The organism is Pseudomonas migulae, assembly GCF_043225285.1.
In the GTDB taxonomy this organism is placed as follows: domain Bacteria; phylum Pseudomonadota; class Gammaproteobacteria; order Pseudomonadales; family Pseudomonadaceae; genus Aquipseudomonas; species Aquipseudomonas migulae_C.
The window spans coordinates 3,303,828-3,361,498 of the sequence record NZ_CP171224.1; the positions used below are offsets into that span (position 1 = coordinate 3,303,828).

A 57,671-nucleotide genomic window follows, 5' to 3' on the forward strand; every position below is an offset into this window, starting at 1 on the left:
AGAACGGTGGTGAGTCTGGCAGTGGGTAATCACTTCTTTGTCTTTGCTGATCCCGAGTTGTTCGAGGATCTGTGGCATGTCCGTGCGGATGCGCAGGTTGCGCGCCCGGTCCATGCCTGCGGTCCACTCGAAGTTGACCGCACCGGGAATGTGTCCGGCCTTGGCCGCCAGGACTTTCTCGCCGGAGTATTCCAGCGGCCCGCGTGCATCCCAGATCGCCAGGTCGGCGGCGCCGAGACGGCTTTGCAGGTACTCGCGCGTCGCAGTGGGTTCGTCGTGCAGGGTCAGCGCAACCGGGCCGCCGACGGCGGGCGGGATCTGGATCGACATCGGCGAGCCTTCCGCCAGCCAGGCTGTCAGGCCGCCATCGACATAGTGGTACTTACTGTGGCCGATGACGTCCAGCAGCCAGATGAAACGCCCGGCCCAACCGCCGCCTTCGTCGTCATACACGACGTAGACCGCATCGGGGTTATGGCCCAGTTCACCGAACAACGCTTCGAGTGCCGCTTGCGGCGGCATCAGGCCCGGTGCCGGTGGCTGGCCGAGTTGCGTGCGTTTCGGATCGACGAAGCGCGCACCGGGAATATGCCCTTCGGCATAGCGGGCGCTGCTGGTCAGGTCCACCAGAATCAGATCGCGGGCGTCGAGGCGAGAGAGCAAGTCGCCCGGTTCGATCACCAGCGGCAAGCCAGAGAAGTCAGACATGTGAGGTCTCCAGAGCACAAAGGGGGGGATTGTAGCGGTTCATTGGCCGCGATGGCTAAAGCTGTGCAGGGCTTTCTCGATGCACTGCGCAGTTTTGCCGAAGGCCTGCACGGTGATTTCGGAGAACGGCCCGCCACCCTGGTCTGCCACGACGATCATGATCACCCGGCCATTGTTGACCAGTGAGCGCAGCAACAGGTGTTCGCCGCTGAATTGTGAGCGCAGGCTGTTGGGCAGCAGGGCGGAAAACTGTGCGTTATTGGCCGGGGTCAGGCGCACCTGGGCCTGTTGCGCCAGCAGGCGTTGCAGCACCGTGCTCTGGCTCACCACGAAATTCAGGCCGGCCGATTCCTTGGGCAGGCCGGCAATCTGGTGCACTCGCAGATTGGCGTGCGTGCGGTCGGCCATCAGGATCATCACCCGGCGCATGCCGCAGGCGACCAGCGCGTCACGGGCGGCGTTAGTCAAGTGCATGGCGTTGGTGAAACGGCTGGGTTCCACCAGCAGCTCGGTACATTGCACGCGCCATTTCGCCAGGTCTTCGGCGGTCGGTGCCGGGGCTGGCAGCAACCCGGCGTGAATGCGGTTCATGCCCCACGGCCAGAGCAACGCAACGGCGGGGTGCCAGAGGTCCGGCATGGCGTGTCGGTGCGCACTGTTGACGGCTTGCTGGTGCAATTGCTGCTGCACCTCGGCCATCGGTATTTGCAGGTAAAGGCTGGTGAGGTATTGCCAGCGCTCGCTGTGCGGGCTGTCCCAGGCCTGTTGCGCCGAGAGCGCCAGGCCGTTGGCCAGCAACACGGTATTGGCCGGCTGATTGAGCCAGCGGCGCAGCGTCGGATCGTCGTCGAGGCGATTCTGCTGGCGCAACGGATGCTCGGAGTCACGCGCGATGCGCAGGACTTTCACCAGTTCCCGTTGCTCGGTGAGCAACAGCTTGTAACCCTGCTGCACCCAGATGGGCAGGCGCCAGATCTCCACCAGCGCCTGCGCGATATCCAGCAGGCGAACACCAAACAACTGTTTCTCGACCTTGCGTGCCGACTCGCCTTTATGGATGACCCGCAGCTCCCAGTCTTCGAGCAATTGCGGATGAGTCAGCGCCATCGGCCACAGCGGCGACAGAAACAGCAGGCTGCCCCAATGAATGTCTTGCCACAGGCGCGCCAGTCGGGCGGCGAAAAAACCGTTGGCCTGCTGGGTCGCATGCTGGCTGATCAGCTGCAGTTGGCGCAGGGCTACCGGGATCTGCTCTTCAGGCTCGGCGGGCAATCGGTCGAGCAACTCTTCGGTGCGCTTCAGACCGAGGCGATTGATCGCCACCTCAAGGTTTTCCGCCGGCGCCGTCATGCTGCCGTGGGTGTGCCGGTTGGCTTCACGAATCACGCTCAAGGCCAGCGCGGGGCTGTCTTGCATCAGGTCGGCGATGTCGCGCAGCGAACTGCGGTTATCGCGGATCGCCTTGCAAACCCGGTCATGGCTGGCTTGCGGAACCGGCAGGCGCACGCCATCGAGAAGCTTGACCCAGCCTTCGAGCGTGGTTGGTTTTGGGGCTGGAATGTTCGTTTCGTTAGCCATGGTTGGACGCGATCATCGTCTGCATTACCTGTGCCGGAGCGGGCCAAATTGGCTTTTCGCCTGAACTGGCTATAGTCTGGCGCAGTTTTGCCGATAAGTAGAAGAAGAGATTTTTTAACTTCCGAATATGACCTTGAACCCGACTCAGTAAGTGCTCCCCTACCTATGGCTAAAATTATCGGCATCATCGTCGTATTCGCGAGCGTGCTTGGCGGATACGTGCTTTCCCACGGCAAAATTGCCGCCCTGATTCAACCCTTCGAGGTGATGATCATCGGGGGTGCGGCCCTCGGTGCATTCCTGCAGGCCAACCCTGGTTACATGACCCTGCACGTGCTCAAGAAATCGTTGGGCATGTTCAGCTCGCGTTTCAACCACACGTTCTACCTTGAAGTGCTGGGCCTGATTTACGAGATCCTCAACAAGAGCCGCCGCGAAGGCATGATGGCCATCGAAGGTGACATCGAAGACGCCGCGGCGAGCCCGATTTTCGCCAAGTACCCGGCGGTCTTGAAAGATGAACGCATGACCGCGTACATCTGCGATTACCTGCGCATCATGTCCTCCGGCAACATGGCTCCCCATGAGCTTGAAGGCCTGTTCGACATGGAACTGACCAGCCTCAAGGAAGACCTGGACCACCCGTCCCACGCCGTGAACGGCATCGCCGACGCCATGCCCGGCTTCGGTATTGTCGCTGCGGTACTGGGTATCGTGGTGACCATGGCGTCCCTGGGTGAAAGCGACCAGAAAATGATCGGTCTGCACGTAGGTGCGGCACTGGTCGGTACCTTCTTCGGTATTCTGGCTGCCTACGGCTTCTTCGGCCCGCTGGCGCACGCGCTGGGGCACGATGCCAAGGAAGAACTGAACGTCTACGAAGCCATCAAGGCGTCGCTGGTCGCGTCGGCTTCCGGCATGCCGCCATCGCTGGCGGTGGAGTTCGGCCGCAAGGTTCTGTACCCGGCGCACCGTCCTAGCTTCGCTGAGCTGGAACAAGCGGTTCGCGGTCGCTAAGTCATGGAAAATAACCAGCCGATAATCATCAAGCGCGTCAAGAAATACGCGGGCGGGCATCACGGTGGTTCCTGGAAAATCGCCTTTGCGGACTTCGCGACGGCGATGATGGCGTTCTTCCTGGTGTTGTGGCTGCTGTCCACCGCAACGCCGGAACAGAAGATCGCCATCGCCGGTTACTTCAAGGACCCGGTCGGTTTTTCCGAAAGCGGCACGCCGTACATCATCGACCTGGGCGGCACGCCGACCCTGGCGCCGGAGAACACACTCAATCCTGAAGTGAAATCCCAGCCGCAGCCGGACAAGGTGACTGTCGACACCGATCAGGTCGAAGGCATGGCCGAGATGGTCGAGAAGGAACGCCTCGAACTGTTGCTGCAGGAATTGCAGAACAAGGTCGAAGAGAACCCGCAGCTGCAGAAATTCAAGGACCAGATCCTGTTCGAGATCACCACGGACGGTTTGCGCATCCAGATCGTGGACGCCGAAAACCGCCCGATGTTCGACTCCGGCAGTGCGCGTCTGAAGCCGTATTTCGAAGACATCCTGCTGGCTATGGCCGACACCATCAAAGCGGTGCCGAACAAGATCAGCATCAGTGGTCACACCGACGCCAAGCCGTACTCCGGCACCGGTGATTTCGGCAACTGGGAACTCTCGGCCAACCGCGCCAACGCGGCACGTCGTGCGCTGGTGGCGGGCAGTTACCCGGACCAGCAAGTGGCGCGCGTCGTCGGTTATGCCTCGTCCGCGTTGTTCGATCGCGAGAACCCGCTCAACCCGGTCAACCGTCGTATCGACATCATCGTGCTGACGAAGAAAGCCCAGCGCGCCATCGAAGGTTCGCAAGGTGCGGAGCCCGCTCCGGAACCGGCGCAAGGGCAGGGTGCAGCACCGGCCACGCCAGTCGATCCGAACGCCTTGCCGGCGGATAAAGAACCGCTGCCGTCCCATGAGCTGCGCGAACGCCTGAACCTGTTCGATGCCCCGGCACCGAAGCCAGGTGATCCGCCGAAGCAGTGACCCACAAAAAAGCCGACAGTGATGTCGGCTTTTTTATTTCACGGGTTTGAAGGGCGGCGTAATCCCTTGTAGGAGCCAGCTTGCTGGCGATGGACGCAAGCGCACCGCGTTGATTCAGGCAGCACGCGTTATCGTTAACCATCATCGCCAGCAAGCTGGCTCCTACAGGTTATTGCGTTTATCTCGAAACGGCTTAGTAGCTGCTTTCCGGCAAACTGGCGATGATCGAGCGATAGCTGTTCATCCGTTGCTGCTGCACGCGGCCTTCTTCCAGCGCCTTGAGCAGGGCGCAACCGGGTTCGCGGTCGTGTTTGCAGTCGCGGAAGCGGCAGGTGCCGATCAGGTCGTTGAACTCGATGAAACCCGCTTCGACGTCGGAGCGGCTGACGTGGCCCAGGCCGAATTCGCGGATGCCCGGGGAGTCGATCAGTTCACCGCCGCCGGGGAAGTGGAACAGCCGCGCGGTGGTGGTGGTGTGGGTGCCCTGGCCGGACAGCTCGGACAACGGGCCGACGCGGGTTTCGACTTCCGGCAGCAGACTGTTGACCAGCGACGACTTGCCGACACCGGACTGGCCGACGAATACGCTGATGCGCCCGTCCAGCTGTTCCTGCAACTGCTCCATGCCGTTGCCGTGGTGCGCCGACACTTCCAGCACCGGATAGCCGAGCGTGCGATACACCGCGAGCAGGGCATTCAGCGCCGGGGCGTTCTGTTCGTCGATCAGGTCGAATTTGTTCAGCAGCAGCAACGGCCGGATACCGGCGTGCTCCGCCGCGACCAGGTAACGGTCGATCAGGTTGGCGTGCGGCTCGGGCAACGGCGCGAAGACAATCACGATCATGTCGACGTTGGCCGCCACCGGCTTGAGCTGGCCACGGCTGTCCGGACGGCAGAGTTCGGTTTTGCGTGGCAGTTGCGCCACGATCACCCCGATGCCCTGGTTGCCGGCACGCCAGACCACCTGGTCACCGGTCACCAGCGCCGGCAGGTTGGCGCGCAAGTGGCAGCGGAACACCTGGCCGGCCAGATCGCCATCGAGGGCTTCGACTTCGACCTGCACACCGAAGTGCGCGATCACCAGGCCGGTCTGTTCCGGGCCCAGGTCGCCGCCCTCAAGTGCCTCGACAGCCGAGGACTCGCGTTTGGCGGCGCGGGCAGCGCGTTCGCCCTGAATCTTTTCGATGCGCCAGTTTTGACGACGATTGAGTTGGCGTTTGGCCATGGGTGTTCCGTATGAAGAATGCAGCGATTAGGTAAAACGGCCGCGAGTTTAGCACGCCCCGGCACCGCCCTAGGCTAAACTGCGCAGCATTGCCTAGGAGCCGACACATGCAAAACCCGCAGAATCTGATCTGGATCGACCTGGAAATGACCGGTCTGAACCCTGACACCGACGTCATCATCGAGATGGCCACCATCGTCACCGACAGCGATCTGAACACCCTGGCCGAAGGCCCGGTGATCGCCATCCATCACAGCGACGAAATCCTCGCCGGGATGGACGAGTGGAATACCCGTCAACACGGCGGCTCGGGCCTGACCCAGCGCGTGCGTGACAGCCGCATCAGCATGGCCGAAGCGGAAGCCGAGACCATTGCCTTCCTGGAGCAGTGGGTGCCGCGCGGCAAGTCGCCGATCTGTGGCAACAGCATCTGCCAGGACCGTCGCTTCCTTTATACGCACATGAAATCCCTGGAAAGCTTCTTCCACTACCGCAATCTCGACGTTTCGACCCTGAAGGAGCTGGCCGCGCGCTGGGCGCCGGACGTGCGTGACAGCTTCAAAAAGGGCAGCACGCACCTGGCGCTGGACGATATCCGCGAATCGATCGCCGAGCTGCAGCACTACCGCAAGCATTTCATCAAATTCTGATTGGCAATACGGTCTCTGTAGGAGCCGGCTTGCCGGCGATGGGGGCCTTGAGGACGCCATCGTCGGAACGCCGCCCGCAGCAAGCTGGCTCCTACAGGATCTGCGTTTCATCTATAGAGAGAGGCGGCGCGGTTTATCCGTGAGCGCCCTCTTTTGGTGCCACGCCGAAATGACTAGACTGCGCGCCTTCCTGCAAGGACCGCCACCATGTTGCTGATGCTTTACCTGATCGCCATTACCGCCGAAGCCATGACCGGTGCCCTGTCCGCCGGTCGTCGTGGCATGGATTGGTTTGGCGTGGTGTTGATTGCCTGCATCACGGCATTGGGCGGCGGTTCGGTGCGCGACGTGCTGCTAGGGCATTACCCGCTGACGTGGGTGAAGCATCCGGAATACCTGGTGTTGACCTCGATTGCGGCGATGTTCACCGTCTTCGCGGCACGCTGGATGCGTCACCTGCGCTCACTGTTTCTGGTGCTCGATGCCGTGGGGCTGGTGGCGTTTACCCTGATCGGTTGCATGACCGCGCTGGAAATGGGCCACGGCATGCTGGTGGCCTCGGTGAGCGGCGTGATCACCGGGGTGTTCGGCGGCATCCTGCGCGACATCTTCTGCAACGACATTCCGCTGATTTTCCGTCGTGAGCTCTACGCCAGCGTTTCATTCGCGGCGGCGTGGTGCTACATGCTCTGCCTTTATCTGAACATGCCGGGGGAACAGGCGATTCTGATCACGCTGTTCGGCGGCTTTTTGCTGCGGTTGCTGGCGATTCGTTTCCACTGGGAAATGCCCAAGTTCGTCTACAACGACGAGGCGTAACGCGTCCCCCTGTTGGAGCGAGCCTGCTCGCGAAAAACCTGAGAACGCCGCGGGCTGTCAGACTTAACGCGTAATTGTTGACGACCATCGCGAGCAGGCTCGCTCCTACAGTATCCCGTGTTGTTTCAGGGCCCACTCAACGTGTTCGCGCACCAGCTCCGACGGATAATCCCGCCGCGCCTTCAACGCTTCCAGCACCGGAATGCTCGACGGCGCATTGCCCAGGCCCACCGCCAGATTGCGCAGCCAGCGCTCATAGCCGGCCCTGCGTAACGGCGAACCCTCGGTGCTGCTGAGGAACCTGTCCTCGTCCCACATGAACAGTTCGGCGAGTTCGGCATTATCCAGGTTGTGTCGCGGCTTGAAGTCGCTTTCGCCGGATGGCCGGGCGAAACGGTTCCACGGGCAGACGATCTGGCAGTCATCGCAGCCGAAAACCCGGTTGCCGATCAGCGGCCGCAAGTCTTCGGGGATCGCGTTTTTCAGCTCGATGGTCAGGTAGGAAATGCAGCGACGTGCGTCCAGAACATAAGGCCCGACAAAGGCATTGGTCGGGCAGATGTCGAGGCAGGCGGTGCAGCGACCGCAATGTTCGGTGCTGTGCGGAGGGTCAACCGGCAACGGCAGGTCGACGAACAGTTCGCTGAGAAAGAAATAACTGCCGGCCTTGCGATTCAAGACCAGCGTATTTTTGCCGATCCATCCAAGGCCGGCCTGCTCTGCAATGGCCTTTTCCAGCACCGGCGCACTGTCGACGAAGGCGCGAAAACCAAACGGGCCGATCTCGGCCTGAATTTTATCGGCCAGTTGTTGCACGCGTTTACGGATCAATTTGTGGTAATCGCGGCCCAAGGCATAACGGGAGACGTAGGCTTTTTCCGGTTGGGCCAGGCGTTTGGCCATTTCGGTGTCGCCCGGCAGGTAATCCATGCGCAGGGAGACGACCCGAAGCGTGCCCGGCACCAGCTCTTCCGGATGCGAGCGCTTAGTGCCGTGGGCGCCCATGTAGTCCATTTCGCCGTGGTAGCCGGCTGCAAGCCAGCGCTCCAGGTGCTGCTCATGCTCGGCCAGGTCCAGGCCGCTGATGCCGACTTGCTGAAAGCCCAGCTCGCGGCCCCAGTCCTTGATGGATTGGGCGAGGGCGGGCAGGTCTGTGGTAATAGCGGGCATGAGGCGAGAGAAACCGGAGCTGAGGTGCGTATAATTCTGCCAGACATCGGAGCCCGAAGACGCATGCCGCACACTAAAGATGATTTACCCGACGCGCTGTACAGCGCCGCGCAGGTGCGAGCATTCGATGCGAGCCTGATTGCGGCCGGCACGCCGGGCTTCGAATTGATGCAGCGGGCGGCGCGGGCGACCTGGCGTGCGCTGGTCCGGCAATGGCCGACGGCGAACGAACTGACTGTGGTTGCCGGTCATGGCAACAACGCCGGTGATGGCTATCTCGTTGCGGTGTTGGCCAGGCGTGCCGGCTGGCATGTGCGCGTGTTGGCGGCGGGCGATCCTCAACAATTGCAGGGCGATGCCCGTTCGGCCCACGCCGAGGCGTTGTCCGAGGGAGTTGCCATTCAAGCCTGGAGCGCGCAATCCGAATTGCGCGGCGTGGTGCTGGACGCCTTGCTGGGCACCGGTCTGACGGGCGAAGTACGAGAGCCCTATGCCAGCGTCATTTCCGCGATCAATGCCACCGGACTTCCAGTGGCTGCGGTGGATATTCCTTCGGGGCTGTGTGCCGACACCGGGCGTGTGCTTGGCGTGGCCGTTCGGGCGGATCTGACCGTGACCTTCATTGGCTTGAAGCTCGGCCTGTTCACCGGCGAGGCGGCGGATTTTGTCGGCGAGCTGGTCTTCAATGATCTGCAAGCCTCCCCTGAGGCCTTGAGCGAGGTCGCCATCAGTGCGCGTCGCCTGTCGGCCGGCAATTTGCCGCGTCCGGCGAGTCGCGCCCCCACGGCTCATAAAGGCCGGTTCGGCCACGTCTTGCTGATCGGTGGTGATCACGGTTTTGGCGGTGCCATCCTGCTAAGCGCGCAAAGTGCCCTGCGCAGCGGCGCGGGCATGGTGTCGGTGGCCACTCGCTGCGAACACGTGCCGGCGGCGCTGGCCCGAATCCCCGAAGCGATGGTGCTGGGCACTTCGTCGGCCAATCAATTAATGGGATTGCTGCAAAAAGTTTCCGTACTGGTGGTCGGCCCCGGCTTGGGGCAGGCTGCCTGGGGGCGCAGCCTGTTGTCGGCGGCGGCCAATGCGCCGTTGCCGCAGGTCTGGGACGCCGATGCCTTGAATCTGCTGGCCTCGCAGCACGTGAAATTGCCCGACGGCTGCGTGATCACACCGCATCCGGGGGAGGCCGCGCGGTTGCTGGGGCTGTCGACGGCCGACGTTCAGGCTGATCGCCCGGCGGCGGCCCACGCATTGAGCAAAAAATATAGAGCGGTAGTGATCCTCAAAGGTGCCGGCAGTCTGGTCGCCAGCCCTGACGGGCGTCTGGCGGTGTGTCATCAAGGCCATCCGGCCATGGCCGCTGCCGGTTTGGGCGATGTGCTGGCCGGTCTGGTCGGCGCATTGCTGGCCCAGGGCATGGAGGCGTTCGACGCTGCCTGCCTGGCCGTGTGGCTGCACGCCAATGCGGGCGCGCAGCAAGGTAAATCGGGCCGTGGGCTGGCGGCCAGTGATCTGATCCCAGCCATTCGTCAGTTGTTGGAGGAGCAAGCACCGTGTCTGAAGTAACCCTGTACCTGGCTGATGAAGAAGCGATGAGCGCGTTCGGCGCCCGCATCGCAAAAACCACCGAAGGGCACGGTCTGATTTTTCTGGAGGGGGATCTCGGCGCCGGGAAAACCACCTTGTCCCGAGGCATCATCCGGGGCCTGGGGCATGTCGGCGCGGTAAAAAGTCCGACGTTCACCCTGGTCGAACCCTACGAGATCGGTGACATTCGCGCCTTCCATTTTGACCTGTATCGCCTGGTCGACCCTGAAGAACTGGAGTACCTCGGCATCCGCGACTACTTCGAGGATGACGCGTTGTGCCTGATCGAATGGCCCCAGAAGGGTGCAGGCTTTTTGCCAAAGCCCGACCTGACCATTACCATTAGCCCGCAAGACAGCGGGCGTTCGCTGAAAATTTTGTCCCAGGGCTCGCGTGGCGAGTCGTGGTGTGCCGCTTTGGCATTGGAAATCAATTAAATGATGGGGTCAGGTATGCGCTTTCGCGCGATGGTAGCTGCCGTAGGGATGTTGTTTTTGGCGGTGACCGTCGACGCTGTGGCCGACACGAAGGTCAACAGCGTTCGTCTGTGGCGGGCGCCGGACAACACACGGTTGGTGTTCGACCTGACCGGGCCGGTGCAGCACAGCGTTTTCACCCTGACAGCCCCGGACCGACTGGTGATCGACATCAACGGCGCCACTCTCGGCGCGCCGCTGAACGTCTCCACCGCCAACACCCCGATCACCGCCATGCGCTCGGCCCAACGCACGCCGACCGACCTGCGGGTGGTCATCGACCTGAAAAAAGCCGTCACGCCGAAAAGCTTTACCCTGGCGCCGAACGCCCAGTACGGCAACCGCCTGGTGGTCGATCTGTTCGATAACGCCGCCGACGCCGCGCCGATTCCGCCGCCGACCAACGTTGCCACCGTAGCGCCGGTGCCGGTCACGCCGGTCGATCCACCGGTCAAGCTGCCGCCCGCTCCGGCCGGCAAGCGCGACATCATCGTGGTCATCGATGCCGGTCACGGCGGCGAAGACCCGGGCGCCTCGGGCTCGCGCGGCCAGCGTGAGAAAGACGTGGTCCTGGCCATCGCCCGCGAATTGCAGCGCCAGGTCAACGGCATGAAAGGCTTCCGCGCCGAGCTGACCCGTACCGGCGACTACTTCATCCCGTTGCGCGGCCGTACCGAAATTGCCCGCAAGAAAGGCGCTGACCTGTTCGTTTCGATCCACGCCGACGCCGCGCCGTCTGCCGCTGCGTTCGGTGCCTCGGTGTTTGCCCTGTCTGATCGCGGCGCCACGTCTGAAACCGCCCGTTGGCTGGCCGACAGTGAAAACCGTTCCGACTTGATCGGCGGCGCCGGCAACGTCAGCCTCGACGACAAGGACCGCATGCTCGCAGGCGTGCTGCTCGACCTGTCGATGACCGCCTCGCTGACCTCCAGCCTGAACGTCGGCCAGAAGGTGTTGAGCAACATCGGCCGCGTCACGCCGCTGCACAAACAGCGTGTTGAGCAAGCCGGGTTCATGGTGTTGAAGTCGCCGGACATCCCGTCGATCCTGGTGGAAACCGGGTTCATCTCCAACGCCAACGAAGCCTCGAAGCTCGCGGCGTCCAGCCACCAGCAAGCGCTGGCCCGTTCGATCAGCAGCGGCGTGCGCCAGTTCTTCCAGCAGAACCCGCCGCCGGGTACGTACATCGCCTGGCTGCGTGATTCCGGCAAGATCGCCCAAGGCCCGCGGGATCACCGGGTCAACCCGGGCGAGACGCTGGCAATGATTGCCGTGCGTTACCAGGTGTCCCCGGCCACCTTGCGCAGTGCCAACAATCTGAAGAGTGACGAGCTGAAGATTGGTCAGACCCTGACCATTCCCGGTACTGAACTGGCGTCCAAAGAATGAATCAGGCCGTGATCAATAGCGCTCGCATCGAGCTGCTCAGCCCGCGACTGGCGAACCAGATTGCCGCCGGTGAAGTAGTCGAGCGCCCGGCTTCGGTGATCAAGGAGTTGCTGGAAAACAGCCTCGACTCCGGCGCCAAACGCATCGATGTCGATGTCGAGCAGGGCGGCGTCAAGCTGCTGCGGGTGCGTGACGACGGCAGCGGCATCTCCGCCGATGACCTGCCGCTGGCCCTGGCCCGTCACGCCACCAGCAAGATCCGCAACCTGGAAGACCTTGAGCAGGTGATGAGCCTCGGGTTTCGCGGTGAAGCACTCGCCTCGATCAGCTCCGTGGCGCGCCTGACCCTGACGTCGCGCACCCGCGATGCCGACCAGGCCTGGCAGGTCGAAACCGAAGGCCGGGACATGGCGCCGCGCGTCCAGCCCGCCGCTCACCCGGTAGGCACCTCGGTGGAAGTGCGTGACTTGTTCTTCAACACCCCGGCGCGCCGCAAGTTTCTCAAGACTGAAAAAACCGAATTCGATCACTTGCAAGAAGTGATCAAGCGCCTGGCGCTTGCGCGCTTCGACGTGGCGTTCCATTTGCGCCACAACGGCAAAACCATCCTCAGCCTGCATGAAGCCCATGACGACGCGGCCCGCGCCCGGCGAGTGGCGGCGATCTGTGGTTCGGGGTTCCTGGAGCAGGCGCTGCCGATCGAAATCGAGCGCAACGGCCTGCATTTGTGGGGTTGGGTCGGTTTGCCGACGTTCAACCGCAGCCAGGCGGACTTGCAGTATTTCTTCGTCAATGGCCGTGCCGTGCGCGACAAGCTGGTCGCCCACGCGGTGCGTCAGGCCTATCGCGACGTGCTGTTCAACGGCCGGCACCCGACCTTCGTGCTGTTCTTCGAAGTCGATCCGGCCGGTGTCGACGTCAACGTGCACCCGACCAAGCACGAAGTGCGTTTCCGTGATGGGCGCATGGTCCACGATTTCCTCTACGGCACCCTGCACCGCGCCTTGGGTGATGTGCGCCCGGATGATCATCTGGCGGCACCGGTGGCGACTGCCATCGTTCGTCCGAGTGGCATCGAGGCGGGTGAATTCGGTCCGCAGGGCGAAATGCGCCTGGCGGCCAATGCGCTGCTGGAGCAGCCCCAGGCACAGCCGTCGTTCAATACGGCAGGCTCGGGCGCGGGCGCCGGTTATCAGTATCAATACACGCCGCGTCCACAGTCCGGCGTACCGGCGGCTGAAGCCCAGGCGGCTTACCGTGAGTTTTTTGCACCGTTGCCAGAAGCCAATGCCGTCGCGCTTCCGGCCGGTCAGGACGATATTCCACCGCTGGGTTACGCATTGGCGCAGCTCAAAGGCATCTACATCCTTTCGGAAAACGCCCAAGGGCTGGTGCTGGTGGACATGCACGCCGCCCATGAACGGATCATGTACGAGCGCCTGAAAGTCGCGATGGCCAGCGAAGGCTTGAGTGGCCAGCCGCTGTTGGTCCCGGAATCCCTGGCGGTGAGCGAGCGTGAAGGTGATTGCGCCGAAGAAAACGTCGCGTGGTTCCAGCGCCTGGGCTTTGAGCTGCAGCGTCTCGGCCCGGAAACACTGGCTATTCGGCAGATTCCGGCCCTGCTCAAGCAAGCGGAAGCCAACCGGCTGGTCAGCGATGTGCTGGCCGATCTGATGGAGTACGGCACCAGCGACCGGATTCAGGCGCATTTGAACGAATTGCTCGGCACCATGGCCTGCCACGGCGCGATCCGGGCGAACCGGCGCCTGGCCCTGGCGGAAATGAACGGTCTGCTGCGCGACATGGAAAACACCGAGCGCAGCGGTCAATGCAACCATGGCCGACCGACCTGGACCCAATTGGGCCTGGACGATCTGGACAAACTGTTCTTGCGCGGTCGTTGATGAGCCAGCTCCCACCTGCGATTTTCCTGATGGGCCCGACCGCAGCGGGCAAGACCGACCTGGCCATCGAACTGACCAAGGTCCTGCCGTGCGAGCTGATCAGCGTTGATTCGGCGCTGGTCTATCGCGGCATGGACATCGGCACCGCCAAGCCTTCGAAAGAGATACTGGCCGAGTTTCCGCACCGCCTGATCGATATTCTCGACCCGGCAGAGAGCTATTCGGCTGCGGATTTCCGCCGTGATGCCCTGGAAGCCATGGCCGACATCACCGCGCGCGGAAAAATTCCGCTGCTGGTGGGCGGCACAATGCTCTATTACAAGGCTTTGCTCGAAGGTCTGGCGGACATGCCTGCTGCTGATCCCGAGGTCCGTGCGCAGATCGAAGAAGAAGCTGCACGCCTTGGCTGGCAAGCCCTGCACGACCAGTTGGCGATCATCGACCCGGAATCGGCGGCGCGTATTCATCCGAACGATCCCCAGCGACTCAGTCGAGCACTGGAAGTTTATCGTGTCAGTGGTCAGAGCATGACCGAGCTTAGACTGAGACAATCTGCGCAAAGTACTGAAGCAGCCGCTTCGGGACTGCAACAATTGCCCTATACTGTCGCGAACTTGGCCATTGCTCCGGCAAATCGTCAGGTACTGCACGAGCGAATTAAACAAAGATTCACTTTAATGTTGGAACAGGGATTCATTGACGAGGTCGTAGCCCTGCGTGAGCGAAGTGACCTGCATTCCGGGTTGCCGTCTATACGTGCAGTAGGCTACCGACAAGTCTGGGACTACCTGGATGGCAAGCTGACGAAAGCCGAGATGCAGGAGCGTGGAATCATTGCCACGCGCCAGTTGGCCAAGCGTCAGTTCACCTGGCTGCGCAGTTGGGCTGATTTACACTGGTTGGACAGCCTGGATTGCGACAATCTGCCGCGCGCCTTGAAATACCTTGGGACCATCTCCATATTGAGCTGAGTCCTTGCAATTGCCGTCTATCCTTGGGGGTGTGACGGCACAAGCCATCTGATTACCTATTTTTTATATTGAATCCTTAAAGGAGTGCGGCACATGTCAAAAGGGCATTCGCTACAAGACCCTTACTTGAATACTTTACGTAAAGAGAAAGTTGGGGTGTCCATCTACCTGGTCAACGGGATCAAACTGCAAGGTACGATCGAGTCTTTCGACCAGTTCGTCATCCTGCTGAAAAACACCGTCAGCCAGATGGTTTACAAGCACGCTATCTCTACAGTGGTACCGGTTCGCCCGATTCGTCTGCCTAGCGCAACCGAATCCGAAGCAGGTGACGCTGAGCCAGGTAACGCCTGATAGGAGTCTCCTTTGTTCTTTGAGCGCCACGGTGGTGGTGAGCGGGTGATCCTCGTTCACTTGGATGGACAGGACCCTGAGGCGCGCGAAGATCCGCAGGAGTTTCAGGAATTGGCTAATTCGGCCGGCGCCGAGACCGTTGCGTTTTTTAACGTGCCGCGTCATCGGCCAACCGCCAAATACCTGATTGGCAGCGGCAAGGTCGAGGAGCTGCGCGACCTGGTCCATGCCGAAGAAGCCGATCTGGTGATCTTCAATCACACGCTTACGCCCAGTCAGGAACGTAACCTCGAACGTGTTTTCGAGTGTCGCGTGATCGACCGCACCGGTCTGATTCTCGATATTTTCGCCCAACGCGCTCGTACCCATGAAGGCAAGCTCCAGGTCGAACTGGCCCAGCTTGACCACATGAGCACCCGACTGGTTCGCGGCTGGACCCACCTTGAGCGTCAAGGCGGCGGTATCGGCATGCGTGGTCCGGGTGAAACCCAGCTGGAAACCGACCGCCGTCTGCTGCGGGTTCGCTTGCGCCAGATCAAGGGCCGGCTGGAAAAAGTGCGCAGCCAGCGCGAACAGTCGCGCCGCGGCCGTATGCGTGCGGATATTCCTACCGTGTCTCTGGTGGGGTATACCAACGCCGGCAAATCCACGCTCTTCAATAACGTGACGAAATCCGACGTTTACGCGGCCGACCAGTTGTTCGCCACGCTGGACCCGACCTTGCGCCGTCTGGAACTGGACGACATGGGGCCGATTGTCCTGGCCGACACCGTGGGCTTCATTCGCCACTTGCCTCACAAGCTGGTCGAGGCATTTCGGTCTACGCTCGAAGAGTCGAGCAACTCTGACCTGCTGTTGCACGTGATCGATGCGGCCGAACCGGATCGCATGTTGCAGATCGAGCAGGTGATGGTGGTGCTGGGCGAGATTGGTGCCCAGGACTTGCCGATCCTCGAGGTCTATAACAAACTCGATTTGCTTGAAGGCGTTGAGCCACAAATCCAGCGCGATGCCGACGGCAAGCCGCAACGGGTCTGGCTCTCGGCGCGTGATGGCAGCGGTCTGGAGTTGCTTGAACAAGCCATTGCCGAGTTGCTGGGCAGTGAGTTGTTTGTGGGGACCTTGCGCTTGCCGCAACGATTCGCTCGACTGCGTGCGCAGTTCTTCGAACTCGGGGCGGTGCAGAAAGAAGAATACGACGAAGAAGGTGTCAGCTTGCTGGCCGTTCGATTGCCGCGCTCGGAGCTCAATCGGCTGGTCAGCCGTGAAGGCGTTGTGCCGGCGGAGTTCATCGAACAACACACTTTGCAATAAAAGCCTGAGAAAGCGGTTGTGCCGCAGAGACAGGCATTCTGTAGCATTGGTCGGCGCGCCGTGGGTGCGTCTTTGCTTTATCAGATGGAGAGCGCTATGGCTTGGAATGAGCCGGGTGGCAACTCGAATAATCAGGATCCTTGGGGTGGCAAGCGCCGCAATAACGGCGACCGCAAGGGACCACCGGATCTCGACGAGGCCTTCCGAAAGCTGCAGGAAAGCCTGAACGGGTTGTTCGGTGGTGGTAAGAAACGTGGGGATGACGGCGGTGGTCCGGGCAAGAGTGGTGGCTTCGGCGGCCTGCTCGGCATCGGCCTGGTCGTACTGGCAGCCGTGTGGCTGTACAGCGCGGTGTACGTAGTGGACGAGCAGGAGCAAGCCGTGGTGCTGCGCTTCGGCAAGTACTACGAAACCGTCGGCCCGGGTCTGAACATCTATTTCCCGCCGATCGATCGCAAGTACCTGGAAAACGTCACGCGTGAGCGTGCCTACACCAAGCAGGGTCAAATGCTGACTGAAGACGAGAACATCGTCGAAGTCCCGCTGACCGTGCAGTACAAGATCAGCAACCTGCAGGACTTCGTGCTGAGCGTCGATCAGCCGGAAATCAGCCTGCAGCACGCGACCGAAAGTGCCTTGCGCCACGTGGTGGGCTCCACCGCGATGGACCAGGTGCTGACCGAAGGTCGCGAATTGATGGCCAGCGAAATCAAGGAGCGTCTGCAACGCTTCATGGATACCTATCGCACCGGTATCACCGTGACTCAGGTCAACGTACAAAGCGCAGCGGCACCGCGTGAAGTGCAGGAAGCCTTCGATGACGTGATCCGTGCCCGTGAAGACGAGCAGCGTTCGCGCAACCAGGCTGAAACCTACGCCAACGGCGTCGTGCCGGAAGCCCGTGGTCAAGCACAGCGCATCATCGAAGACGCCAACGGCTACCGTGATGAAACCGTCTCGCGCGCCAAGGGTGAGGCCGATCGCTTCACCAAGCTGGTCAGCGAGTACCGCAAGGCACCTGAAGTCACCCGTGAGCGTCTGTACCTGGACACCATGCAGGAAGTCTTCAGCAATACCAGCAAGGTTCTCGTGACCGGCAACAAGAATGGCCAGAGCAATCTGCTCTACCTACCGCTGGACAAGATGGTCGAAAGTGGTCGCAACACCAGCACTCCGGTGACCGGTGCGGCAGCCACCAGCAATGAAGCGAATGCGCGTGCGGCAGCTGATCTGCAGCAACAGCAAGCACGTACCAGGGAGAGTCGCTGATGAGCAATAAATCGCTGATCGCCCTTATTGTCGGCGTCGTCGTGGCGATCGCAGCCTGGAACTGCTTCTACATCGTGGCTCAGACCGAGCGTGCGGTGCTGCTGCAGTTCGGTCGCGTGGTTCAGACCGATGTTCAGCCAGGCCTGCATGTGAAAGTGCCTTACGTTAACCAGGTGCGTAAATTCGACGCACGCCTGATGACGCTGGATGCACCGACACAACGCTTCCTGACGCTGGAAAAGAAAGCCGTCATGGTTGATGCCTACGCCAAGTGGCGTGTGAAGGACGCCGAGCGTTACTACACCGCGACGTCCGGCCTCAAGCAGATTGCTGACGAGCGTCTTTCCCGTCGTCTGGAATCGGGCCTGCGTGACCAGTTTGGTAAGCGCACCCTGCACGAAGTGGTGTCCGGTGAGCGCGATGCGCTGATGACCGATATCACTGGGTCGCTGAACAAGATGGCGGAAAAAGAGCTGGGCATCGAAGTCGTCGATGTTCGGGTCAAGGCCATCGACCTGCCGAAAGAAGTGAACCGCAGTGTGTTCGAGCGTATGAGCTCCGAGCGTGAGCGTGAAGCTCGCGAGCACCGCGCCAAGGGAAACGAGCTGGCAGAAGGCATCCGTGCCGACGCCGATCGTCAACGCCGCGTGCTGCTGGCGGAAGCCTATCGTGAATCCGAAGAGGTTCGCGGTGACGGTGATGCCCAGGCTGCTGCGATCTACTCCAAGGCCTACGGTCAGGATCAGGAGTTCTACGGTTTCTACCGTAGCCTGCGAGCCTACCGTGAAAGCTTCGCGAACAAATCCGACGTCATGGTCCTGGACCCAAGCAGCGACTTCTTCCGTTACCTGGAAAAAGCCAAGCCTTGATACGACGTTGACCTGAATCATCCCCGCCTGGCGGCTAAAGCCTCGGGCGGGGTGATCCTTTGGGAAAACGTGTGTATGATGCGGCAGCCGGGAAATTCCCGGCTTTTTTGCGTCTGCACGTTTGATTGCTGTTGGCAGGCAGGCGCTCGAGTTGAATGGCTCGACAGGTTTTTCGAGGAAATTGGTTGGCGAGGCTTATTTTCAGGCTTCTCGCCGCGTTGTTTATGCGCGGAGTAATCATTTTCTGCTTCACTCAAGGCTCGCCCATAGGCTGGCCGCCCGGACCATAGGGGAATGGCGTAATGGCAACGGTAGACCGCTGGCTGCTGCCAGATGGCATCGAAGAAGTACTGCCACCGGAGGCGGCGCGCATTGAAGTTGCGCGTCGTCAGGTGTTGGATCTGTTCCAGAGCTGGGGTTACGAGTTTGTCGTGACTCCCCATATCGAGTACCTGGAATCCTTGCTGACCGGCGCGGGCCAGGACCTCGATCTGCGTACCTTCAAGGTCATCGACCCGCAATCGGGCCGGCAAATGGGTTTCCGTGCCGACATCACGCCGCAAGTGGCGCGCATCGATGCGCACACCCTGCGTCGCGAAGGCCCGAGCCGTCTGTGCTACGCCGGCAGCGTGCTGCATGCTCAGCCGCGTGCCTTGTCGTCCTCGCGCAGCCCGATTCAGCTGGGCGCCGAGTTGTACGGCGATGGCAGCCCGAGCAGCGACGTGGAAGTGATCAGCCTGATGCTGTCCATGCTGCAACTGGCCGATGTGCCGGATGTGCACATGGACCTCGGTCATGTCGGCATCTACCGTGGCCTGGCCCGTGCGGCCGGTTTGTCCGGTGAAGTCGAGCAGCAGTTGTTCGATGCATTGCAACGCAAGGCCATCGACGAGGTCATTACCTTGACCGAAGGCTTGCCTGCCGATCTGTCGGGCATGCTGCGGGCGTTGGTTGATCTGTGCGGTGGGCGTGAAGTGCTGCAAGCGGCGCGCGGTCGTCTGGCGAATGCGCCGGCACCGGTGTTGGCGGCGCTGGACGATCTGGTGGCGATTGCCGAGCGTCTGTCCACGCGTTTCCCTGAGTTGCCGCTGTACTTCGATCTGGGCGAGTTGCGCGGCTACCACTACCACACCGGTGTGGTGTTCGCGGTGTTCGTACCGGGTGTTGGCCAATCCATTGCCCAGGGCGGTCGTTACGACGACATCGGTGCCGACTTCGGTCGCGCCCGTCCGGCAACCGGCTTCTCTACCGATTTGAAAACCCTGGTGACCCGGGGGCGTGCTGAGATCGAGCTACCGTCTGGCGGTATCTGGATGCCTGACAGTACGGATGCGGCACTCTGGCAGCAGGTTTGCCAGTTGCGCAGTGAGGGTCAGCGTGTCGTTCAGGCATTGCCTGGGCAACCTTTGGCCGCCGCCCGTGAAGCGGACTGCGACCGGCAATTGATTCAGCAGAACGGGCTTTGGCAAGTATCGCCACTGGCTTCTTGAGTTTTCCTGTCGGCCCGTGGCCGGCACCAAGTTTGCGCGAATGAGGACAAGTGTTATGGGTAAGAATGTCGTAGTCCTGGGCACCCAATGGGGTGATGAGGGCAAAGGCAAGATCGTTGATCTGCTGACCGAACATGCTGCCGCCGTAGTGCGCTACCAGGGTGGCCACAACGCGGGTCACACTCTGGTGATCGATGGCGAAAAAACCGTCTTGCACCTGATCCCGTCGGGCGTGCTGCGCGAAGGCGTGCAGTGCCTGATCGGCAACGGCGTGGTGGTTGCACCTGACGCCCTGCTGCGGGAAATCGTCAAGCTGGAAGAGAAAGGCGTACCGGTGCGTGAGCGCCTGCGTATCAGCCCGTCCTGCCCGCTGATCCTGTCCTTCCACGTTGCGCTGGATCAGGCCCGTGAAAAGGCCCGTGGCGAGCTGAAGATCGGTACGACCGGTCGCGGCATCGGCCCGGCTTACGAAGACAAGGTTGCGCGTCGCGGCCTGCGTGTTGGCGACTTGCTCAACATGCCGCGCTTCGAAGACAAGCTGCGTGAACTGGTGGATTACCACAACTTCATGCTGGTGGGTTACTACAAAGAGCCGGCCATCGAGTTCGAAAAGACCCTGGCTGAGTGCAAGGAATACGCTGAGCTGCTCAAGCCGCTGATGCTGGACGTGACGGCCGAGCTGCACGACCTGCGTCGCGCTGGCAAAGACATCATGTTTGAAGGCGCTCAAGGTTCGTTGCTGGACATCGACCACGGTACCTACCCGTACGTCACCAGCTCCAACACCACCGCTGGCGGCGTTGCGACCGGTTCGGGTGTTGGCCCGATGTTCCTGGACTACATCCTGGGCATCACCAAGGCTTACACCACTCGTGTGGGTTCGGGTCCGTTCCCGACTGAGCTGTTCGACGAAGTCGGTGCGCACCTGGCCAAACAAGGTCACGAGTTCGGCGCAACGACCGGCCGTGCCCGTCGTTGTGGCTGGTTTGACGCCGTTATCCTGCGTCGCGCTATCGATGTGAACAGCATCTCGGGCATCTGCCTGACCAAGCTGGACGTACTCGACGGTCTGGAAACCATCAACATCTGCGTCGGCTACAAAGATGCCGCAGGTAACGATGTTGCCCCGACTGACGCTGACAGCTACGTCGGCCTGCAGCCGGTGTACGAAGAAGTGCCGGGCTGGACCGAATCGACCGTGGGCGCCAAGACCCTGGAAGAGCTGCCAGCTAACGCACGTGCCTACATCAAACGCGTCGAAGCGCTGATCGGTGCGCCGATCGACATTATTTCGACGGGCCCTGATCGCAACGAAACCATCGTTCTGCGTCACCCGTTCGCTTAATAAGTCGTTGATGTAAAAAACAAAGGGCCCTTATTTGGGCCCTTTGTCGTATCTGTCTGTAGGACGGCATGACCTTTGCTGTGATGTTGATTAAAAGCATGTCTTCTGGCGTGCCATCAATTTAATGGCGTCAAAGTAGAGGGATATCAAGTGTCGGCGGTTCTCTCATTGTTACAAAGCCGTCTACTACGGCCGGTGTTCGTTACCCTTGGTATCGCCCTTTTGGTGCAGGTGCTGGTGGCTGTCGCCCTCACGCGGAGCACAGTGACTGCACTGGAAGCCGATCTGGGTGTGCGCCTGGGCGCGGACAGTCAAAAACTTTCCGGCGAGCTTGAGCAGGCGGGACGTGAAGTCACGTCGAGCCTCGACAGCCTCTCCGCCAGTACGCGGCAGCGCCTCACGGCCGGTTTGTCCTCGCGACTGGAGGAAGAACAGGCGCAGTTGCGTAAGACATTGGAAAACGCCCTGAAGGACTCCGCCAATGATATGGCGCAGCTTCTGGCCTCGGTCGCCCCCCGCGCCATGTGGGACAGCGACGTTCCAACCCTCTCCGAATTCGCCCGCCGTGCCCAGCGCAATCCCAACGTGCTGTTCGTGGTTTATGACGACGCGACCGGGCAGCACCTGACGCGCTACCTCAACCGCGAAAACCCGATCAACAAGGCCCTTCTGGAGAAAGGCCAGGGCGAGCGCGCATTGGACAAAGTGCTGGATGCGGCGAAGAACGATCCGTCGGTCTACTACCTCGAGGCTTCGATCAATCCGAATGGCGTGGAAATAGGCAAGGTCTTGATGGGCGTCTCCACCGCCTCGGTGGAGGCCGATCTGGCGGCGCTGGACAAGCGCTTCTCCGCGCTGATCGCCAGCAGTGATCAGCTGGTCGGCGACAGCCTCAAAGGCGCGGCCGCTGACAGTGCCACGGCGATGCGTGCGCGCCTGACCTCTGCTCAATCCACCGCTTCAGAAATGAAAGCCAACACCACTGGCACCGTGCAGGAAGCGGCGACGACCTTGCGCTGGCGCATTGGCGTGGGCCTGGCGCTGGTCGGTTGCGGCGTGTTGCTGTTGCTGGCCGTGGTGCTTGGGCGTCGTGTGGTCAATCGCTTGAAGATGCTGATTACCGCGATGGACGATCTGGCGGCGGGCGAGGGCGACCTGACCAAGCGTGTGCAGATCAACAGCAAGGATGAAATCGGCGACATGGCCTCGGCGGTCAATCGCTTTGTGGACAAGTTGCAGCCGATCGTGCGTGAAGCGGGCGATGTCGCCCAGCGCACGGGCGTTGAGATCGGTGCCATGACCCTGCGCAACGCCGGCGCCGATGCGGCGGCGGGTATGCAGCGCGACGAAGTGGCCGAGAGTCTGCGCGCGTTGTCGCAAATGGCTGACGAAGCCCAGTCTGAAAGCCACGCCATGCAGGCGGCCTTGCAGCAAGTGGTGGACATCCGTTCGGCCACCGATGAAAACACCCGGACCTCGGCGAAAGTCGGCAGCCTGATCGAGGCCTTGGCCGGGCAAGTCGATACCGGTTCGAAAGTCATCGAGCGACTGGCGCAGCAAAGTGAACAGATTGAAGTGGTCTTGACCGTGATTCACGGGATTGCCGAGCAAACCAACCTGCTGGCCTTGAACGCGGCCATCGAGGCGGCGCGTGCCGGTGAGACCGGTCGTGGCTTCGCGGTGGTGGCGGATGAAGTGCGGGCGCTGGCGAGCAAGACCCAGAGTTCGACAGGTGACATTCAGGCGCACATCGTCGCTTTGCAGCAAGGCGCACGTGAGGCCGTAGCGGCGATCGGTCAGGCCGGGCGTCAAGCCAACGAAGGCTTGCTGGTATTGCGTGACAGTGCGCGGTTGCAGCAGTCGGTGCAGGCTTCGGTCGAGCAGGTGCACGCGGCGATTGGTCTGGCGACGCAGGCGGCGGCGCATCAGGCGCAAGGCGCGCAGGCGGTGCGGGGTCGGGTCGAGACCATTCATGCGCAGGCTGAGAAGGCTGCCCAGGCGGTGGTGGAAACCACGGCCAGCGGCAAGGTGCTGGATGGCCTGGCGGCGCAGCTCAAGGCGAGCCTGGGGCAGTTCAGGGCTTAGGATTTGTGTTGCTGCGTCTGACATCATCGCCGGCAAGCCGGTCTCGCTCCCACATTGGAATGCATTCCCCTGTAGGAGCGAGACCGGCTTGCCGGCGATGGCAATCTCAGCGGCTCAAATACATCCGGGTGGTCAGCAGGTAAACCGGCAACCCCGACACCAGAATCAACAGCGCCGCATAAGGCGCCGCCGCCGCAAACTCCACATTCGCGGTATGCGCCCAGACTTCCGTCGCCAGCGTATTCAGTCCGGTCGGGCTCAGCAGCAGCGTGGCCGTCAGTTCCTTCATCGCATCCAGAAACACCAGCGCAAACGCGGCACCCAGCGCCGGGAAAATGATCGGCAGGGTCACCCGGCAAAACGCACTGAGCGACGATGCCCCAAGCGTGCGCGCCGCCTCTTCCAGCTGTGGCGCAGCCTTGTTCAGTGCCGTACGAATCGGCGCCTGCGCCAGCGGCAGAAACAGCAGCGCGTAAGCGATCAACAGTAACGCCGATGTCTGGTACAGCGCCGGCACGTAGTGCAGGGCGAAATACACCAGCGTCAGTGCGATCACCAGCCCAGGCAGCGCATGCAGCAGGTACGGCAGGCGCTCTGCCCAGATGGCCAGCTGACCTTTGTAGCGCACCACCAGCAAGCCCACCGGCACCGCCAGCACCAGACACAACGCCGCGCCGCCCAGGGACAGCGCAAGGGATGACAGCAGCGCCTCGCCGATCGCCGCCACCGGAAACGCCGCCGACGAACCCACCGCCAGCCAGTACGCCAGCATGCCGAGGGGAATTCCACTGCCGATGATCGCCAGCGCCAGGCAATACACTTGCCCCGCAGCGGCCCAGGGTCCAAGGCGAACCTGTTCCGCGCGCCGTGCCGCGCCCTGACCGGTGCGCACATGCCGACCTTTGCCGCGCACGCGCAACTCCAGCCACAGCAGCATCAGGCACATGGCCAGAAGCACAGCGGAAAGCATCGCCGCATTGGCGTTGCTGAACTCCAGTTCGAACTGTTGGTAGATCGCCGTGGTGAAGGTCTGCAGGCCGATGATCGACAGCGCGCCGAATTCCACCAGCATGTGCAGCGCGATCAGCAGCGAGCCGGCAAGCAATGACGGCCAGAGCAGTGGCAGGGTAATTTTGAAAAACACACCCCAGCGATTCTGCCCCAGCGTCCGTGCCGACTCTTCGAGAGAGGGATCCAGATTGCGCAGCGTTGCTGCGACCGGCAGAAAGATCAGCGGGTATTTGGACAGGGTCATCACCAGGATTGCCCCGCCCAAACCTTCGAAATGAGCGCTCAGCGAGACCCAGGTGAAGCTGCTGACAAACGCTGGCACCGCGAACGGCAGACACAGGATCACACCCCACAAGCGCCGTCCCGGCAGGTTGCTTCGCTCCAGCAGCCACGCCAGCGACAGGCCGATCACGCCGCAGGCGACCGTCACGCCCACCATCAACGCCAGCGTATTGCGCAACAAGCCGAACACGTAGGGGCGCCACAGTAAATGCAGCGCTTCGGCCCAGCCCGCCTGCCAGGTCTTGAGCCCGACATAGGCCAACGGCAAAAGACTGAGCACCACCAAGAGCAACACCGGCAGCAGCAACCAGATCGATGGCCGCTTGCGCCGTGGCACGTAACCCCCGCGCGCAGCGGGGGCGGATAACGATGCGCTCATCAGTTCAAGCCAACGTCACGTTCCAGATCCAGGGCTTCTTCGGCGTTACCGAGGTCGGCTGGCGTGACGTTCGGTGCTTGCAGTTCGCTGAACGGCTTGAGGCCGCGATCCGACTCCATACCTTTGTGCAGCGGGTATTCGGCGGTGGTCTGAGTGATCACGCGCTGGCCTTCTTCGCTGGCCATGTAGGCGAGGAATTGCTGGGCTTCTTTCGGGTGTTTGCTGGATTTCAGCACGGCAGCGCTGGATACGGTGATCAGCCCGCCAACGTCGCCGCCGGTGAAATAATGCAGTTTCGAATCGAGCTGGCCTTTTTCACGCTGCAAGGCGAACCAGTAGTAGTTGTTCACCAGAACGGTGGCGACTTCGCCGTTCTCCACTGCTTTCAGGGCGACCATGTTGTTGCTGTAGGTCTTGCCGAACGCGCGCAGGCCGGTCAGCCATTCCTCCGCTGCGTCCATGCCATGCACCTTGATGATCGCAACGGCTTGTTCCTGGAACGCGCCGCTGGTGGGAACGAAGCCGACCTTGCCTTGCCATTTCGGGTCGGAGAATTCCATCACCGATTTCGGCAGGTCTTTTTCGTCGATCAGTTTCGGGTTGAACGCCACCACGCGCACTCGCGCGGTGATGCCGATCCAGGTGCCATTGCCGGCGACGTAGTCTTTCGGCAGGACGGCGAGGGTGGCGGCATCGGTTTGCGCCAGCAGGCCTTGTTCGCCGAGTTTATTCAGCGGTGGTGATTCTTCGGTGTAGATCACGTCGGCGGGGGAGCGATCGCCTTCTTCCACGACCTGGCTGGCGAGCTGATTGCTGCTGCCTTTGCGCACATTGACATGGATGCCGGTCTTGGCTTCGAAGGCTTTGGCGACGGCGTCGCCGACTTCCTTGTGTTGACCGTTATAGAGTGTCAGGGAAACTGGATCAGCAGCCTGGGTGAGGGGAGTAGCGATGGTCAGGCCGAGCAGGGTGATGGTCAGGCCGCGGCGCAGGGTATTTCGAAACATCATTCGCAGGGTTCCTCACTGTCGCATTGCAAAAACTTGCAACAATGATAAACGATATTGTTTCTCAAGTGCGCCTTGCGGAAAGCTGCCCAACTCCTGTAGGAGCGAGCCTGCTCGCGATGGGCGAGATCGATGGCGCGTGCTGTCTGGTAAATCGCGGTGCCTGTGAGTTCATCGCGAGCGGGCTCGCTCCTACAGGGTGTGTGGTGTTTTTCGGATGCCAGAAACGCAAAAACCCGCTTTCGCGGGTTTTTGTGAAATTCCAGAGTGAACTCTGAAATTTGAATTGGTGCCCAGAAGAAGACTCGAACTTCCACGACCGTAAGGTCACCAGCACCTGAAGCTGGCGTGTCTACCAATTTCACCATCTGGGCATAATCTTCAGCGTTGCCGCTGTTGATGTGGCGCACTATACGGAGAGCGATTTGATCTGTAAACCCCTGATTTGGTTTTAATAAATCAGATGCTTAGAATGCAAAAAACCCGCTTTCGCGGGTTTTTGTATGAGCCTTGAAATTGATCTAATCTCAAGCTCGAAATTGGTGCCCAGAAGAAGACTCGAACTTCCACGACCGTAAGGTCACCAGCACCTGAAGCTGGCGTGTCTACCAATTTCACCATCTGGGCAGTATCGGCAACGTCTCCGTCGTCGATGGCGCGCACTATACGGAGCGTCTTTTTAACTGTAAACCCCCGGTGCTAAAAAAACCTGAAAAATATTACCAGCGGCATTCAAATCAGCTTCGCGGTGTCGATAAAGGGCTTTAGATGGGCTCTTATAGCCTGAAATTTCCCGTTTCATTACGCCTATGCCAAACTAACCCGCATATAGACAAGGTGAAAACTCTCTAATGGCCGATTGGCAGTCCCTCGATCCCGAGGCCGCTCGTGAAGCGGAAAAATATGATAACCCTATTCCTAGCCGCGAACTGATCCTTCAGCACCTTGCTGATCGGGGTTCGCCTGCTAACCGCGAGCAGCTGGTCGAAGAGTTTGGTCTGACCACAGAAGACCAGATCGAAGCCCTGCGCCGCCGCCTGCGCGCCATGGAGCGCGACGCTCAACTCATCTATACCCGTCGCGGCACTTATGCGCCGGTGGACAAGCTTGATCTGATCCTTGGCCGCATCAGCGGTCACCGTGACGGCTTTGGCTTCCTGGTTCCGGACGACGGCAGCGACGACCTGTTCATGAGCCCGGCGCAGATGCGTCTGGTGTTCGATGGCGACCGTGCCCTGGCCCGTGTTTCCGGCCTGGACCGTCGTGGTCGCCGCGAAGGCATGATCGTCGAAGTGGTGTCTCGCGCTCACGAAACCATCGTCGGCCGTTACTTCGAAGAGGGCGGTATCGGCTTCGTGGTGGCGGACAATCCGAAGATCCAGCAGGAAGTGCTGGTCACACCTGGCCGCAACGCCAACGCCAACATCGGTCAGTTCGTCGAAGTGAAGATCACTCATTGGCCGACTCCACGCTTCCAACCGCAAGGCGATGTGGTTGAAGTCGTGGGCAACTACATGGCGCCGGGCATGGAAATCGATGTCGCCCTGCGCGCGTACGATATCCCGCACGTCTGGCCTGAAGCGGTGTTGAAAGAAGCCGCTAAGCTCAAGCCTGAAGTCGAAGAGAAAGACAAAGAGAAGCGCATCGACCTGCGCCATCTGCCGTTCGTGACCATCGACGGTGAAGATGCGCGCGACTTCGATGACGCCGTCTACTGCGAAGCCCGGCCGGGCAAGTTGCGCTTGTTCTCCGGCGGCTGGAAGTTGTACGTGGCGATTGCCGACGTCTCCAGCTACGTGAAGATCGGTTCGGCGCTGGACAACGAATCCCAGGTTCGCGGCAACTCCGTGTACTTCCCGGAGCGCGTGATACCGATGCTGCCTGAGCAGCTGTCCAACGGTTTATGCTCGCTGAACCCGGAAGTCGATCGCCTGGCCATGGTTTGCGAGATGACCATCTCCAAATCCGGCGAAATGACCGACTACTGCTTCTACGAAGCGGTCATTCACTCCCATGCCCGCCTGACCTACAACAAGGTCAGCGCGATGCTGGAAACGCCGAAAGTCACTGAAGCTCGTCAGCTTCGTGGCGAATACAAAGACGTATTGCCGCACCTCAAGCAGCTTTACGCGTTGTACAAAGTGTTGCTGGGTGCTCGTCACGTCCGTGGCGCGATCGATTTCGAAACTCAGGAAACCCGGATCATCTTCGGGACCGAGCGCAAGATTGCTGAAATCCGTCCGACCGTGCGTAACGACGCGCATAAGCTGATCGAGGAATGCATGCTGGCGGCCAACGTGGCCACTGCGGAATTCCTGAAAAAGCACGAAATTCCGGCGCTGTATCGCGTCCACAATGGTCCGCCGCCGGAGCGCCTGGAAAAGCTGCGCGCCTTCCTCGGTGAGCTCGGCCTGTCCCTGCACAAAGGCAAGGACGGTCCGTCGCCGAAGGATTACCAGGCCTTGCTGGCAAGCATCAAGGACCGTCCGGATTTCCACCTGATCCAGACCGTCATGCTGCGTTCGTTGAGCCAGGCGGTGTACAGCGCTGATAACCAGGGCCACTTCGGCCTGAATTACGAAGCCTATACCCACTTCACCTCGCCGATCCGCCGCTACCCGGACTTGCTCACGCACCGGGCAATCCGCAGCGTTATCCACTCCAAGCAAGACACCCCGCACGTTCGTCGTGCTGGTGCGATGACCATTCCGAAGGCGCGCATCTATCCGTACGACGAAGCAGCGCTGGAGCAGCTCGGCGAGCAATGCTCGATGAGCGAGCGCCGTGCCGACGAAGCGACCCGCGACGTCGTGAACTGGCTCAAGTGCGAGTTCATGAAAGACCGCGTGGGCGAATCGTTCCCGGGTGTGATCACCGCCGTGACCGGTTTTGGCCTGTTCGTCGAACTGACCGATATCTACGTCGAAGGCCTGGTGCACGTCACCGCGCTGCCGGGTGATTACTACCACTTCGATCCTGTGCACCACCGCCTCGCCGGCGAGCGCACCGGTCGCAGTTTCCGCCTGGGCGACACCGTTGAAGTGCGCGTGATGCGCGTCGACCTCGACGAGCGCAAGATCGACTTCGAGATGGCTGAAAAAACCATCAGCGCGCCGATTGGCCGCAAGAAGCGCGGGCATGAAACGGCTGCCCCTGCGGCCAAAACCGCCGCAGAGCCGGCACCGGCGAAAACCGGTCGTCGTCCTGCCAAGGAAAAGGCTGTAGAGGCCTATCGCCCGAGCGATGCCGCGGCGAAAAACGCCGAGCTGCGCAAAAGCCGCGAACTGAAACAGGCGTTGCTGTCTGAAGCGAAAAGCGGTGGTAAAGCGGCGTCTGGGGGAAAGACCGGGCGGTCGGCGCCTGACAAGGCTCCCGGCAGCAAGCCAAGCAAACACCGTAAAGGTCCGCCGAAAGCGGGCTCGGCCCCAGCCAAAAGCGGCGGGGCGCGTAAACCTAAGGCCAAGTCATGAGTCAGTTGGAAAAGATCTATGGCGTGCACGCGGTAGAAGCATTGCTGCGTCACCACCCGAAACGCGTCAAGCAGATCTGGCTGGCGGAAGGCCGCAGTGATCCGCGGGTTCAGACGCTGATCGAACTCGCGGCCGAAAACCGCGTGGCCGTCGGCAATGCCGAGCGTCGCGAACTGGATGCCTGGGTTGAAGGCGTGCACCAGGGCGTGGTCGCGGACGTAAGTCCGAGCCAGGTCTGGGGCGAAGCCATGCTCGACGAGCTGCTCGATCGCACCGAAGGTGCACCGCTGCTGCTGGTGCTCGACGGCGTGACCGATCCGCACAACCTTGGCGCTTGCCTGCGTTCGGCCGATGCGGCCGGTGCGCTGGCGGTCATCGTGCCGAAGGACAAGTCAGCCACGCTGACCCCGACAGTGCGGAAGGTCGCCTGTGGCGCGGCGGAAGTGATTCCGCTGGTCGCCGTGACCAACCTGGCGCGTACGCTTGAAAAGCTCAAGCAGCGCGGCTTGTGGGTTGTCGGTACTGCGGGCGAAGCTGAGCAGAACTTGTATCAGCACGACATGACCGGCCCGACCATCCTGATCATGGGTGCGGAAGGCAGCGGCATGCGTCGCCTGACCCGCGATCTTTGCGACTACCTGGTGCACCTGCCGATGGCCGGCAGCGTCAGCAGTCTCAACGTGTCCGTGGCCACCGGTGTCTGCCTGTTCGAAGCGCAGCGCCAGCGCAGCGTAAAAGCCGCCGGGACTGCCAAGAAGTCCTGAGTCGTACAGATCCAAATGTGGGAGCGGGCTTGCTCGCGAATGCAATGTCTCATTCAGCAACAATGTTGAATGTCACACCATTCGCGAGCAGGCCCGCTCCCACAGTGTTTTGTGGTTGGGCGAAGATTGGCGGTTGTTCAAATAATCACCAATTGCCTTGCACCTCTCCTGTCCCTTCTCTACAATTGCGCCCCTTGCTGTGACGGCAGGCACGCATGTGTCTATCGCAAGCAAGTCCATAAGTGTCATTCACTCCTTGTCTGACCGCTTTTGAGCGGCAGGCTACAACCCGTAAGGAGCATTCATGCGTCATTACGAAATCATCTTTTTGGTCCACCCGGATCAAAGCGAGCAAGTCGGCGGCATGGTTGAGCGTTACACCAAGCTGATCGAAGAAGACGGCGGCAAAATCCACCGTCTGGAAGATTGGGGCCGTCGTCAACTGGCCTACGCAATCAACAATGTTCACAAGGCTCACTACGTGATGCTGAACGTTGAGTGCACTGGCAAGGCCCTGGCCGAGCTGGAAGACAACTTCCGCTACAACGATGCAGTGATCCGTAACCTGGTCATCCGTCGCGAAGAAGCCGTTACCGGCCAATCCGAGATGCTCAAGGCTGAAGAAAACCGCAGTGAGCGCCGTGAGCGTCGCGACCGTCCTGAGCACTCCGACGCCGAAGGCGTTGATGGTGATGACAGCGACAACAGCGATAACGCTGACGAGTAATCCACGGACCTTTTGAGGAGCCTATTACATGGCACGTTTCTTCCGTCGTCGTAAATTCTGCCGCTTCACCGCTGAAGACGTGAAAGAGATCGATTACAAAGATCTCAACACTCTGAAAGCTTACGTATCCGAGACCGGCAAAATCGTTCCAAGCCGCATCACCGGTACCAAAGCACGTTATCAGCGTCAGCTGGCCACCGCTATCAAGCGCGCCCGCTTCCTGGCCCTGCTGGCCTACACCGACAGCCACGGCCGCTGAGACCGGGCAGTCGACACGTAGCAAAGGATTGAAAGCATGCGTGCCATAGCTGAGTTCATCATGCGCGGCCGTATGCAGGCCACTCTCGTAGTGGCTGGATGCGCGGCATTGCCGTTGTTGTATTGGTTGGGTGCTGCCGCGGGAAGCTTCGTGCTCCTGCGGCGCGGATTGAAGGACGCCATTGGCGTACTTGCTCTGGGACTGCTGCCGGCGTTGATCTGGTGGCTTTACTCCGACGACCCACGGGCACTTCTGGTGCTGCTGGGGTCTTCGAGCCTTGCGTTGGTTTTGCGCGCAAGCGAGTCCTGGAACCGCGTGCTGCTGGTCAGCATAGCGATGGGAGTGGTGTTTGCAGTGGTGCTGGGGACAGCTTTTGCTCCCCAAATCGAGATGCTGGCGCAGGCCTTGATCAAGGTCATGCCGTCGCTACTCGGTGATGTCTACCAGAAGTTGTCGGTAGACGAGCAAGCGCATTTTGCGTCCCTGATTGCACCGGTCCTGACCGGCCTGATTGCGGCCTTGTTGCAAATCGTCAGTGTGCTGAGCCTGATTGTCGGGCGCTACTGGCAGGCGTTGTTGTACAACCCGGGTGGTTTTGGTCGCGAGTTTCGCGCCATCCGCTTCCCGCTGGGGCTGGCGATGTTACTGCTGGCGTTCATGCTGCTGGGACCGAACATCGGTCCACAGATGGCCATGTTGACGCCGTTGTGCAGTGTACCGCTGGTGTTCGCCGGGCTGGCCCTGATTCACGGGCTGGTGGCGCAAAAGCGACTGGCCAGGTTCTGGCTGGTGGGGTTGTACGTCACGCTGTTGCTGTTCATGCAGCTGATCTATCCGTTGCTGGTGGTCCTGGCCATCGTCGACAGCCTGATTGATTTTCGCGGTCGTTCGGCGCCGAAAGACGTCGATAGCGCGAACGGTGAAGGTTAAAAGTTAAGAGGATTTTCACATGCAACTGATCCTTCTGGAAAAAGTCACCAACCTGGGCAACCTGGGTGACAAAGTGAACGTTAAGGCTGGTTACGGTCGTAACTACCTGCTGCCTTACGGCAAAGCTACCGCTGCGACCGCTGCCAACCTGGCTGCGTTCGAAGAGCGTCGCGCTGAGCTGGAAAAAGCCGCAGCAGACCGTAAAACTTCGGCTGAAAGCCGTGCCGCCCAACTGGCTGAGCTGGAAGTGACTATCACTGCCACCGCTGGTGACGAAGGCAAGCTGTTCGGTTCGATCGGCACCCACGACATCGCTGATGCACTGACCGCCTCCGGCGTTGAAGTGCAGAAGAGCGAAGTTCGTCTGCCGAACGGCACTATCCGCAACGTAGGCGAATTCGACGTAGCCGTGCACCTGCACGCCGAAGTTGAAGCCACCGTACGCGTTGTCGTGGTAGCAGCTTAAGCAGCACTTGTCGGCTGGCACCCTCGGGTGCTTGCCGGTAACATCGGGCACGATCCTGTTTACAGGTCGTGCCCTTTGTCTTTCTGCAGTTCCTGATTTTACAACTCCTGCTTTTCCTAAAGAACCCAAGTGGCCATGAACGAAATCTCCGCTCCTGAGCAATACGATCTGCAAACCGCTTCCCTGAAGGTGCCGCCGCATTCCATCGAGGCCGAACAGGCCGTGCTCGGTGGTCTGATGCTGGACAACAACGCCTGGGAACGCGTGCTCGATCAAGTCTCTGACGGCGATTTCTATCGACATGACCACCGCCTGATTTTCCGCGCGATCGCCAAGCTCGCCGACCAGAACTCCCCGATCGACGTCGTGACCCTTGCCGAGCAACTGGACAAGGAAGGTCAGACCTCGCAAGTCGGTGGTCTGGGTTACCTGGGTGAGCTGGCCAAGAACACCCCGTCCGTCGCCAACATCAAGGCCTATGCCCAGATCGTTCGCGCACGGGCAACCTTGCGGCAGCTGATCGGTATCGCCACCGAAATTGCCGACAGCGCCTTCAACCCCGAAGGCCGTACCGCCGAAGAAATTCTCGACGAAGCTGAACGGCAGATCTTCCAGATCGCCGAGGCCCGGCCTAAAACCGGCGGCCCGGTGAGCGTGAACGACCTGCTGACCAAGGCCATCGACCGCATCGACACCCTGTTCAACACCGACAACGCCATCACGGGCCTGTCCACCGGTTACACCGACCTCGACGAGAAGACCAGCGGCCTGCAGCCCGCGGACTTGATCATCGTCGCCGGTCGTCCGTCGATGGGTAAAACTACCTTTGCGATGAACCTGGTGGAAAACGCCGTGTTGCGCAGCGACAAGTGCGTGCTGGTTTACTCGCTCGAGATGCCAGGCGAATCGCTGATCATGCGTATGCTGTCTTCCCTGGGCCGTATCGACCAGACCAAGGTCCGGGCCGGCCGACTGGACGACGACGATTGGCCGCGCCTGACCTCGGCGGTCAACCTGCTCAACGATCGCAAACTGTTCATCGACGATACGGCCGGCATCAGCCCGTCGGAAATGCGCGCGCGGACCCGGCGTCTGGTGCGTGAGCACGGCGACGTCGCCCTGATCATGATCGACTACCTGCAGCTGATGCAGATCCCGGGTTCGGGCGGTGACAACCGGACCAACGAGATTTCCGAGATCTCCCGTTCCTTGAAGGCCCTGGCCAAGGAATTCAACTGCCCGGTGGTGGCGCTGTCCCAGCTCAACCGCTCCCTGGAGCAACGCCCGAACAAACGGCCGATCAACTCCGACCTCCGGGAATCCGGAGCGATCGAGCAGGATGCTGACGTCATCATGTTCGTGTACCGGGACGAGGTTTATCACCCGGAAACCGAGCACAAAGGCATCGCCGAGATCATCATCGGCAAGCAGCGGAACGGTCCGATCGGCACGTCGCGACTGGCGTTCATTGGCAAGTACACCCGCTTCGAAAACCTGGCGCCGGGCAGCTACAACTTCGACGACGAGTAAAAAACTGTGGGAGCGAGCCTGCTCGCGATAGCGGTGTGCCAGACAACATCAATGTCGACTGACACACCGCTATCGCGAGCAGGCTCGCTCCCACATGGATCGTCCGCAATTTCCGACCATAGCCGTCGGAATTGGTTATTTTTTGTGCTATATTCCGCGCCCGCGATTTTTCATCTCAACACCGGTCATCGTCATGCAAACAGCCAAGCCGTTATTTGACTATCCCAAGTACTGGGCCGAATGTTTCGGTCCAGCGCCATTCCTGCCGATGAGCAGGGAGGAGATGGATCAGCTTGGCTGGGATTCATGCGACATCATCATCGTCACCGGTGATGCCTACGTTGACCATCCGTCGTTCGGCATGGCGATCATCGGCCGGCTGCTGGAGTCCCAGGGCTTCCGCGTCGGGATCATTGCCCAGCCGAACTGGCAGTCCAAAGACGACTTCATGAAGCTTGGCGAGCCGAACCTGTTCTTCGGCGTCGCGGCCGGCAACATGGACTCGATGATCAACCGCTACACCGCCGACAAGAAAATCCGCTCCGACGACGCCTACACCCCAGGCGGTCTGGCGGGTAAGCGTCCGGACCGTGCGAGCCTGGTTTACAGCCAGCGCTGCAAGGAAGCCTACAATCACGTGCCGATCGTGCTCGGCGGCATCGAAGCCTCCCTGCGCCGTATCGCCCATTATGATTACTGGCAGGACCGAGTGCGCAACTCGATCCTGATCGACGCCTGCGCCGACATCCTGCTCTACGGCAACGCCGAGCGTGCGATCGTCGAAGTCGCCCAGCGCCTGTCCTACGGTCACAAGATCGAAGACATCACTGATGTGCGCGGCACCGCGTTCATCCGTCGCGATACGCCGAAAGACTGGTACGAAGTCGATTCCACGCGCATCGACCGTCCGGGCAAGATCGACAAGATCATCAACCCGTACGTCAACACCCAGGACACCCAGGCCTGCGCCATCGAACAAGAGAAAGGTCCGGTTGAAGACCCGAGCGAAGCCAAGGTCGTGCAGATCCTGGCCAGCCCGAAAATGACCCGCGACAAGACGGTGATCCGTCTGCCGTCGGTTGAAAAGGTCCGTGGCGATGCGGTGCTTTATGCCCACGCCAACCGCGTGCTTCACCTGGAAACCAACCCGGGCAACGCCCGTGCGCTGGTGCAGAAGCATGGCGAAGTCGATGTCTGGTTCAACCCGCCGCCGATTCCGATGACCACCGAAGAAATGGACTACGTGTTCGGCATGCCCTATGCGCGCATTCCGCACCCGGCGTACGGCAAGGAAAAAATCCCGGCCTACGACATGATCCGTTTCTCGGTGAACATCATGCGCGGCTGCTTCGGTGGCTGCACGTTCTGCTCGATCACCGAGCACGAAGGCCGGATCATCCAGAACCGTTCCGAAGAGTCGATCATTCGCGAAATCGAAGAGATCCGCGACAAGGTGCCAGGTTTTACCGGCGTCATCTCCGACCTCGGCGGCCCGACCGCGAACATGTACCGCATCGCCTGCAAGAGCCCGGAAATCGAATCCGCGTGCCGCAAGCCGTCGTGCGTGTTCCCGGGCATCTGCCCGAACCTGAACACCGACCACTCGTCGCTGATCCAGCTGTATCGCAGCGCCCGTGCGTTGCCGGGTGTGAAGAAAATCCTGATCGCTTCCGGCCTGCGCTACGACCTCGCGGTCGAGTCGCCGGAATACGTCAAGGAACTGGTGACTCACCACGTCGGTGGCTACCTGAAGATCGCCCCGGAACACACCGAGGAAGGTCCGCTCAACCAGATGATGAAACCGGGCATCGGCAGCTATGACAAGTTCAAGCGCATGTTCGAGAAGTATTCGAAGGAAGCGGGCAAAGAGCAGTACCTGATTCCGTACTTCATCGCCGCTCACCCGGGCACCACCGACGAAGACATGATGAACCTGGCCTTGTGGCTCAAGGGCAACGGCTTCCGCGCCGACCAGGTGCAGGCGTTCTACCCGTCGCCGATGGCCACCGCCACCGCGATGTACCACTCGGGCAAGAACCCGCTGCGCAAGGTCACCTACAAGAGCGACGCCGTGACCATCGTCAAGAGCGAAGAGCAGCGTCGTCTGCACAAGGCGTTCTTGCGTTATCACGATCCGAAAGGCTGGCCGATGCTGCGCGAAGCGCTGACCCGCATGGGCCGCGCCGACCTGATCGGGCCGGGCAAGAACCAGCTGATCCCGCTGCATCAGCCGGCGACCGACAGCTACCAGAGCGCCCGTCGCAAGAACTCGACGCCAGCCGGCAGCCACAAAGTCGCAGGCGAGAAGACCACCAAGATCCTGACCCAGCACACCGGCCTGCCACCGCGCGCCAGCGATGGCGGCAATCCGTGGGACAAGCGTGAACAGGCCAAGGCGGCAGCATTCGCCCGCAACCAGCAAGCCGCTAAGGAGCGCAAGGATGCAGCCAAAGGCAAAGGGCCGAAGCCTGCGCGCAAGCCGGTTGTACCGCGCTAAACGCTGAGCGCTGTTAACAGAACGCCAACCTTCGGGTTGGCGTTTTTGTGTGCGGCAACCAAGCGGGCGTTTTCAGAGTCAGATAATGGGTTGTAGCTACAGGCCTCATCGCGAGCAGGCTCGCTCCCACAGGTTTTTCTTTGGATGCAGAATTTGTGAACGACAGAGATCATTGTGGGAGCGAGCCTGCTCGCGATGAGGCCACTACAGCCGCAGCCAATTTGAGCTGACAGCCCACTGGTCGCCACATTTGCGTGCAACGCCCCCAAACCAATTTCCCGCATCGCCCGATTTTGGTGCTGTACTGCCTAAGCAAATCTGCGAAAGCGCCAGCGCCACTGGATGGCATAAGTCTTGCGCGCTTTCGATAACGCTTTAGGCTCGCAGGAGGCACGCCGTGTCGATTCATGTCGCATTGCACCACGTCACGCATTACCGCTACGACCGCGCTGTCGAACTCGGCCCGCAGATCGTTCGCCTGCGTCCGGCTGCCCACAGCCGCACGCGGATTCTGTCCTATGCGCTGAAAGTTTCCCCCGAGCAGCATTTCATCAACTGGCAACAGGACCCCCAGGGCAATTACCTGGCGCGTCTGGTGTTCCCGGAGAAAACCGAGGAGCTGCGGATCGAAGTCGATCTGCTGGCGGAGATGGCGGTGTTCAATCCGTTCGACTTCTTCCTCGAGCCCTACGCGGAAAAAATCCCGTTCGCCTACGCCGCGGACGAGCGCAAGGAACTGGCGCCGTACCTGGAAACCCTGCCGCTGACGCCGGCGTTCAAGGCTTACCTGGACGGCATTGATCGCACGCCGCTGCCGAGCGTGGATTTCCTCGTCGCGCTCAACCAGCGCCTGAGCGAAGACATCGGTTACCTGATCCGCATGGAACCCGGCGTGCAAACGCCCGAGCACACGCTCGAACAGGCCTCCGGTTCCTGCCGCGACTCGGCGTGGCTGCTGGTGCAATTGCTGCGCAACCTCGGTCTGGCGGCGCGTTTCGTCTCCGGCTACCTGATTCAACTGACCGCCGACGTCAAAAGCCTCGACGGCCCGTCGGGCACTGAAGTGGATTTCACCGATCTGCACGCCTGGTGCGAAGTCTATTTGCCCGGTGCCGGCTGGATCGGCCTGGACGCGACCTCAGGGCTGTTTGCCGGTGAAGGGCACATTCCGTTGGCGTGCAGTCCCGATCCGGGCTCTGCGGCACCGATCAGTGGCCTGGTGGAGCCGTGCGAGTGCGAATTCACCCACGAAATGTCCGTGGAGCGGATCTGGGAAGCGCCGCGAGTCACAAAGCCCTACAGCGAAGAACAGTGGCTGGCGATCCAGGCCTTGGGTCGGCAGATCGATGCCGACCTGCTGGAAGGCGACGTACGCCTGACCATGGGCGGCGAACCGACCTTCGTCTCCATCGACGATCCCGATGGTGCCGAATGGAACACCGCCGCACTCGGGCCGGACAAGCGTCGATTGTCCGCCGAGTTGTTCCAGCGCATGCGCGCCCATTACGCGCCCAAGGGGCTGGTGCATTTCGGTCAGGGCAAGTGGTACCCCGGCGAGCAACTGCCGCGCTGGTCGCTCAACTGCTACTGGCGTCGCGACGGTGTGCCGATCTGGCACAACAGCGCGCTGATCGCCGATGAGCAGGAGGACTACGGCGCCGATGGCGAGCTGGCCGGGCGCTTTCTGGCAAGTGTCGCCGAGCGTTTGAAAATTCCCACGCGCTTTGTGTTTCCAGCCTACGAGGACAATTTCTATTACCTCTGGCGCGAAGGCACATTGCCGCAAAACGTCAGCGCCGAAGACTCGCGCCTGGAAGAGCCGCTGGAGCGTGCGCGTCTGCGCAAAGTCTTCAGTCAGGGCCTGGATAAAGTCATCGGTCAGGTGCTGCCACTGGCGCGCACCGCCAAGGGCGATCAGTGGCAGAGCGGTCGCTGGTACCTGCGCGACGAGCATTGCCGCCTGGTGCCGGGCGACTCGCCGCTGGGGTATCGCTTGCCTCTCGGCTCCCAGCCCTGGGTGAAGGCCGCCGAATATCCGTTTATTTTCCCCAACGATCCGAACCAGGATTTCCCGACGCTGCCCGACACCCAGCAGTTGAACAGCCCCGGCGCAGCAGCCGAAGCGGTCGAGCGCGAGCTCAAGGTCGACGAGTCCGCCGACTGGCTGACCCGCACTGCGTTCTGCGCCGAGGCGCGGGAAGGGCGTTTGTACCTGTTCATGCCGCCGCTGGAGCGGGTCGAGGATTATCTGGAGCTGGTTACCGCGATCGAGGCCACGGCGCAGGAGCTGCATTGCCCGGTGTTGCTGGAAGGCTATGAGCCGCCCAGCGATCCACGCCTGAGCAACTTTCGCATCACCCCGGACCCGGGCGTGATCGAGGTCAACGTGCAGCCGTCCGCCACCTGGGATGAGCTGGTCGAGCGCACCGAATTCCTTTACGAAGAAGCGCGCCAGACCCGCCTGACCACCGAGAAATTCATGATCGACGGTCGGCACACGGGCACCGGCGGCGGTAACCATTTCGTACTGGGTGGCGCGACCCCGGCTGACTCACCGTTTCTGCGTCGCCCGGATTTGCTACGCAGCCTGATCAGTTACTGGCATAACCACCCGTCGCTGTCCTACCTGTTTTCCGGACTGTTCATTGGCCCGACGTCCCAGGCGCCGCGTGTCGACGAAGCGCGCAACGATGCGCTGTACGAACTGGAAATCGCCTTCGCGCAAATGCCCGAGCCGGGCGAGGAATGCGCGCCGTGGCTGGTGGACCGGCTGTTGCGCAACCTGCTGATCGACGTCACCGGTAACACCCACCGCGCCGAGTTCTGCATCGACAAGCTCTACTCTCCGGACGGTGCGACCGGGCGCCTAGGCCTGCTCGAGTTGCGCGCCTTTGAAATGCCACCCCACGCACGCATGAGCCTGGCTCAGCAGTTGTTGCTGCGAGCGCTGGTCGCGCGTTTCTGGCGTGAGCCGTATGCGCCGCCGAAACTGGCGCGCTGGGGTACGGAATTGCATGACCGGTTTCTGCTGCCGCACTTTATCGAGCAGGATTTCGCCGACGTTATCGTTGATCTCAATGCCGCCGGTTATCCGGTGCGGGCCGAGTGGTTCGCGGCACATCTGGAATTCCGCTTTCCCAAGGTCGGCGATTACGCCGTCAGCGGCATTGAGCTGGAAGTGCGTCAGGCGCTTGAGCCGTGGCATGTGCTGGGCGAAGAGGGCGCGGTCGGTGGCACCGTGCGGTATGTGGATTCGTCACTCGAGCGCCTGCAGGTCAAGCTCACCGGGTTGCCGCCGCAGCGTTATTTGCTGACCTGCAATGGCGTTCCAGTGCCTTTGCAGCCGACCGGTCGGGTGGGCGAGTTTGTCGCCGGCGTGAGATTCCGTGCCTGGCAACCGGCCAACTGCCTGCAACCGACGATCCCGGTGCATGCGCCGCTGGTGTTCGACCTGCTCGACACCTGGATGCAGCGCTCGCTGGGCGGCTGTCAGTACCACGTCGCCCATCCGGGCGGGCGCAATTACGACAGCCTGCCGGTGAACGCCAATGAGGCCGAGAGTCGGCGGATGGCGCGTTTCTTCCGCATCGGACACAGCCCGGGGAAACTTCCTATACCGATTCTGGAAATTAACGACGAGCTGCCGATGACTCTCGATTTACGACGTTTCTAAACCGTACGCGACGCTCGGATTTTTCGTATATCCGGGCGTCACAAGCCTGCGTTAGTCTGACCGTTCTTTGCTGTCTGCCGAGCTTTCCATGCCTGACCTGCTAGACCGCTACCCGCTGACGGCGGGCACTTATCACGAACTGCTCGACGACAGCGGTGCCGTGCGCCCGCATTGGCAGCGGCTGTTCGACCAGTTGCAACGCAGCACGCCCGCGCAGCTGGTGCAGCGTCAGGCACTGCTGACCCGGCAAATCCAGGAAAACGGCGTGACCTACAACGTCTACGCCGACCCCAAGGGCGCCGACCGGCCGTGGGAGCTGGACCTGCTGCCACACGTGATCGCTGCGGATGAATGGGAGCACTTGTCCGCCGGCATCGCCCAGCGGGCTCGACTGTTGAATGCCGTGCTGGCGGACTTGTACGGCCCGCAACGGTTGATCGCTGAGGGGCTGCTGCCGGCTGAGCTGGTATTCGGCCACAACAATTTTCTCTGGCCTTGTCAGGGCATCGCGCCGCCCGACGGGGCTTTTCTGCATCTGTATGCCGTGGACCTGGCGCGTACGCCGGACGGCCGCTGGTGGGTAACGGCCGATCGCACGCAAGCGCCGTCCGGCGCCGGTTACGCATTGGAAAATCGCACGATCGTGTCCCGGGCTTTTCCCGAGTTGTACCGCGACTTGAAGGTGCAGCATCTGGCCGGTTTTTTCCGCACGCTTCAGGAAACCCTGGCCCGGCAAGCGCCCAGCGACGATGAAGTGCCGTTGGTGGTGCTGCTGACACCGGGGCGTTTCAACGAAAGCTATTTCGAACATCTGTACCTGGCGCGGCAGCTCGGTTATCCGCTGGTGGAGGGCGGCGACCTCACGGTGCGCGATGCCACGGTCTACCTGAAAACCCTGAGCGGCCTGCGCCGGGTCCACGCGATCATGCGTCGGCTCGACGACGACTTCTGCGACCCGCTGGAACTGCGCACCGACTCGGCGCTCGGCGTTCCGGGGTTGCTCGAAGCCGTGCGGCAGGGGCGGGTGCTGGTGGCCAACGCGCTGGGCAGCGGCGTGCTGGAATCGCCGGGGTTGCTGGGTTTCCTGCCGAAGATCAATCAATTCCTGTTCGGCGAAGACCTGATCCTTCCCTCTATCGCCACCTGGTGGTGCGGTGAAGCGCCGGTGCTGGCCCAGGCCCTGGAAAAACTCCCGGAGCTGCTGATCAAACCGGCGTTTCCGTCCCAGAGCTTCGCTCCTGTATTTGGCCGTGATTTGAGTGAAAAACAGCGCCAGGCCCTCGCCGAACGCATGCAGGCCCGGCCTTACGCGTATGTCGCGCAAGAACTCGCGCAATTGTCCCAGGCGCCGATCTGGCAGGCCGAGGACGGTCAGTTGCAGCCCCGGGCCATCGGCATGCGGGTGTATGCGGTGGCCAGCCGTGACGGCTACCGGGTGCTGCCCGGCGGTCTGACCCGCGTGGCCGCCGAGGCCGATGCCGAAGTGGTGTCGATGCAACGGGGCGGCGCGAGCAAGGACACCTGGGTACTCGGGGATCGTCCACCGAGCGGCGAGCAATGGAAAGCCCAGCGCAACATCGGTGTGCACGACCTGGTGCGGCGCGATCCGTACCTGCCGTCGCGGGTGGTGGAAAATCTGTTCTGGTTCGGCCGCTACTGCGAGCGCTGCGATGACAGTGCGCGGTTGCTGCGGATCATGCTGGCGCGTTATGTCGATGGCGACGACCCGCAAGCCCTGGAGGCCGCGGTCGATCTGGGTGAACGGCTGATGCTGTTGCCCGATGAAGGTGAACTGCCGGAGCGGCTGCTGGCGGCGTTGCTCGGCGATGACTGGCCGTTCAGCCTGCGCTCCAACCTGCAGCGCTTGCAGTGGGCGGCTTCGCAGGTGCGCGGCAAGCTCTCGCGGGAAAACTGGCAGGCACTGGTGGAATTGCAGCGTGAAGCCATCGAGCTGGAAACCGAAGAGCCGGATTTCGGCGAGCTGCTGGATTTTCTCAACCGTCTGGTGATGTCGCTGGCGGCGCTGTCCGGTTTCGCCCTCGACGACATGACCCGGGACGAAGGCTGGCGTTTCCTGATGATCGGCCGGCGGATCGAACGCCTGCAATTTCTCAGCGGCAGCCTCGCGGCATTTTTGCGGGGCAGCGGCGCTTTTGATCAGGCCGGGCTGGAATGGCTGCTGGAGCTGGGCAACAGCAGCATCACCTACCGCTCGCGGTACTTGGCGGTAGCGCAGTTGATCCCGGTGCTGGACTTGCTGCTGCTCGACGAGCAGAACCCGCACGCGGTGCTGTTCCAGCTGAAGCTGGTGACCCGCACCCTCAAGCGCTTGAACGACGATTTCGGCGTGCCCCGCGAAGCCGGTCTGCCGTTGTTGGTAGAGCGCCTGGCGCGCTTCGACCTCGGTTGCCTGGAGAATTCCCTGTTCGGTGAAGCCAGTGTCCGTGCCGCCATCAATGGTCTGGCCGACTTGCTGCAAGAGATCGCTGATGCGAGTGGGCAAGTCTCGGATCGTCTGGCCTTGCGCCATTTCGCCCATGTCGATGATGTCAGCCAGCGTACGGTGTCCGTCTGATGAGCGCCCATTACCAGATTTTCCACGACACCCATTATCACTACGACAGCCCGGTGTCGCTGGCGCAGCAACTGGCGCACCTGTGGCCTCGGCCCTGTGCCTGGCAGCGCTGTTCTGCCCGCGAATTGCAGATCAGTCCGGACCCGACGGCGCGGCGCGACGAGCTGGATGTGTTCGGCAATCCGCTGACCCGGCTGGCGTTCGAGCGGCCGCACGATGAATTGCTGGTCAATGCCAGCCTCACGGTCGAGGTGCTGCCCCGGCCGGTGCTGGATTTCAATCAGTCACCGGCCTGGGAAGAAACCCGCAATGCACTGACCTATAGCAGCCAACCGCTTTCGCCCGACGTGCTCGAGGCGTGCCGTTACCGGTTCGAATCGCCCTATGTGCATCTGAAGCGCAATTTCGTCGAGTTCTCGGAAAGCTGTTTCCCGGTGGGGCGGCCGCTGTTGCTCGGCGTCCAGGCGTTGATGGAGAGGATTTTCAGCGAGTTCACCTTCGATGCCGAGGCCACCCAGGTGGCGACACCGCTGGTTGAAGTGCTGGAGCGTCGACGCGGGGTGTGCCAGGACTTTGCGCACCTGATGCTCGCGTGTGTGCGCTCTCGCGGGTTGGCGGCGCGTTACATCAGTGGGTATCTGCTGACTCAGCCGCCACCGGGGCAGCCGCGATTGATCGGAGCAGACGCCTCCCATGCCTGGGTTTCGGTGTTTTGCCCGGTGCTGGGCTGGGTGGATTTCGATCCGACCAACAATGTGCAGCCGGCACTCGAACACATCACCCTGGCCTGGGGCCGGGATTTCTCTGATGTTTCGCCGTTGCGGGGGGTGATTCTGGGGGGCGGTAATCACGACCCGGAAGTCCGCGTTACCGTGATGCCACTGGAATAACAAAGATCCACCCTGTAGGAGCGAGCCTGCTCGCGATGGACGTCAACGATGACGCGTCCTGTCTGGACAAACGCGCTGTCTTCGATATCTTCGCGAGCAAGCTCGCTCCTACACGGGACACAGATCCGGTGGGCCTGATCAGATCATCGGGCCCTGAGGGTCTCAGGCGTCGGGCGCCTGATCTTTCGGTGCATCAACATCACTTTCTGCGGTCACTTCACCGTCTGTTTCCGGGTTCAGTGCGGCGGCGTCTTCTTCAGCTGAAGCTTTCTTGCGCTGAAGCTTTTCCTCTTTCTTCTGCTCCTTGGCCAAGTCTCTCTGACGTTTGGCGAAGGAATAATTAGGTTTAGCCATGGGCGATCCTCTGGGGTCGAAGGTGAGGTTGAGCGGCGCATATTCTGCCCTGTATCGGTGCCGAGCCGTTAGCTGGGTTTTTGCCCGGTCCACTTCGGCGCCACGGTCGGCTGCCAGGCGTCCAGGGCATCGAGCAGGGTTTGCGGCGATTCGCTCACTTGCAGCATGTCACGGTGTGCTTCGCGAACGAAGCCTTCGCCGACGATATGATCAAGAAAACCGGTCAACTTGCTGTAGAAACCGTTCACTTCCAGCAGCCCCAGCGGTTTGCCGTGGTAGCCCAGCTGACCCCAGGTCCAGACTTCGAACAGTTCTTCCAGGGTGCCCAGGCCACCGGGCAGTGCGATGAACGCGTCGCTGAGTTCAGCCATCCGCGCCTTGCGCGCATGCATGCCGTCGACCACCTCCAGGCGCGTCAGGCCGCTGTGGCCGATTTCCTTGTCCTTGAGGCTTTGCGGGATGATGCCGATCACTTCACCGCCAGCCGCCAGGGCCGCGTCGGCCACGATGCCCATCAGCCCGACGGCTCCGCCGCCATAGACCAGCGTCAGCTTGCGCTCGGCCAACGCTCGTCCGAGGGCAATCGCCGCTTCGCGATAAGCCGGGTGGGTGCCCGTGCTGGCACCACAAAATACACAAACGGATGCTAAAGACATGCCTTACTCCATGGTCAGGATGGCCACAGAGTAAAGGCAGCGGCGCGGCGATCCAAGGTCTAGACTTCGCGCCGGGACGTTTCACAGGTGCCACTGGCGCCACAGGCGTAAGCGGCGAGCAAACTGCACAAAAAGCTGTTGATGGACATGACAGACGCTCCGGATAAGTGATGACGGCCTGATGATAAGGCCGCCCTAGACGTCTGGCTGGTAGTTTGTTTCGATGGGTGTCATAGCCCGAAAGTTGTATACAATTTTTGATTCAGGTCATAGGAACTTGCGAAGTTTTCAGGCAGTCTTCTGTCCATTCGCACTTTTGATAACCCTGCCTTGGAGATTCACCATGTTTGCCAAACTTGTTGCGGTATCCCTGCTGACACTGGCCAGCAGCCAATTGATGGCTGCCGAGTGCAAAACGACCATCGACTCCACAGACCAAATGGCCTTCAACACCAAGGCCATTGAAATCGACAAAAGCTGCAAGACGTTCACCGTCGAGCTGACCCACTCCGGCAACCTGCCGAAAAACGTGATGGGCCATAACTGGGTCCTGAGTAAAGAAGCTGACATGCAGCCGATCGCCACCGACGGCCTGTCTGCCGGTATCGACAAAAACTACCTGAAAGAAGGTGATGCCCGCGTGATCGCGCACACCAAAATCATCGGCGCCAAGGAAACCGACTCGGTGACCTTCGATGTGTCGAAGCTGGATGCGGCCGAGAAATACGGCTTCTTCTGCTCGTTCCCGGGCCACATCTCGATGATGAAAGGCACGGTTACCCTGAAGTAAGCGAATCGCGCGCACAAAAAAAGCGTCCACTTGGGACGCTTTTTTTGTGTCTGGCGTTTGACCGAGTCATCGTTCATCGCGAGCAGGCTCGCTCCCACAGGAACTGCGCTGTACCTGCTCGCGATGGTGGCGGTTAAGATCACCCGACTCTTATGGGGCGAAAGGCATCACCCGCTTGTGATGGGTCTTCCTGTACGTGTCGCAGATGATCTTGAACGCTTCCTCACGCACCGGCTGGCCATGCAGGAACGCGTCGATCTCGGCATAGGTCACGCCATGGGACGCTTCGTCCGGTTTGCCTGGCGACAGGTCTTCAAGGTCGGCCGTCGGGACTTTTTCCACCAGCGATTCCGGCGCGCCGAAGCTGCGGGCGATGGCCCGGACCTGGTTTTTTACCAGGCCGCTCAACGGTGCCAGGTCGCAGGCGCCGTCACCGAACTTGGTGAAGAAACCCATCACCGCTTCCGCCGCGTGATCGGTACCGATCACCAGGCCATGGGCTGCGCCGGCGATGGTGTACTGGGCAACCATGCGCATCCGCGCCTTGGTATTGCCGAGAACGAAATCCACCGAGACCGCGTGCTTGCCTTCGAAGGCCGCCACTTCATTGGCCAGGGACTTCACCGCCGGGCCGATGTTCACGGTGTGACGCTCGTCGGGCTGGATGAAATCCACCGAGGCCTGGGCGTCGTGTTCATCGAACTGGGTTTCGTACGGCAGGCGCACGGCGATGAACTTGTAGTTGTCGTCACCGGTGCGGGTGCGCAATTCACGCATGGCACGCTGGGCCAGAAGGCCGGCGGTCAACGAGTCGACGCCACCGCTGATGCCGAGCACCAGGGTCTTGAGCCCGGAATTGACCAGGCAATCCTGAATGAAGGTAATGCGCCGGGCGACTTCCGCCTCGAGGGCGGCCTTGTTCGCGAATGGCGGTTGAACATTGAGCTGCTCAGCAATCTCACGCTGTACGGCTTGCATGAATTCACTCCTTGCTTGATGTGCTGGAAGGGTCGGCAGGTACTTTGAAAACGTGTCGCAAGTAAGCGACGAAATTCGGGTCTTTGCAGTGAGTCTTGCCAGGCTCGTCGGAGATCTTCGCCACCGGCTGGCCGTTGCAGGCCGCCATTTTAAGCACGATGCTCATCGGTTCGACACCCGGAATATCGCACGTCAGGTTGGTGCCAATGCCGAAGCTGACATTGATCCGACCGCGCAAGGCACGAAAGATCTCCAGCGCCCTGGGCAGCGTCAGGCTGTCGGAGAAGGTCAGGGTCTTGCTCATCGGGTCGATGCCTAGCTTTTGATAGTGGGCGATCGCTTTTTCCGCCCAGATCACCGGGTCCCCGGAGTCATGGCGCAGGCCGTCGAAAAGTTTGGCGAAGAACAGGTCGAAGTCGCCGAGGAAGGCATCCATGGTGATGCAATCGGTCAGGGCGATCCCCAACAGGCCACGGTACTCGCGGACCCAGCAATCGAGGGCGGCGATCTGGCTGTCGATCAGGCGCGGGCCGAGTTGCTGGTGTGCCATGATCCACTCGTGGGCCATGGTGCCCAAGGGTTTCATGTCCAGTTCCCGGGACAAATGCACGTTGCTGGTGCCGACGAAGCGCCCGGGGAAATCGTGCTTGAGCACGTTCACCACTTCTTCCTGCACGCGGTATGAAAAGCGACGACGGGTGCCGAAATCGGCTACCTGCAATTCGGACAATTCGTCGCTGCTGGCGTTGGCCGTCAGCCAGTCGAACTTGCGGTAGAGCTGCTCGCGAGCCTGTTCCAGCACGATGTCCTGGTAGCGATAGCGGTTGCGCACTTCGCTGACGATCGACAGCAACGGCACTTCGAACAGGATCACATGCAGCCACGGCCCGCGCAGGCGTATGAACAGCTCACCGTTTTCGATGCCGGTGTGGACGTAGCGCAGGTTGAAGCGGAACAACCCGAGAAAACGCAGGAAGTCCGGCTTCATGAAGCTGATGCGCTCCATGAAACTCAGCTGGTCGGCGCTCAGGCTCAACTCGGCCAGGCGCTCGATCTGCACGCGGATCTCCGCCAGATAAGGGCGCAGGTCTTCACTGTTCCGGCAACGAAACTCCCATTCGACTTCCACGTTCGGGTAGTTGTGCAGCACCGCCTGCATCATCGTCAGTTTGTAGAAATCGGTGTCGAGCAGGTTCTGCACGATGCGATCGGCAAACACACTCTCGCTCATAACGGGGGTTCTCCACATTGAATACGGGTAGTGGCGCATATCGGTGGGGCTTATTGCCAGAGATTTCTTGATCGCCGGAGATCCCCTGTAGGAGCGAGCCTGCTCGCGAAGCGGTGTGTCAGCCGGCTGGATACTGAATGTGCCGCCGCCTTCCCGAGCAGGCTCGGTCCCACAGGGATTGGGTGAGGTTCAGGTTTGCGGCATGTCCGGGCTATCGATCTGCTCCAGCATCCACTTCACAAAATCCCGCACCTTGGGCACTTCCGCCGAATGTTCCGGGTACGCCAGGTAATAGGCGTCGGAGCTGGGCATCGCATGCTGCCAGGGAATGACCAGTTTGCCGTCAGCCAATTCCTCTTCCACCAGAAACCGCGGCAACAACGCCACACCGCAGCCGACCTGCGCGGCGCGGATGCACATGTAAAAGGTTTCGAAGCGCGGGCCGTGGTAGCTGTGTTCGGTGTGGTAACCCTGGCTGTCGAACCAGTCATGCCAGGCCTGGGGCCGGGAAGCGTTCTGCAGCAGGACCAGGTCGGTGAGCTGGGTCGGATCGGTCAGCGGCGTGGCGGGCAGGCTGCTTGGGGCGCACACCGGAACCAGTTCTTCGCCGAACAGCTTCAGGCATTCGGTGCGAGGCCGTGAGCCCTGACCGAAATAGAACGCCAGGTCGCTGCGACCTTGCAGCAGGTCATCGGCTTCCTGCTCGCTGCACAGGTCCAGATGGATCGATGGATGACGCAGGCGCCAGCCTTTCAGGCGCGGCACCAGCCAACGGGCGCCAAAGGTCGGCGGTGTCGAGACGCGCAGGACTTCGGTTTCGCCGCCGTAGGACCGCAGGTAATGGGTCGACATCTCGACTTGGGTGAGGATTTTTCGGACTTCAACCAGGTACAAATCACCGGCCGGGGTCATTTGCAGGCGTCGACGCACCCGACGGAACAGCAGGTGCTGCAGCAACTCTTCCAGTTGCGCCACCTGTTTGCTGACTGCGCTCTGAGTCAGGTTCAGCTCTTCGGCGGCCCGCGTGAAGCTCAAATGCCGGGTCACGGCCTCGAAACACTGCAGTGCGGTGATCGACGGCAGGTAACGTTTATTCAGCATGGGTTGTCCTTTTTCTTGTTTCTTACTGACCAGCAATTCGCAGCATGAATAAACGGAATGATATCTCTCTTAAAGGTCGTTTGTTGGGTAACCTCCGGCGAGCTAAAACTACAGGCCTGATCAGTCGTGATTTTCCGGCTGCACGTTTTCTGTTTTTTGCTTGAGGAGTGACCCATGGTTGCCGCATTGCTTGATCGTCTTGGTGTAAACCCGGCCCTGTACCAGAACGGCAAAGTGCCGGTGCATTCGCCGATCGATGGTAGCAAGATCGCCTCCGTGAACTGGGAAGGCGCCGCTGAAGTCGAGCAGCACATCAGTCGCGCAGATCATGCGTTCGAGTTGTGGCGCAAGGTCCCGGCGCCGCGCCGTGGCGAACTGGTGCGTCAACTGGGCGACATCCTGCGCGAATACAAGGCTGATCTCGGCGAACTGGTGTCCTGGGAAGCGGGCAAGATCACTCAGGAAGGCCTGGGTGAAGTTCAGGAAATGATCGACATCTGCGACTTCGCTGTCGGCCTGTCCCGTCAGCTGTACGGCTTGACCATCGCTTCCGAGCGTCCTGGCCACCACATGCGCGAAACCTGGCACCCGCTGGGCATCGTTGGCGTGATCAGCGCGTTCAACTTCCCGGTGGCCGTCTGGGCCTGGAACACCACGCTGGCGCTGGTCTGCGGCAACCCGGTGATCTGGAAACCGTCGGAAAAAACCCCGTTGACCGCACTGGCCTGCCAGGCGCTGTTCGACCGTGTACTGAAGAACTTCAGCGACGCGCCGCCACACCTGAGCCAGGTCATCATCGGCGGCCGCGATGCCGGCGAAGCCCTGGTCGATGACCCGCGCGTCGCGCTGATCAGCGCCACCGGCAGCACCCGCATGGGCCGCGAAGTGGCGCCGAAAATCGCCGCACGCTTCGCCCGCAGCATCCTCGAGCTGGGCGGCAACAACGCGATGATCCTCGGCCCAAGCGCCGACCTGGACATGGCCGTTCGCGCGATCCTGTTCAGCGCCGTCGGCACCGCCGGCCAGCGCTGCACCACCTTGCGCCGCCTGATTGCCCATGAGTCGGTGAAAGAAGAGATCGTCACCCGCCTGAAAGCCGCCTATTCGAAAGTGCGTATCGGCAACCCGCTGGAAGGCAACCTGATCGGCCCGCTGATCGACAAACACAGCTTCGACAACATGCAGGACGCCCTGGAACAAGCCTTGAGCGAAGGCGGCCGGGTGTTTGGCGGCAAGCGTCAGCTGGAAGACAAATACCCGAACGCTTACTACGTCTCGCCGGCCATTGTTGAAATGCCGGAGCAGAGCGACGTGGTCCGCGACGAAACCTTCGCACCGATCCTGTATGTGGTGGGTTACACCGACTTCGCCGAAGCCCTGCGCTTGAACAACTCGGTGCCACAAGGCCTGTCTTCGTGCATCTTCACCACCGACGTGCGTGAAGCCGAGCAATTCATGTCGGCCGTGGGCAGCGACTGCGGCATCGCCAACGTCAACATCGGCCCGAGCGGTGCGGAAATCGGCGGCGCGTTTGGTGGCGAGAAAGAAACCGGCGGTGGTCGTGAATCGGGCTCCGATGCATGGCGCGGCTACATGCGTCGCCAGACCAACACCGTGAACTACTCGCTGGAGTTGCCGTTGGCGCAGGGCATTACGTTCGACTGAACCTCGGTAAAACAGTGATCCCCTGTGGGAGCGAGCCTGCTCGCGATAGCGGTTTACCGGTCACATCGATACTTGATGTGCCGGCGCTATCGCGAGCAGGCTCGCTCCCACAATTGAATGGTGTGTTGGTTAGGTTTCTGTTGGAGTCTGGCAATGCCGTTACGCGAAGAGTGTCTGTGGGAAAAACTGACGCCGCAAAGGCCCGATAACGCGGCGCTCAAGGGTGAAGTCAAGGTCGATGTCTGCGTCATCGGCGCCGGTTTTACCGGACTGTCGGCGGCGGTGCATTTGCTGGAACAAGGCAAAACGGTGTGTGTGCTGGAAGCCCATCGCGCCGGCCACGGCGGTTCCGGGCGCAACGTCGGGCTGGTCAACGCCGGCATGTGGATTCCACCGGATGAGATCGAAGCCGGTTTCGGCGAAGCGGTCGGCAGCCAGCTCAATCGCATGCTGGGGGCGGCACCGGCGCTGGTGTTCAGCCTGGTGGACAAATACAACATCGATTGCCAGTTACGCCGCGAAGGCACGCTGCACATGGCGCACAACGCCCGTGGCGAAGCGGACCTGCGCAGTCGTGAAGAACAGTGGAAACGCCGCGGCGCGCCGGTGGAGTTATTGACCGGCCAAGCCTGCGAACAGGCCACCGGCACCAAAAAAATCGCCGCCGCGTTGCTCGACCGACGCGCCGGCACCATCAATCCGATGGCCTACACCACGGGGCTGGCCAAGGCGGCCATCGGTCTGGGTGGTCAGCTGTTCGATCACTCTCCGGTGACGCGACTCGAGCGTCAGGGCCAACGCTGGTCGGTGCAGACGGCGCAAGGTTCGGTGCTGGCCGAGCAGGTGGTGATTGCCTCCAACGCCTACACCGAAGGCGACTGGACCGAGCTGCGGCGCAATTTCTTTCCCGGTTATTACTATCAGGTGGCTTCGGTGCCGCTCACCGAAGAGGCGGCGCAGCAAATCCTGCCCGGTGGCCAGGGTTCCTGGGACACCCGTCAGGTGCTCAGCAGCATTCGTCGTGACAAGGACGGTCGTCTGTTGCTCGGCAGTCTCGGTAATGGCAATCAGAAGCCGACCTGGTTCCTGAAAGCCTGGGCCGATCGGGTTCAGCAGCACTATTTCCCGTACCTCAAACCCGTGGAATGGGAATGCACCTGGACGGGTTGCATCGCTTTCACCCCGGATCACTTGATGCGCCTGTTCGAACCGGCGCCCGGTTTAGTGGCAGTCACCGGTTACAACGGCCGGGGTGTGACGACGGGTACAGTGGTCGGCAAGGCCTTTGCCGATTATTTGTGTAACGGAAATCCTCAGGCACTGCCGATTCCCTTCGCCCCCATGCAGCCACTGGCCGGAGTGGGTTTGCGCAGTTGTCTGTACGAGGCGGGTTTTTCGCTGTATCACGCAGGCCAGTGCCTGCGGATCGTTATCTGATTGTTGAAATTTGTTGCTGGAAGCGGCGCTTTTCGGCGCAGCGACTAGCCTGTAAAAGGTGCGGGTTGTAGCAGTACCGCACCAGCAGTGTGCACTTCGGTGACGCACGTTGTTACAGGCTGGTTGCACGTCGTTTGGCGCCGCGGTTGCAATGATGGCGCACGCGGGTTGCGCCTTTGAAAATAAATGGTTTTACCTCCCGCGGTTTAGACGGTTGCACGCCCAATGAAAATGGGATCGAAACAGTCGAAATAACAATAAAGCAGCGACTTTTTTCAGAATAAAAAACCGATGGCACGGCCCTTGCTCTGAGCATTCAGGAAGTCGCAGTGCCAACTAAAAAAAACCTTGGAGCACCACCTCATGTCCCAGACGTTTTACAAGAAAGGCTTTCTGGCCCTCGCAGTGGCAACTGCGTTGGGTGTTTCTGCGTTTGCACAAGCTGATGTGAAAATCGGTGTGGCAGGTCCAATGACTGGCGCCAACGCGGCATTTGGCGAGCAGTACATGAAGGGTGCACAGGCAGCGGCCGATGCGGTCAACGCAGCGGGCGGCGTGAACGGGGAAAAAATCGTACTGGTCAAGGGCGATGACGCCTGCGAACCGAAACAGGCTGTGACGGTCGCCAAGGACCTGACCAACCAGAAAGTTGCCGGCGTGGTCGGTCACTTCTGCTCCTCGTCGACCATCCCGGCCTCCGAGATCTACGACGAAGCGGGCATCATCGCAATCACTCCGGGCTCCACCAACCCACAGGTTACCGAACGCGGCCTGAGCGCCATGTTCCGTATGTGCGGTCGTGACGACCAGCAGGGCATCGTCGCCGGCGACTACATCGTCGACGTGCTCAAAGGCAAGAAAGTGGCCGTGCTGCACGACAAGGACACCTACGGCCAGGGCCTGGCGGATGCCACCAAGGCACAACTGGTCAAGCGCGGCGTAACGCCGGTGCTGTACGAAGGCCTGACCCGTGGCGAGAAAGACTTCAGCGCCGTGGTCACCAAGATCCGTGCGGCCGGTGCCGACGTGGTCTACTTCGGCGGCCTGCACCCGGAAGCCGGTCCACTGGTCAAACAACTGCGTACCGAAGGCCTGAAAGACGTGAAGTTCATGTCCGACGACGGCATCGTGACCGACGAACTGGTGACCACCGCTGGCGGCCCGCAATACGTCGACGGCGTGCTGATGACCTTCGGCGCCGACCCACGCCTGCTGCCAGACAGCAAGACCGTGGTAGACGCGTTCCGCAAAGCCGGTACCGAGCCTGAAGGCTACACCCTGTACGCCTACGCTTCGGTTCAGACCCTGGCGGCTGCCTTCAATGGCGCCAAGTCCAACAGCGGCGAAAAAGCGGCTGAGTGGCTGAAGAAAAACCCGGTTAAAACCGTGATGGGCGAGAAGACCTGGGACGCCAAGGGCGACCTGAAAATCTCCGACTACGTGGTTTACCAGTGGGACAAGGATGGCAAATACCACCAACTGGAAAAACAGAAGTGATATGAGCTGTTGATCTGCCCGGCGCTGATGCGCCGGGCAGTCTTAGAACATGTCCGTGCAGTACCTGTCTTTTCTCGTAGAGCTGCACACAACCGTGTTGCGCGGGTGGCTGAACCCCGGTCCGTCGCACCCGGCTTCTGTGCAGTCTCTCAAATGCGTGAGATTGCGTTATGGATGGTATTTTCCTGCAGCAACTGGTCAACGGCCTGACCCTCGGGTCGGTCTATGGCCTGATCGCCATCGGCTACACAATGGTCTATGGCATCATCGGCATGATCAACTTCGCCCACGGCGAGGTTTACATGATTTCCGCTTACCTCGCGGCAATCAGTCTGGCTCTGCTGGCATACTTCGGTATCGAATCCTTCCCTCTGCTGATGCTTGGCACACTAATCTTCACCATCGTCGTCACGGCGGTGTATGGCTGGGTCATCGAGCGTGTCGCCTACAAGCCCCTGCGTAACTCCACCCGACTGGCACCGCTGATCAGCGCCATCGGTATTTCGCTGATCCTGCAAAACTATGCACAGATCGCACAGGGCGCCCGCCAGCAAGGCGTACCGACCCTGCTGACCGGTGCATGGCGCGTTGAAGTCGGCAGCGGCTTCGTCCAGCTGACGTACACCAAGATCTTCATTCTGGTCGCTGCATTCGCCGGCATGGCGCTGCTGACCTACGTCATCAAGTACACCAAGCTCGGCCGCATGTGCCGTGCGACCCAGCAAGACCGCAAGATGGCCTCGATCCTGGGGATCAACACCGACCGCGTGATTTCCTACGTGTTCATCATCGGTGCAGCGATGGCGGCCCTGGCCGGCGTGCTGATCACCATGAACTACGGCACGTTCGACTTCTACGCTGGCTTCGTCATCGGCATCAAGGCGTTCACCGCCGCGGTACTCGGCGGGATCGGCTCGCTGCCTGGCGCGATGCTCGGCGGGATCATCCTCGGGATTTCCGAGTCGCTGTTCTCCGGTCTGGTCAACTCGGACTACAAAGACGTTTTCAGCTTCTCGCTGCTCGTTCTCGTTCTGGTCTTTCGGCCCCAAGGCCTGCTCGGCCGTCCTCTTGTGTCGAAGGTGTAAGCGATGTCTTCAACCACTAAAAAAACCATTGATCTCAAAAGAAGCCTGGTTGACGCGATTCTTGCCGGTCTGGTCGCCCTGATTGTGTTTGGCCCGATTGTGGGCGTAGTCCTCGACGGCTATGGCTTCAATCTGGAAACGACGCGTGTGGCGTGGATTGTCGCCATCGTCATGGCGGGCCGCTTTGCCCTGAGCCTGTTCCTGCAAACGCCAAAGGGCCTGAAGATCCTTGAAGGCTTTGAAAGCACTGGCTCCGGCGTTCACGTACTGCCGCCCGATTACAAATCTCGCCTGCGCTGGATCATCCCGCTGATGATCGTCATCGCGGTGGTGTTCCCGTTCTTCTCCAACTCCTACCTGCTGGGCGTGGTGATCCTCGGGTTGATCTACGTCTTGCTGGGCCTGGGCCTGAACATCGTAGTCGGCCTCGCCGGCCTGCTCGACCTGGGTTACGTGGCGTTCTACGCCATCGGCGCCTATGGGTTGGCGCTGGGTTATCAATACCTCGGGCTGGGTTTCTGGACGGTGCTGCCACTGGCGGCGATCACGGCGGGGCTGGCCGGTTGCATCCTCGGTTTCCCGGTGTTGCGCCTGCACGGTGACTACCTGGCGATCGTGACCCTCGGCTTCGGTGAAATCATCCGGTTGGTCCTCAATAACTGGCTGACCCTGACCGGTGGCCCGAACGGCATGCCTGCGCCACTGCCCACCTTCTTCGGCCTCGAGTTCGGCAAACGGGCGAAGGACGGTGGTGTTCCGTTCCATGAGTTTTTCGGCATCGCCTACAACCCGGACGTGAAGTACTACTTCATCTACGCGGTGTTGTTTTTGGTGGTACTGGCCGTGCTGTACATCAAGCATCGTCTGGTGAAAATGCCGGTCGGCCGCGCCTGGGAAGCCTTGCGCGAAGATGAGATCGCCTGCCGCTCCATGGGCCTGAACCACGTGCTGGTCAAGCTGTCGGCGTTCACCATCGGTGCCTCGACGGCAGGTCTGGCGGGGGTGTTCTTCGCCACTTACCAGGGGTTCGTCAACCCGACCTCGTTCACTTTTTTCGAATCGGCCCTGATTCTTGCCATCGTGGTACTGGGCGGCATGGGCTCGACCATCGGCGTGGTCATCGCGGCGTTCGTGCTGACCGTGGCCCCGGAACTGCTGCGTGGCTTCGCGGAATACCGCGTGCTGCTGTTCGGCATCCTGATGGTGTTGATGATGATCTGGCGACCGCGCGGCCTGATTCGGATCAGCCGTACCGGTGTGACCCCGCGTAAAGGAGTAGCGCCATGAGCGAAGTCGTACTCTCGGTCGAGAAGCTGATGATGCACTTCGGCGGCATCAAGGCGTTGAGCGATGTGAGCCTGAAGGTGCACCGCAATTCAATTTTCGCCCTGATCGGCCCCAACGGTGCCGGCAAGACCACCGTGTTCAACTGCCTGACCGGTTTCTACAAGGCGTCCGGCGGCAAGATCGAACTGAATGTCCGCGGCGAGCAGACCAACGTCATCAAGCTGCTGGGCGAATCATTCAAACCGACCGATTTCGTCTCCCCGGCTTCGTTCGCCAGCCGCCTGTATTACAAGATGTTCGGCGGTACGCACCTGGTAAACCGTGCCGGCCTGGCGCGGACGTTCCAGAACATTCGCCTGTTCAAGGAAATGTCGGTGCTGGAAAACCTGCTGGTGGCCCAACACATGTGGGTCAACCGCAGCATGCTGGCCGGCATCCTCAATACCAAGGGCTACCGCAAGGCTGAAAGCGACGCCCTGGACCACGCCTTCTACTGGCTGGAAGTGGTGGACCTGGTGGACTGCGCCAACCGTCTGGCCGGTGAACTGTCCTACGGCCAGCAACGCCGTCTGGAAATTGCCCGGGCCATGTGCACCCGGCCGCAGATCATCTGTCTCGACGAACCGGCTGCCGGCCTCAACCCTCAGGAAACCGAAGCGCTGAGCGCGATGATCCGGCTGCTGCGCGACGAGCACGATCTGACCGTGGTGCTGATCGAACACGACATGGGCATGGTAATGAGCATTTCCGACCACATCGTGGTGCTGGACCACGGCGTCGTCATCGCCGAGGGTGGCCCCGACGCAATCCGCAACGACCCGAAAGTGATTGCAGCCTACCTGGGTGCCGATGAAGAGGAAGTGGTGCTATGAGCCAACCGATCCTCGAACTCAAAGACCTGGACGTGTTCTACGGACCGATCCAGGCCCTGAAAAATGTTTCGCTGCACATCAACGAGGGGGAAACCGTCAGCCTGATCGGCTCCAACGGTGCGGGCAAGTCGACCCTGCTGATGTCGATCTTCGGTCAGCCGCGCGCGGCGGACGGGCAGATTCTCTATCAGGGCGTGGACATCACCCATAAATCGTCGCACTACATCGCTTCCAACGGCATCGCTCAGTCACCGGAAGGCCGGCGCGTATTCCCCGACATGACCGTCGAGGAAAACTTGCTGATGGGCACCATCCCGATCGGTGACAAGTACGCCAAGGAAGACATGCAGCGCATGTTCGAACTGTTTCCGCGGCTCGAAGAGCGGCGCAACCAGCGGGCCATGACCATGTCCGGCGGCGAGCAGCAAATGCTCGCCATCGCCCGTGCGCTGATGAGCCGGCCGAAACTGCTGTTGCTCGATGAGCCGAGCCTGGGGCTGGCGCCGATTGTGGTGAAACAGATCTTCGCGACGTTGCGGGAACTGGCCAAAACCGGCATGACCATTTTTCTGGTCGAGCAGAACGCCAACCATGCGCTGAAACTGTCGGACCGGGCGTACGTGATGGTCAACGGCGAGATCCGCCTGACAGGCACCGGCAAGGAGCTGCTGGTGAACGAGGAGGTGCGTAACGCTTACCTCGGCGGGCACTGATTTTCCGCTGCGACAACACAAGCCCCGACGAGCGATCGCCGGGGCTTTTTTACATCCCCGATTCACCACAACCCCCCTGTAGGAGCGAGCCTGCTCGCGATGAACTGGAGAGCGCCGCGTTATTTCAGAAAGCACGCGTCATCGTTAACGTCCATCGCGAGCAGGCTCGCTCCTACAGTGAGTCATGGGTGTTTCTGAAATTGTGGAAAACAAATTCACCAAGCTCTCAAAGCGCGACATAAAGCCGCTGCAAATAGTTGTTTTGTCACGGTTTTGACTTGTCCCCGATTGCTGTGGAGCTGGCT

At 60.9% G+C, this 57,671-nt stretch carries 46 protein-coding genes and 2 tRNA genes (1 of these 48 only partly in view); 35 read left to right on the forward strand and 13 right to left on the reverse strand.

Annotated features, from left to right (window positions below; genetic code table 11):
* Both ACF6ZU_RS15270 and ACF6ZU_RS15275 read right to left on the reverse strand, forming a co-directional pair.
* On the reverse strand, positions 1–708 hold the 5' portion of the coding sequence (locus ACF6ZU_RS15270; RefSeq protein ID WP_392884959.1) for a rhodanese-like domain-containing protein. Its footprint begins 108 nt before the window's first position; the window shows 708 of its 816 coding nt (coding positions 1–708); the start codon lies at positions 706–708; its stop codon lies beyond the left edge, outside the window.
* A 39-nt stretch (positions 709–747) separates the two neighbouring features.
* On the reverse strand, positions 748–2,286 hold the full coding sequence (locus ACF6ZU_RS15275; protein ID WP_392884961.1) for an HDOD domain-containing protein: 1,539 nt from the start codon (positions 2,284–2,286) through the stop codon (positions 748–750).
* A 165-nt stretch (positions 2,287–2,451) separates the two neighbouring features.
* Between ACF6ZU_RS15275 and motA the strand changes: the two genes are divergently transcribed.
* Both motA and motB read left to right on the forward strand, forming a co-directional pair.
* Positions 2,452–3,303: a flagellar motor stator protein MotA gene (gene motA / locus ACF6ZU_RS15280; RefSeq protein ID WP_392884962.1), complete on the forward strand. Its 852-nt coding sequence runs from the start codon at positions 2,452–2,454 to the stop codon at positions 3,301–3,303.
* Between the two features lie 3 nt (positions 3,304–3,306).
* A complete protein-coding gene (gene motB / locus ACF6ZU_RS15285) occupies positions 3,307–4,326 on the forward strand; it encodes a flagellar motor protein MotB (protein WP_392884963.1) in 1,020 nt (339 codons plus the stop codon).
* Between the two features lie 193 nt (positions 4,327–4,519).
* On the opposite strand, the gene rsgA is transcribed toward motB, so the two are convergent.
* Positions 4,520–5,551, reverse strand: coding sequence for a small ribosomal subunit biogenesis GTPase RsgA (gene rsgA / locus ACF6ZU_RS15290; protein WP_008035286.1), 1,032 nt, complete (start codon positions 5,549–5,551; stop codon positions 4,520–4,522).
* A 107-nt stretch (positions 5,552–5,658) separates the two neighbouring features.
* On the opposite strand from rsgA, the gene orn reads away from it, so the two are divergent.
* Both orn and ACF6ZU_RS15300 read left to right on the forward strand, forming a co-directional pair.
* Positions 5,659–6,201, forward strand: coding sequence for an oligoribonuclease (gene orn / locus ACF6ZU_RS15295; protein ID WP_392884966.1), 543 nt, complete (start codon positions 5,659–5,661; stop codon positions 6,199–6,201).
* Between the two features lie 207 nt (positions 6,202–6,408).
* Entirely contained in the window at positions 6,409–7,020 is a 612-nt protein-coding gene (locus ACF6ZU_RS15300) for a trimeric intracellular cation channel family protein (RefSeq protein ID WP_392884967.1), read from the forward strand.
* A 105-nt stretch (positions 7,021–7,125) separates the two neighbouring features.
* Here ACF6ZU_RS15300 and queG read toward each other — a convergent pair whose 3' ends face one another.
* A complete protein-coding gene (gene queG, locus ACF6ZU_RS15305; protein ID WP_392884968.1) occupies positions 7,126–8,190 on the reverse strand; it encodes a tRNA epoxyqueuosine(34) reductase QueG in 1,065 nt (354 codons plus the stop codon).
* A 63-nt stretch (positions 8,191–8,253) separates the two neighbouring features.
* On the opposite strand from queG, the gene ACF6ZU_RS15310 reads away from it, so the two are divergent.
* The 12 genes from ACF6ZU_RS15310 (at position 8,254) to ACF6ZU_RS15365 (ending at position 23,240) form a co-directional block, all read left to right on the forward strand.
* Positions 8,254–9,753 carry an NAD(P)H-hydrate dehydratase gene (locus ACF6ZU_RS15310; protein WP_392884970.1) on the forward strand — a complete coding sequence of 500 codons (1,500 nt, stop codon included), beginning with the start codon at positions 8,254–8,256 and terminating at the stop codon, positions 9,751–9,753.
* Positions 9,741–10,211: a tRNA (adenosine(37)-N6)-threonylcarbamoyltransferase complex ATPase subunit type 1 TsaE gene (tsaE, locus tag ACF6ZU_RS15315; RefSeq protein WP_392884972.1), complete on the forward strand. Its 471-nt coding sequence runs from the start codon at positions 9,741–9,743 to the stop codon at positions 10,209–10,211. The genes ACF6ZU_RS15310 and tsaE overlap by 13 nt, the downstream gene beginning before the upstream one ends.
* Positions 10,212–10,259: 48 nt before the next feature.
* The gene (locus tag ACF6ZU_RS15320; RefSeq protein ID WP_392893833.1) at positions 10,260–11,639 is read left to right on the forward strand and encodes an N-acetylmuramoyl-L-alanine amidase; all 1,380 of its coding nucleotides are present in this window, start codon (positions 10,260–10,262) and stop codon (positions 11,637–11,639) included.
* The gene (gene mutL / locus ACF6ZU_RS15325; RefSeq protein WP_392884977.1) at positions 11,636–13,543 is read left to right on the forward strand and encodes a DNA mismatch repair endonuclease MutL; all 1,908 of its coding nucleotides are present in this window, start codon (positions 11,636–11,638) and stop codon (positions 13,541–13,543) included. The genes ACF6ZU_RS15320 and mutL overlap by 4 nt, the downstream gene beginning before the upstream one ends.
* Positions 13,543–14,514, forward strand: coding sequence for a tRNA (adenosine(37)-N6)-dimethylallyltransferase MiaA (miaA, locus tag ACF6ZU_RS15330; RefSeq protein WP_392884979.1), 972 nt, complete (start codon positions 13,543–13,545; stop codon positions 14,512–14,514). The genes mutL and miaA overlap by 1 nt, the downstream gene beginning before the upstream one ends.
* 93 nt (positions 14,515–14,607) lie before the next feature.
* Positions 14,608–14,868, forward strand: coding sequence for an RNA chaperone Hfq (hfq, locus tag ACF6ZU_RS15335; protein ID WP_007902656.1), 261 nt, complete (start codon positions 14,608–14,610; stop codon positions 14,866–14,868).
* A 12-nt stretch (positions 14,869–14,880) separates the two neighbouring features.
* Complete coding sequence (hflX, locus tag ACF6ZU_RS15340; RefSeq protein ID WP_392884987.1) at positions 14,881–16,182, forward strand: ribosome rescue GTPase HflX; 1,302 nt, start codon at positions 14,881–14,883, stop codon at positions 16,180–16,182.
* Between the two features lie 96 nt (positions 16,183–16,278).
* Positions 16,279–17,451 carry an FtsH protease activity modulator HflK gene (gene hflK / locus ACF6ZU_RS15345; protein ID WP_392884989.1) on the forward strand — a complete coding sequence of 391 codons (1,173 nt, stop codon included), beginning with the start codon at positions 16,279–16,281 and terminating at the stop codon, positions 17,449–17,451.
* Positions 17,451–18,320, forward strand: a complete 870-nt coding sequence (gene hflC, locus ACF6ZU_RS15350) for a protease modulator HflC (protein WP_392884991.1) — start codon at positions 17,451–17,453, stop codon at positions 18,318–18,320. Before hflK ends, hflC begins: the two co-directional genes overlap by 1 nt.
* A gap of 302 nt (positions 18,321–18,622) precedes the next feature.
* A complete protein-coding gene (locus ACF6ZU_RS15355; protein ID WP_392884993.1) occupies positions 18,623–19,810 on the forward strand; it encodes an ATP phosphoribosyltransferase regulatory subunit in 1,188 nt (395 codons plus the stop codon).
* Positions 19,811–19,865: 55 nt separating this feature from the next.
* Positions 19,866–21,155, forward strand: a complete 1,290-nt coding sequence (locus tag ACF6ZU_RS15360; protein ID WP_392884994.1) for an adenylosuccinate synthase — start codon at positions 19,866–19,868, stop codon at positions 21,153–21,155.
* 150 nt (positions 21,156–21,305) lie between these two features.
* A complete protein-coding gene (locus ACF6ZU_RS15365) occupies positions 21,306–23,240 on the forward strand; it encodes a methyl-accepting chemotaxis protein (RefSeq protein ID WP_392884996.1) in 1,935 nt (644 codons plus the stop codon).
* 106 nt (positions 23,241–23,346) lie between these two features.
* Here ACF6ZU_RS15365 and ACF6ZU_RS15370 read toward each other — a convergent pair whose 3' ends face one another.
* From ACF6ZU_RS15370 to ACF6ZU_RS15385, 4 genes are all read right to left on the reverse strand, one after another.
* Positions 23,347–24,912: an ABC transporter permease gene (locus ACF6ZU_RS15370; protein WP_392884997.1), complete on the reverse strand. Its 1,566-nt coding sequence runs from the start codon at positions 24,910–24,912 to the stop codon at positions 23,347–23,349.
* Complete coding sequence (locus tag ACF6ZU_RS15375; RefSeq protein ID WP_392884999.1) at positions 24,912–25,922, reverse strand: iron ABC transporter substrate-binding protein; 1,011 nt, start codon at positions 25,920–25,922, stop codon at positions 24,912–24,914. Before ACF6ZU_RS15375 ends, ACF6ZU_RS15370 begins: the two co-directional genes overlap by 1 nt.
* A gap of 284 nt (positions 25,923–26,206) precedes the next feature.
* Positions 26,207–26,293 (reverse strand) — tRNA-Leu (locus tag ACF6ZU_RS15380).
* Between the two features lie 166 nt (positions 26,294–26,459).
* Positions 26,460–26,546, reverse strand: a tRNA-Leu gene (locus ACF6ZU_RS15385).
* A gap of 224 nt (positions 26,547–26,770) precedes the next feature.
* Here ACF6ZU_RS15385 and rnr point away from each other — a divergent pair.
* From rnr to ACF6ZU_RS15440, 11 genes are all read left to right on the forward strand, one after another.
* Positions 26,771–29,389, forward strand: a complete 2,619-nt coding sequence (gene rnr / locus ACF6ZU_RS15390) for a ribonuclease R (RefSeq protein ID WP_392885001.1) — start codon at positions 26,771–26,773, stop codon at positions 29,387–29,389.
* Complete coding sequence (gene rlmB / locus ACF6ZU_RS15395; protein ID WP_392885002.1) at positions 29,386–30,153, forward strand: 23S rRNA (guanosine(2251)-2'-O)-methyltransferase RlmB; 768 nt, start codon at positions 29,386–29,388, stop codon at positions 30,151–30,153. Before rnr ends, rlmB begins: the two co-directional genes overlap by 4 nt.
* Before the next feature lie 304 nt (positions 30,154–30,457).
* Positions 30,458–30,880 (forward strand): 30S ribosomal protein S6, encoded by a 423-nt coding sequence (gene rpsF / locus ACF6ZU_RS15400; protein ID WP_008035342.1) that lies wholly within the window; start codon positions 30,458–30,460, stop codon positions 30,878–30,880.
* A 28-nt stretch (positions 30,881–30,908) separates the two neighbouring features.
* The gene (gene rpsR / locus ACF6ZU_RS15405; RefSeq protein ID WP_002551829.1) at positions 30,909–31,139 is read left to right on the forward strand and encodes a 30S ribosomal protein S18; all 231 of its coding nucleotides are present in this window, start codon (positions 30,909–30,911) and stop codon (positions 31,137–31,139) included.
* A 36-nt stretch (positions 31,140–31,175) separates the two neighbouring features.
* On the forward strand, positions 31,176–32,069 hold the full coding sequence (locus tag ACF6ZU_RS15410) for a hypothetical protein (RefSeq protein WP_392885028.1): 894 nt from the start codon (positions 31,176–31,178) through the stop codon (positions 32,067–32,069).
* A gap of 19 nt (positions 32,070–32,088) precedes the next feature.
* On the forward strand, positions 32,089–32,535 hold the full coding sequence (gene rplI, locus ACF6ZU_RS15415; protein ID WP_150580985.1) for a 50S ribosomal protein L9: 447 nt from the start codon (positions 32,089–32,091) through the stop codon (positions 32,533–32,535).
* Between the two features lie 135 nt (positions 32,536–32,670).
* Entirely contained in the window at positions 32,671–34,065 is a 1,395-nt protein-coding gene (gene dnaB, locus ACF6ZU_RS15420) for a replicative DNA helicase (protein ID WP_392885029.1), read from the forward strand.
* 193 nt (positions 34,066–34,258) lie between these two features.
* Complete coding sequence (locus ACF6ZU_RS15425; RefSeq protein ID WP_310266865.1) at positions 34,259–36,562, forward strand: YgiQ family radical SAM protein; 2,304 nt, start codon at positions 34,259–34,261, stop codon at positions 36,560–36,562.
* A gap of 397 nt (positions 36,563–36,959) precedes the next feature.
* Positions 36,960–40,235 carry a DUF2126 domain-containing protein gene (locus ACF6ZU_RS15430; protein WP_392885030.1) on the forward strand — a complete coding sequence of 1,092 codons (3,276 nt, stop codon included), beginning with the start codon at positions 36,960–36,962 and terminating at the stop codon, positions 40,233–40,235.
* Between the two features lie 88 nt (positions 40,236–40,323).
* Entirely contained in the window at positions 40,324–42,810 is a 2,487-nt protein-coding gene (locus tag ACF6ZU_RS15435) for a circularly permuted type 2 ATP-grasp protein (RefSeq protein ID WP_392885031.1), read from the forward strand.
* Entirely contained in the window at positions 42,810–43,700 is an 891-nt protein-coding gene (locus ACF6ZU_RS15440) for a transglutaminase N-terminal domain-containing protein (protein WP_392885032.1), read from the forward strand. The genes ACF6ZU_RS15435 and ACF6ZU_RS15440 overlap by 1 nt, the downstream gene beginning before the upstream one ends.
* A gap of 162 nt (positions 43,701–43,862) precedes the next feature.
* Here the strand turns inward: ACF6ZU_RS15440 and ACF6ZU_RS15445 are convergent, their stop codons facing one another.
* Together ACF6ZU_RS15445 and ACF6ZU_RS15450 are read right to left on the reverse strand one after the other, a co-directional pair.
* A complete protein-coding gene (locus tag ACF6ZU_RS15445; protein ID WP_392885033.1) occupies positions 43,863–44,054 on the reverse strand; it encodes a hypothetical protein in 192 nt (63 codons plus the stop codon).
* A gap of 68 nt (positions 44,055–44,122) precedes the next feature.
* On the reverse strand, positions 44,123–44,710 hold the full coding sequence (locus tag ACF6ZU_RS15450) for a TIGR00730 family Rossman fold protein (protein ID WP_392885034.1): 588 nt from the start codon (positions 44,708–44,710) through the stop codon (positions 44,123–44,125).
* A 343-nt stretch (positions 44,711–45,053) separates the two neighbouring features.
* Between ACF6ZU_RS15450 and azu the strand changes: the two genes are divergently transcribed.
* Positions 45,054–45,500, forward strand: a complete 447-nt coding sequence (gene azu / locus ACF6ZU_RS15455) for an azurin (protein ID WP_392885035.1) — start codon at positions 45,054–45,056, stop codon at positions 45,498–45,500.
* 150 nt (positions 45,501–45,650) lie between these two features.
* Here azu and nadE read toward each other — a convergent pair whose 3' ends face one another.
* From nadE to ACF6ZU_RS15470, 3 genes are all read right to left on the reverse strand, one after another.
* On the reverse strand, positions 45,651–46,478 hold the full coding sequence (gene nadE, locus ACF6ZU_RS15460; RefSeq protein ID WP_392885036.1) for an ammonia-dependent NAD(+) synthetase: 828 nt from the start codon (positions 46,476–46,478) through the stop codon (positions 45,651–45,653).
* Between the two features lie 4 nt (positions 46,479–46,482).
* Positions 46,483–47,709 (reverse strand): nicotinate phosphoribosyltransferase, encoded by a 1,227-nt coding sequence (pncB, locus tag ACF6ZU_RS15465; RefSeq protein WP_392885037.1) that lies wholly within the window; start codon positions 47,707–47,709, stop codon positions 46,483–46,485.
* A gap of 189 nt (positions 47,710–47,898) precedes the next feature.
* On the reverse strand, positions 47,899–48,810 hold the full coding sequence (locus ACF6ZU_RS15470; RefSeq protein ID WP_392885038.1) for a LysR family transcriptional regulator: 912 nt from the start codon (positions 48,808–48,810) through the stop codon (positions 47,899–47,901).
* A gap of 174 nt (positions 48,811–48,984) precedes the next feature.
* Here ACF6ZU_RS15470 and ACF6ZU_RS15475 point away from each other — a divergent pair, with 174 nt between their 5' ends.
* The 7 genes from ACF6ZU_RS15475 to ACF6ZU_RS15505 all read left to right on the forward strand — a co-directional run bounded on the left by ACF6ZU_RS15475 (position 48,985) and on the right by ACF6ZU_RS15505 (position 57,366).
* Complete coding sequence (locus ACF6ZU_RS15475) at positions 48,985–50,475, forward strand: aldehyde dehydrogenase family protein (RefSeq protein ID WP_392885039.1); 1,491 nt, start codon at positions 48,985–48,987, stop codon at positions 50,473–50,475.
* A 153-nt stretch (positions 50,476–50,628) separates the two neighbouring features.
* A complete protein-coding gene (locus tag ACF6ZU_RS15480; protein WP_392885040.1) occupies positions 50,629–51,912 on the forward strand; it encodes an NAD(P)/FAD-dependent oxidoreductase in 1,284 nt (427 codons plus the stop codon).
* 363 nt (positions 51,913–52,275) lie between these two features.
* Positions 52,276–53,409 (forward strand): ABC transporter substrate-binding protein, encoded by a 1,134-nt coding sequence (locus ACF6ZU_RS15485; RefSeq protein ID WP_392885041.1) that lies wholly within the window; start codon positions 52,276–52,278, stop codon positions 53,407–53,409.
* A 170-nt stretch (positions 53,410–53,579) separates the two neighbouring features.
* Complete coding sequence (locus ACF6ZU_RS15490) at positions 53,580–54,494, forward strand: branched-chain amino acid ABC transporter permease LivH (RefSeq protein ID WP_392885042.1); 915 nt, start codon at positions 53,580–53,582, stop codon at positions 54,492–54,494.
* A 3-nt stretch (positions 54,495–54,497) separates the two neighbouring features.
* Positions 54,498–55,781: a high-affinity branched-chain amino acid ABC transporter permease LivM gene (gene livM / locus ACF6ZU_RS15495; protein WP_392885043.1), complete on the forward strand. Its 1,284-nt coding sequence runs from the start codon at positions 54,498–54,500 to the stop codon at positions 55,779–55,781.
* A complete protein-coding gene (locus ACF6ZU_RS15500) occupies positions 55,778–56,653 on the forward strand; it encodes an ABC transporter ATP-binding protein (RefSeq protein ID WP_392885044.1) in 876 nt (291 codons plus the stop codon). The genes livM and ACF6ZU_RS15500 overlap by 4 nt, the downstream gene beginning before the upstream one ends.
* Entirely contained in the window at positions 56,650–57,366 is a 717-nt protein-coding gene (locus ACF6ZU_RS15505) for an ABC transporter ATP-binding protein (RefSeq protein WP_392885045.1), read from the forward strand. Before ACF6ZU_RS15500 ends, ACF6ZU_RS15505 begins: the two co-directional genes overlap by 4 nt.
* The last annotated feature ends 305 nt before the right edge of the window (positions 57,367–57,671 follow it).

What these genes read in the sequence shown, in the direction of transcription:
- ACF6ZU_RS15440 (WP_392885032.1), top strand. Translation starts at nt 42,810, where the DNA reads ATGAGCGCCCATTACCAGATTTTCCACGACACCCATTATCACTACGAC.
- motA (WP_392884962.1), top strand. Translation starts at nt 2,452, where the DNA reads ATGGCTAAAATTATCGGCATCATCGTCGTATTCGCGAGCGTGCTTGGC.
- ACF6ZU_RS15370 (WP_392884997.1), bottom strand. Translation starts at nt 24,912, where the DNA reads ATGAGCGCATCGTTATCCGCCCCCGCTGCGCGCGGGGGTTACGTGCCA.
- dnaB (WP_392885029.1), top strand. Translation starts at nt 32,671, where the DNA reads ATGAACGAAATCTCCGCTCCTGAGCAATACGATCTGCAAACCGCTTCC.
- mutL (WP_392884977.1), top strand. Translation starts at nt 11,636, where the DNA reads ATGAATCAGGCCGTGATCAATAGCGCTCGCATCGAGCTGCTCAGCCCG.
- ACF6ZU_RS15320 (WP_392893833.1), top strand. Translation starts at nt 10,260, where the DNA reads ATGTTGTTTTTGGCGGTGACCGTCGACGCTGTGGCCGACACGAAGGTC.
- livM (WP_392885043.1), top strand. Translation starts at nt 54,498, where the DNA reads ATGTCTTCAACCACTAAAAAAACCATTGATCTCAAAAGAAGCCTGGTT.
- hflK (WP_392884989.1), top strand. Translation starts at nt 16,279, where the DNA reads ATGGCTTGGAATGAGCCGGGTGGCAACTCGAATAATCAGGATCCTTGG.
- ACF6ZU_RS15475 (WP_392885039.1), top strand. Translation starts at nt 48,985, where the DNA reads ATGGTTGCCGCATTGCTTGATCGTCTTGGTGTAAACCCGGCCCTGTAC.
- ACF6ZU_RS15490 (WP_392885042.1), top strand. Translation starts at nt 53,580, where the DNA reads ATGGATGGTATTTTCCTGCAGCAACTGGTCAACGGCCTGACCCTCGGG.
- ACF6ZU_RS15500 (WP_392885044.1), top strand. Translation starts at nt 55,778, where the DNA reads ATGAGCGAAGTCGTACTCTCGGTCGAGAAGCTGATGATGCACTTCGGC.
- ACF6ZU_RS15355 (WP_392884993.1), top strand. Translation starts at nt 18,623, where the DNA reads ATGGCAACGGTAGACCGCTGGCTGCTGCCAGATGGCATCGAAGAAGTA.
- hflC (WP_392884991.1), top strand. Translation starts at nt 17,451, where the DNA reads ATGAGCAATAAATCGCTGATCGCCCTTATTGTCGGCGTCGTCGTGGCG.
- ACF6ZU_RS15470 (WP_392885038.1), bottom strand. Translation starts at nt 48,810, where the DNA reads ATGCTGAATAAACGTTACCTGCCGTCGATCACCGCACTGCAGTGTTTC.
- ACF6ZU_RS15410 (WP_392885028.1), top strand. Translation starts at nt 31,176, where the DNA reads ATGCGTGCCATAGCTGAGTTCATCATGCGCGGCCGTATGCAGGCCACT.
- ACF6ZU_RS15445 (WP_392885033.1), bottom strand. Translation starts at nt 44,054, where the DNA reads ATGGCTAAACCTAATTATTCCTTCGCCAAACGTCAGAGAGACTTGGCC.
- ACF6ZU_RS15450 (WP_392885034.1), bottom strand. Translation starts at nt 44,710, where the DNA reads ATGTCTTTAGCATCCGTTTGTGTATTTTGTGGTGCCAGCACGGGCACC.
- pncB (WP_392885037.1), bottom strand. Translation starts at nt 47,709, where the DNA reads ATGAGCGAGAGTGTGTTTGCCGATCGCATCGTGCAGAACCTGCTCGAC.
- queG (WP_392884968.1), bottom strand. Translation starts at nt 8,190, where the DNA reads ATGCCCGCTATTACCACAGACCTGCCCGCCCTCGCCCAATCCATCAAG.
- miaA (WP_392884979.1), top strand. Translation starts at nt 13,543, where the DNA reads ATGAGCCAGCTCCCACCTGCGATTTTCCTGATGGGCCCGACCGCAGCG.
- ACF6ZU_RS15375 (WP_392884999.1), bottom strand. Translation starts at nt 25,922, where the DNA reads ATGATGTTTCGAAATACCCTGCGCCGCGGCCTGACCATCACCCTGCTC.
- orn (WP_392884966.1), top strand. Translation starts at nt 5,659, where the DNA reads ATGCAAAACCCGCAGAATCTGATCTGGATCGACCTGGAAATGACCGGT.
- rpsR (WP_002551829.1), top strand. Translation starts at nt 30,909, where the DNA reads ATGGCACGTTTCTTCCGTCGTCGTAAATTCTGCCGCTTCACCGCTGAA.
- motB (WP_392884963.1), top strand. Translation starts at nt 3,307, where the DNA reads ATGGAAAATAACCAGCCGATAATCATCAAGCGCGTCAAGAAATACGCG.
- rplI (WP_150580985.1), top strand. Translation starts at nt 32,089, where the DNA reads ATGCAACTGATCCTTCTGGAAAAAGTCACCAACCTGGGCAACCTGGGT.
- nadE (WP_392885036.1), bottom strand. Translation starts at nt 46,478, where the DNA reads ATGCAAGCCGTACAGCGTGAGATTGCTGAGCAGCTCAATGTTCAACCG.
- ACF6ZU_RS15435 (WP_392885031.1), top strand. Translation starts at nt 40,324, where the DNA reads ATGCCTGACCTGCTAGACCGCTACCCGCTGACGGCGGGCACTTATCAC.
- ACF6ZU_RS15505 (WP_392885045.1), top strand. Translation starts at nt 56,650, where the DNA reads ATGAGCCAACCGATCCTCGAACTCAAAGACCTGGACGTGTTCTACGGA.
- ACF6ZU_RS15480 (WP_392885040.1), top strand. Translation starts at nt 50,629, where the DNA reads ATGCCGTTACGCGAAGAGTGTCTGTGGGAAAAACTGACGCCGCAAAGG.
- ACF6ZU_RS15425 (WP_310266865.1), top strand. Translation starts at nt 34,259, where the DNA reads ATGCAAACAGCCAAGCCGTTATTTGACTATCCCAAGTACTGGGCCGAA.
- ACF6ZU_RS15310 (WP_392884970.1), top strand. Translation starts at nt 8,254, where the DNA reads ATGCCGCACACTAAAGATGATTTACCCGACGCGCTGTACAGCGCCGCG.
- rpsF (WP_008035342.1), top strand. Translation starts at nt 30,458, where the DNA reads ATGCGTCATTACGAAATCATCTTTTTGGTCCACCCGGATCAAAGCGAG.
- ACF6ZU_RS15485 (WP_392885041.1), top strand. Translation starts at nt 52,276, where the DNA reads ATGTCCCAGACGTTTTACAAGAAAGGCTTTCTGGCCCTCGCAGTGGCA.
- ACF6ZU_RS15275 (WP_392884961.1), bottom strand. Translation starts at nt 2,286, where the DNA reads ATGGCTAACGAAACGAACATTCCAGCCCCAAAACCAACCACGCTCGAA.
- hfq (WP_007902656.1), top strand. Translation starts at nt 14,608, where the DNA reads ATGTCAAAAGGGCATTCGCTACAAGACCCTTACTTGAATACTTTACGT.
- rsgA (WP_008035286.1), bottom strand. Translation starts at nt 5,551, where the DNA reads ATGGCCAAACGCCAACTCAATCGTCGTCAAAACTGGCGCATCGAAAAG.
- ACF6ZU_RS15360 (WP_392884994.1), top strand. Translation starts at nt 19,866, where the DNA reads ATGGGTAAGAATGTCGTAGTCCTGGGCACCCAATGGGGTGATGAGGGC.
- rlmB (WP_392885002.1), top strand. Translation starts at nt 29,386, where the DNA reads ATGAGTCAGTTGGAAAAGATCTATGGCGTGCACGCGGTAGAAGCATTG.
- ACF6ZU_RS15300 (WP_392884967.1), top strand. Translation starts at nt 6,409, where the DNA reads ATGTTGCTGATGCTTTACCTGATCGCCATTACCGCCGAAGCCATGACC.
- azu (WP_392885035.1), top strand. Translation starts at nt 45,054, where the DNA reads ATGTTTGCCAAACTTGTTGCGGTATCCCTGCTGACACTGGCCAGCAGC.
- rnr (WP_392885001.1), top strand. Translation starts at nt 26,771, where the DNA reads ATGGCCGATTGGCAGTCCCTCGATCCCGAGGCCGCTCGTGAAGCGGAA.